Here is a 56787-nt window from a genome sequence, read left to right as displayed (position 1 = left end):
ATCATGAAAAGCTTGCACGCGGTCGCTGTCATCCATCACATCTAGGAACATGCCGTTGTTGCGGATGGCCATAATGCGTCCGGCGATGGCAACCGTGACATCGGTTTTTTCGCCATTCTCTAACGATTCAAATTGTTTTTTGATAGCCTGCGCGCTGTGCGTTTTATCAAAGCGCGTTTCATTAAACGGATTGCCAAAACGAGCCGTTAGCGCGTCAAGGCGTTGGCCGCGACGGGTTTGTTCGTCTTCGGGCGTAGCGGCTGTGCAGGATTCTTCAGACATGGGGTCAATCCATTTAATAAAGGAGAACGAGCCTTCTTTTTACGTTGTTTAAAGACGGGGAGCAAGCCTGCTTTCGCAGAAAAAAGGGGAGGGCTGGTTATTGGCTGGCCCACACGATCCGGTTCATCCACACGATATCGTGGCGCGGTAGCGTTAAAGGCGGCTCTCCCGCTGTGAGAGAGGCCAGCTCTATTTTAAGCACGCCCTCGCGGTTCAATTTTTTGATGAAAAGATCGCCTTGCACGGTGCGTACGCCGACGGGCTCGCCTCGCCTTGGTTTTTCCGCAGGGGATAGAATAAGGCGGCATCCTTTAGAATAGTGAGGTTCTAGCGTTTCATTATCAATTTCTAGCGCAAACGCGGTCCCGTCATGGGCGGCGGGAAGAGTCATGAAGTCGCCAAGCTCTTTTTGCGGAATACCTGCTTCATCGAAAAGGTTGGTGTGGGCGGCTTGCGTCAGGGTAAAGAGCGGTATTTTTGATAGGGCGCGTTGTTTTGCCGTTATCAGGGCCACAAAATCGTCCAACGGACACTGGGTGGCGTTTAAAACAGCGGCAAGGCTTTCTGTCGAAGGCCAGCGGGGGCGTTCGCCATGAAAGCGCTTGCTAGGGTTAAACAGAGTCGCGCTAAGACCCGCTTTGCGGGCCAGACCGGATGGGGTGAGGCCATGGCTTTCGGCCAAACGGTCGATGGCCAGCCAAATATCGACGTGAGTGAACATGATAGGAATAATAACCTATCCCTGATGATCCGACAAGCCGCAAGGCTTTAATGGATCGTTTTTTTGCCCATTTTCTCGACAGCCTTAAGTGCTGTTTCAAAAATTTCGCTCAGATGGCCTTTTTTGAGCTTATTGGGCTGAAGGGGCGTGCCATCAAGGGGTGTTTGCTTGGCTTCTTGAAAGCCCTTCTTGTTTTTATCATCTTTTTTCATTGTTTCTTCCTTAAAATAAATCCGTTGAATGCAAGTATTTGCTATGTATTAATTGTATAAATAAATTCACTGGAGTCCATAAAATTTGAAAAGACAAATACAAAAATGATCGTTAACCATAAGAATTCAGTGCAAGCAAGTTGTTACCGCATTGCACACAATATAAATTTGCATAATAAGGTATGATATCGGCCCCAATTATAAGGGGCCAATATAGGACTTAATTAGTTTCATAGGCGGCGTTAACGGGTTTTTTGACCTTTTTAGACCACGCCTAAAACGTCGTCCATCAGGTAATAGCCCCTCTTTTGCGTAGAGAGCCATAGGGCCGCTTGTACCGCGCCACGGGCAAAGACCCTGCGGTCGGTTACTTGATGCGTGACAGAGACCGTTTCGCCTGTGCCCGCGAAAAGAATGTCATGCTCGCCGATAATCGAGCCCGCGCGGGTGGAGGAATAGGTTGGAGGATGGGTTCCCTCGTTGCCGTCTAAAACGGCCTTGCCAAGGGTCAGGGCCGTGCCTGATGGCGCATCTTTTTTCCACTTGTGGTGTTTGTCATGGATGGCGATATCGTAGTCCTGATCCTTGAGGAGCTTGGCGGCCAGCTTGGCGAGGTGTTTGACGACGATAAGCGAAAGGCTTGTGTTTGTTGTGTGCAAAACGGGAATGGTGGCGCTGACCTCGCGCAAAATATCAAGGGACTCTTGATCCAGTCCCGTTGTTCCTGACAAAAAAGGCTTGCCATAGTCGGCGGCAAGTTTGGCAAAGGGGGCCGTTGCACTGGCGTGGCTGAAATCGACAAGAACATCGCATTGAGGAAACAAATCTTCCGGTTTATCGGTCAGAATAAAGGGCACATCGTCGCCCATGGACGAAAGCGGCAACGTGCGGACAAGGCCTCCACCAAGACAGGCCGTGGGGTGAGAGTCAATGGTGTGGGCAATGGCTTGTCCCATGCGCCCCGCGTAGCCGATAAGGCCGATAGTTGTGATCATAGATGCTCCTTTACCAAAAGTTCGGCAATTTGCACGGCATTCAGCGCCGCGCCTTTTCGCAGATTGTCGCTGACGATCCATAGGGCGAGGCCGTTTTCCACCGAGATATCCTCGCGGATGCGGCTGACAAAGACGCTGTCTTCGCCCGCGCACTCGGCAGGCGTGACAAAGCCATCCTCATGTTGGTGGTCGATAACGGTGACGCCCTTGGCTTTCTTCAGGGCGGCACGCGCCTCGGCGGCGCTGATCTCTTTCTCAAACTCGACGAAAACGGCTTCGCTGTGGCCGATAAAGACGGGCACGCGCACGCATGTGGCCGCGACCTTGATCTTGGGGTCGAGGATCTTTTTGGTCTCCACAACCATCTTCCATTCTTCCTTGGTCAAACCGTCTTCCATAAACACGTCAATCTGGGGTATGACGTTAAAGGCGATCTGTTTATGAAAGACCTCTTTGACCAAAGCATCGTTTACATAAACGGCGCGTGTTTGGGAGAAAAGCTCATCCATTGCCTCGCGCCCTGCGCCTGATACGGCTTGATAGGTTGACACGACGACGCGCTTGATGGTGGCCAGATCGTGCAAGGGCTTGAGTGCAACGACCATCTGGATCGTGGAGCAGTTGGGGTTCGCAATGATGTTTTTCTTTTTATAGCCTGCTAGCGCTTCAGGGTTCACTTCTGGCACGATCAGCGGCACATCGGGATCCATACGAAAATGCGAGGTGTTGTCGATCACAACGCAACCCGCCGCCGCCGCGCGTGGCGCAAACGCTTCGGATATTTTGCCGCCGGCAGAGGACAGGCAGATGTCATAGCCTTTAAAATCGAATTGATCCAAATCTTCGACTTTGAGAACCGTTTTCTCGCCAAAGCTGACTTCGCGTCCTGCCGAGCCTCTAGAGGCCAACGCGGCTATTTTCCCAACGGGAAACTGGCGCTCGTCAAGGGTTTTGAGCATTTCTTGTCCAACGGCCCCCGTTGCGCCGACAACAGCCACATTCACTTTTTTCATAATAACCCCTTGGATCGCTTTAATAGTTTGATGAAAGTCATGCTAGGGGAGTTTATGAAAGAAGGCAACAGCCTGCATAAGGGGATGGGTCATGAGGTTTAACTGTTTTTTTAGCGTTTGTCGGGCATAAGAGGCTCTCGCCTTTTTCAGGAAACCGACCCGTTTCTAGCGAGCGGGTTTGTCTTGTCTGGTTTCCCCCCTTTATCCAAGGAGAACACTCGATGCCTAAAGAAATTCGTAAGGTGGCTGTGATTGGTTCCGGCGTGATGGGGAGCCAGATTGCGGCGCAAGTCGCGAACGCGGGCGTGCCTGTTCTTTTACTGGATATCGTCCCCAAGGACGCAACCGACCGTAACGTGCTCGCCAAGACAGCCGTTGAGAAGATGGAGCGCGGGGGCGCAGCCTTTATGAGCGCCGAGGCCGTCAAGCTGGTGACTGTGGGCAACATTGATGACGATCTGGCTAAGATCAAAGATTGCGACTGGGTTTTGGAAGCGGTCTTGGAAAATCCGAAAATCAAAAGCGACCTTTATAAGAAAGTTGATGCCTTGCGTCAGCCCGGTACGATTGTCGCGTCGAATACCTCCACCATTCCTTTGGCCAATTTGATTGGCGATCAGTCGCCTGCCTTCGGCAAAGATTTTATGATCACGCACTTCTTCAATCCTGTGCGCTACATGCGTTTGCTTGAGTTGATTATCGGGCCAAAGAACGACCCCGCCTCGGTCGAGTTGATGCGCGTTTTTTGTGATAAGAAGCTGGGCAAGGGCGTTGTGCCTTGCCATGACACACCGGGATTCATCGCCAACCGCCTTGGCATGTTTTGGCTGCAATCTGCCGTCAACGCGGCGATGGATCTGGGTCTGACGGTTGAGGAAGCCGATGAGGTTTGCGGCAGCCCGATGGGCGTGCCCCGCACGGGCGTTTTTGGTTTGATCGATCTGGTTGGGCTTGATCTGATGCCGCTGATCGGCAAAAGCCTCTTGTCCACGCTTGGCCCGAACGATACCTATCGCGGTTTGTACCAAGAGCCTGAATTGTTCCAAAAGATGATCGCCGATGGCTACACGGGGCGCAAAGGGAAGGGTGGTTATTACCGCTTTGCCAAGTCGGACGACGGCAAGAAGGTCAAGGAATCCATCAATCTGGAAACGGGCGCGTACGCGCCTTCTGTCACTCCAAAAATCCCAGCACTGGAATCGGCGGGCAAGGACCTACGTGCTTTGTGCGAGGCCACAGACAAAATCGGTCAGTTTGCATGGCGCGTGTTGTCGGAAACGTTGTGCTACGCTTTCAACCTTGTCCCCGCAACCGTGCCTGACATTACGCTGGTTGATGAGGCCATGCGCCTTGGCTACAACTGGAAATTTGGGCCGTTTGAGCTGATGGACAAGCTGGGCGCGGATTGGATGATGGCGCGGCTAAAGGAAGAGGGACGCGTTGTTCCAGCTCTTATGGCGAAAGCAGCGGGTAAAAGCTTTTACCGCGTCGAAGGCGGCAAGCTGGAATTCTTGCAAGAGGACGGAAGTTTTGCCTCTGTGAAAAGAGCCGAAGGCGTTTTGGTTCTGGCCGACATCAAACGCGCCAAAAAACCCGTCGAGAAAAATGACTCGGCGGCGTTGTGGGATCTGGGCGACAATGTTTTGTGCCTAGAGTTCACCAGCAAGGCTAATACGCTGGACAGCGATATCTTTGCGATGATCCACAAAGCGATTGAGCTGATCCAAGGAAGCGGCGGCCAGTGGAAGGGGCTTGTTGTCTATAACGAAGCCACCAACTTCTCGGCGGGCGCGAACCTTAGCATGTTCCGCGACTGGATCAAGGCGGGCAACTTTGATGCGGTCGAGGCCTTTATCAAAGAAGGCCAAGCGGCGTATAACGCCTTGCGCTTTGCTTTGTTCCCAAGTGTGGCCGCGCCAGCGGGCGCAGCGATGGGGGGCGGGTGTGAGATCACCTTGCATTGCTCGGCGGTACAGGCTTATTGCGAAGCGTCCATGGGGCTTGTTGAAGTCGGCGTGGGTCTTATTCCGGGTTGGGGCGGCTGCGCCCAAATGTTGGGTCGCGCCTATAATCTGGACAGTTATGGCGATGTTCCGCCTATCAACCATGTGTTTGAGCTTCTCATGACCACATGGTCGTCAAAGTCGGCGGCGGAGGCCAAAGCTAACGGGTTCTTGTGTCCAACGGATCACATCTCAATGAACCGCGATCGCTTGCTCTTTGATGCCAAGGCGCAGGTGGCGGCGTTGGCTAAGGACTATAACCCGCCAGAGCCTTGGACGATGACGTTGCCGGGCCCAGCGGGCAAGGCTTCGCTAGAGCTGATCCTTGAGACGACCAAGGCCTCGCCGCATGACGTGACGATTGGCAAGATGCTGGCGGACGTTCTGTGCGGCGGCGAAGGCGGCTTGTCGGGCATCGTGAATGAAAAGCAGATTATGGATGTCGAACGCGACGTCTTTATGAAGCTTGCGCGCACGCCCGAAACGTTGGCGCGTATCGAGCATATGCTGGACAAAGGCAAAGTGCTGAAGAACTAATCGATCCTAGAGGACAAAGAAAAAGCGGCCATCCTTACGGGTGGCCGCTTTTTAATGCAATCAAAAAGGCGTTTACGCCTTTTTCGCTTTCGCGGGGGCTTTGGCCTTGGCGGCGGCGGGCGTCGCTTTGGTTGTCAGCTTGATCTTGTCTTCCTTGGCAACAGGCGCGGCGGCGGCAGGCGCAGCGGCGACTTCGCCTTCGCCCTTCTTGGTGCCCAGCCCAGCAAAACGCTTGTTGAACTTGGCCAACTGGCCACCGCGATCAACCATACGGAATTGGCCAGTCCATGCGGGATGCGTCTTGGCATCGATGTCCAGCTGGATGTGATCACCCGCCTTGCCATACGTGCTGCGCGTCGTGAACTCGGTACCATCGGTCATGATGATAGAGATGTCGTGGTATTCGGGATGAATATCTTTTTTCATAGAGTCTACTTCTTTCTCAAGGCGTCAAATGAGCGCATTTCTGCGCAAACAAAACCACTTCCAGCTTCAAGGGCGCGCCCATCGCCAGCCGAAAGTAAGAGGCCTTTTCTAGGGAAAACTGGCCGCGAAAGCAAGGCTTTCGGCAAGAAAAACACAGAAAATACCTAATGTCTTGTTGCTAAACAGATTTTAGCTTGCCGCCGCGATAACGGAGAGGAACTGGAACAGGCGCTCGGTCTGCGGGTTTTTCAGGATGTCAGGTGTGCCGCGCTCGGCAATCGTGCCGCCTTCCATGAACAGGACTTGATCGGCGGCGTGGCGGGCAAAGCCCAACAAGTGGGTGATCAGAAAAATGCCGATATTCTGGCCGCGCAGGGTTTTAAGGTAGCCCAGAATCTTGGCGATTTGCTCCACGTCTAGCGCGGAGGTAATTTCATCCAAAAGCAAGTAGTGAGGTTTAAGCATCAAAGCGCGGGCCAGCGCGACCCGCTGACGCTGGCCTAGCGAGGCCTCATTGGGATAGCGCTCAATAAACGCGCCCATGTCAAAGGCCTCGATCAGCTTGTCCAGTTCCTCATGGCCATCCGTTTGGCCGCTGAGTCGGACGGGGAGCAGGATGTTTTCGCGCAAGGTCAGGTGCGGCCACAGGAACAATTGTTGAAAGACAGCGGTCAGCCGTGGCCACGGCGCGGGCTCATTCCCACCAGCGGGGATGGGAAAAGTAAAGCGTTGCTCATCCACGGCAATCTCGCCGCCGCGTGGCGGGTCAAGAAGAGCAAGGCAGCGCAGCAGTGTTGTCTTACCTGTGCCGCTGGGGCCGATCAAAACGGTGATGCCGCCCAGATCAATGTCCACATCGACGTTCTCAAAGACGGTTTTGCCATCGTCATAGGCAAAGGAAAGATTGCGTGCGGTCAGCATATGGAGGGTCCCTTACCGCTCGGAATAGTCGCGGGTGTAGCGCTTTTTCAGCCACGCCGCGAGAAGGTTGATGGGCAAGCATACCGCAAGGAAGAACAGCGCGAGCGCTGTGTAAATCTCAATGGGGCGATAAATGATGCTGTTGATACGCTGCGCGACACGGAACAATTCCTCAACCGAGATCAAGCTGGCGAAGAGTGAGGCGTGCAGCATCCCGACTTGCAAGACAAGCAGGCTGGGCAGGAGTTGGCGGAACAGAATAGGCAGCTGGATATGGCGCACGATGTCGCGCGTCCTCATCCCGCATACGCGCCCCGCCACGATATATTGGCGCGGAAAGTCGTTGACGGCTTGCCTCACGATCTCGCCAACCCCGAATAGATTGACAAGGGAAAGGGTCAACGACGCGGTATAAAAGGGATCGATCACGACGTCGAACATCGCCTGCGCCGGATAGTGAAGCCAGAATAGAATGACCAGCGTCGGAATAGCGGAAAAGGCGAAGGAGGTCCACTGCACTGTGCGTCCCCAGCTTCGATTGTGCTGCGCCCCCACAATGCCCAGCGCTACGCCCCCGATAAGACCTGTGGCCCAAATCACCGCGCAGAGCTTAAGCGTGACCGACAGTCCTTGCAGAAAGGCCATATGATAGGTGATCAGAATATCAAGAACGGACATATATTTATTTCTCGGTTGGTTTGGCAAAGGGCTGCGCGACACGCAGGAAAGTGCGGCCCGGTTCAGCCTCCCATTTCCTAAGCAATCGATCAATCTCGCCGCTGTTATTCATCTCACGAATGGCTTGGTCAAGAAAGTCTTTTAAAAGCATTTCGTTGCGCTCAACAACAAGCGTAAAGGATTGTAGCTTGACGGGGTGGTCTGTGTCCATAAGGCGTAGGGTCTTGCCGTTCATTTTCTTAAATTGAGCCAAGGCGTTGCTGTCCGTTAAAACAACATCGGCTTTATTGGCGAGAATGGATTGATAAAACTCGCCGCCGCTCATCATGTTCGAAACGGTGTAGAACTTCGCTTTTGGAAAAGTCTCGCGTGCTAAAAGGTCTGTTGTGTTTCCATCCTGCGTTAAAAAGGTAACATCTGGTTGGTTGAGTCGAGAAAGGTCGTCTTTAAAGCGCGTATCCGATGCGCGGACGAGGGGGGAAAGGCTCGCATAAAACATGGGGTCAGTAAAGACCACGGCCTTGGCCATTGTAATTTCCGGCCACATGGGTGTGCAAACGACATCAAAACGTTTGCTTTGAAGAGCAGGAATCCAATTGGCGAACGTGACCTCCTCCGACCATTCAAGTTTAAGACCTGCTCGTTGGGCGATTCGTTCCATCATATCGACGGAGAAACCGGACAGCACGTTAGTGTTGGGGTCGCGGATTGTCACAGGCGAAAAGACGTAATACCCACAGCGCAAAACGCCCGTTCGCATCACGCGCTCAAACGCTGTTTCCTTGGCCGCAGAGGTGGTAGTCGGTGCGGCGACCTTCACCACACTAAACGCCACGGCGGCGGAGAGGAGGACGGTGAGGACGAGATGGCTGATTTTCATAGGATTATTTCTTTATAGTGGAGCAAAGGGATCGCGGGCGCGTTCAAAGCGTCCATATTCTGGCTCATATTTTTTCAGGATGCTATCAATGGTTCCGTTGTTTTGCAGCTCACTGATGGCGGTATTCAGCAGCTCGCGCAATTCAAACTCGCCCATTCCAACGGCAAAGGACTCGCCGTAAAGCCGGAGCGGAGGAAGGCCAAGAACGCGGCGCAAGGGATGTTGCGGATTTTTCTTATTATAGGCAAGAATATTGCTTTCATCAAAGATGGTCGCATCGGCTTTGCCTGTGGCCACGCCCATCATGATCTCGGATATATTTCCCAATTGGGGGACTTTGTACAGGTTGGCTTTAGGGAAAGTGGTGGAGGCAACCGCCAAGCCGCTCGCGCCATCCATGACGGAGAGCGTTACGGAGTCGTTGTTTAGGGCTTCCGGCTTGTTATCAAACCTGTTGTCGCCCTCTTTAACATAAGCGTGGATGGAGGCGAAGAAAAGCGGGGACGTCAGCAGAATCTTGTGTGCCCGTGCCGAACTTGTCCATACGGTTCCGCAAAACATATCTTCTTTGCCGCTTCGCAGGTTTTCGGCAAAAGTGCCATAACCTGTGTCTTCAGCCCATTCAATTTTTAGGTGCAGGACTTTGCCGATCTCTTCCATGATGTCGACCAACGATCCTTGAAGGGCCTTTGTATTGGGATCGGGAATAAAACGTGGTGGGCCACTTAAGGCGTAGGCGCAACGGATGGTTTGTGACCTCATGACACGCTGGAACGCGGTTTCCTTGGCCGTAGCTGTGGTGGTTGTGGGTGAGGCGACTTTTACCACACCAAACGCCACAGCGGCGGAGAGGAGGACGGTGAGGGCGAGCTGCGAAATCTTCATATAGAACCGCCTTTAGGGTTGTGATACAGGGCTTTTAATCCGTACAAAACTATGGGGGATTAGCTCATATTTATCAAGGACTTTGTTGATGGTTCCGTCATCGCTCATTTCGTTTAAAACGACGTCAAACATGGATGTTAAATCATGTTCGCCTTTAGCAAAGCTTAGGGCGTGAGCATAAGCCCGAATAGGGGGTGACTCAACGCGGCGGAGCTTGTCAGGATTAGAAACAAGGTAGGGCATAGCTTCTAATGGATTAAAAAGGGCAACGTCGGCCTTCTTCGTCGCCACAGTCTCTAGCATCAGGCTGTGGTCTATGTTGGCAGGTAGAGAAACGCTGGAACTTAGTGGAAAATCAGCTTCACGGATGAAGGCGCTGGCCTCACCGCCGTCAGAGATTACAATCTTGACACTCGGATTGTTGATAGCCTTGAGGTTGGCATCAAAGCGGTGGTCGTCCGCGCGAACATAGACACTTGTGGTGCTATAAAAAAGGGGCGAGGTGTATTCCATCACGCGCGACCAAGGCGTCCAGCGATAACCAGAGAAACAAAACGAGTCATAACGGTTTGTTTTGAATCCTTCAGGCACGGTCATAAAGTTGACTTCCTCAACCCAATCGACTTTAAGGCTTAGCCGCTTGGCCGCTTCCATCACAATATCATAAGAAACGCCAGAAAAAGCCCCCGTGTTGGGGTCGCGGCTAAATTGCGGCGGCATAACCAAATACGCGCACCGCAGCGTATTGGTGCGGATCACGCGCTCAAACGCTGTTTCCTTGACCGTAGAGGTGGTCGTCGGTGCGGCGACCTTCACCACCCCAAACGCCACGGAGGCGGAAAGGAGGACGGTGAGGAGGAGGGGGGTGAACTTCATGGGGTTAGCCTTTTTGTTTTAAGGCCATGTAAGGCGTTGCGGGTATAAAAAACGTGTCCGGATAATCGACTTGATATTTCCTTAGAATACGGGCGATGGCGCCGCTGGATAAAAGATCGCCGACGGCGGCGTCTATCATGTTGCGCAGTTTTTGTTCTTGAATGGAGGTTCCAATAACATTTTCATAAACCCGCAGGGGGGCGGGCATAAGAACCTTACGGATTGTTTTCGGTCTCTCTTTCAAAAAGTCCAAAACGTAATTGCTGCTGACAAAAAGGATATCTGCTTTTTTATCAAGGAGGGTTAGAAAATAATATTCAAGGCCAGCAATCTGTGGTCTGGCAATTCGTTGTGTTTTGGGAAAGTCTGTTTTGGCAATGATTTCATTGAAATCGCCGTCGTCAACGATAACGCGGATATCAGGAGAATTGATCCGCTCTGGTGCGTTATCAAAGCGTGTATCCCCCGCCCGCGCCCAGATTTCAATGGGGGTATAGAAAAGGGGGCGCGTAAAGGTTGTGGCGCGCGCACGGTTGGCGGAAGCCCACATGGCCGAACATATAACGTCGCCCCTGCCAGAATCGACGGCTGTGCTCAATTCGCCCCATCCGACCTCACCGTTTGACCAATCAATCTTCATCGACAAGGCCTTGCCAATTTCTTCCATGACATCGACCATGATGCCAGAGCGTTGCTTTGTGTTGGGGTCAATGGACAGCCACGGCTTTCCCGTCGCGTAAACGCAACGGATGGTTTGTGTCCGCATCACGTGCTCAAACGCTGTTTCCTTGGCCGCAGAGGTGGTAGTCGGTGCGGCAACCTTCACCACCCCAAACGCCACGGCGGCGGAAAGGAGGACGGTGAGGAGGAGGTGTGAAAGTTTCATAGGAAGGGTTTCTTTCAATCCGGTTTTTGATAAAGCGCGGGAAGCCGCAAAAATTTCATTTCAGGGTTTTCATAGCGATCTAAAAGGGCGTCAAACCATTTGGTGCCACGCAGATAAAGGGTGGTGGCATCAAGAGCCTCCTTTAAATCATATTCTTTTGCTGGCAAGGGAAAGCTTACGGGCATAATGCCAACGGGTTCCCCTGTCACTTGTTTCAGTTTGTTGGGATTATGGGTGTTAAAGGAGGCGAAGGTCATCGGTTCGGTTACGACAAGATCGGCCTTTTTATCCGCAACATTAAGAAACAAATCAGAGCCGCTCGCGTTTTGGGGGAGGGCAATTTGTTTTGCTTGGGGGAAGTGTTCCGTAGCGCCAATGCTGGAAAACTCACCATCAAGGGTTGAAAACGTCACGGAAGGGTCGTTGGCGGCGGCATAGTTATTATCAAAGCGCGTATCATCGGCGCGGGCAAACAGGTAATAGGGATGATAAAGAATGGGGTTCATAAACAACGCCTCGCGTGCGCGTGCCGGCGTTATGAAATAGGTGATGCAACCAATGTCATAGCGGTTCGAGTCTAAATCTGCGAAAGCATGCGCCGTACTCATTTCCATTGTCCATTCGACCTTGACGCCTAGTTGCCTTCCGATTTCCTCAAAGAGGTCAACGTTCATCCCGCTCATTTTGCCGGTATTAGGGTCTCTGTTGATAATGGGGGGCCAGATCATATATCCGCACCTTAAAACGCCTGTGCGCTTGATTTGCTCAAGCCGCGTTTCTTTGATGGGCGCGGTTTGCGCGGCAGGGCCAGCAACTTTCACCACCCCAAACGCCACGGCGGCGGAGAGAAGGACGGTGAGGGCGATTTGGGTGAGTTTCATTTGTTAGACCCCTGCTTTTTTCCAAGGTGTTGAGGGAAAGAAGTATAGCTCTTTATTCTTGGGACCGCTGGTGAACAACCTCTCAATATAGCCTGTGCTATGGAGGGAATCGATGGTGGTATTAAGAAGGCTTTTCAGCGCTTCTTCCCCTGTGCCTACGCTTATTCCGATGGATTGCATGCGAAGCGGGGCCGATTCAATGCGTTTAATCTTGCCCGGATTGTGGGCCATATAAACGTCTCCCGCTTGCGGCTCGGCCATGGTTATGTCGGCCTTGCCCATCGCGACATTCACGAAGCTTTGGGATACATCTGTAAAGTTGGGCAGGGAAAGCATCTGCGCTTTTGGAAAGTCTTCTTCTTTGACGGCTTGTCCAAGCTCTCCTTCAAGAATGACGGCTGTGATGGCGGGGTCGTTAATTTTGCTGAGTGCGCCATCAAAACGCGTGTCATTGGCGCGGGCATAGGCGTAGTAGGGGGCAAAGAGAATGGGGTGGGTGAACTCAGCGGCGCGGGCGCGACCGGGCGTGGCGCTTAAGTTAATGCAAACGGCATCATAGCGGTTGGTTTTTAATCCCTCGAAGGCGACGCCAAAGCCCACTTCTTCCGTCCATTCAATTTTAAGGCTTAAACGCTTCCCAATTTCTTCCATCACGTCATAGTAAAAGCCGGACAGTTTATTGGTCGTGACATCCTTGCTCATAAACTCTGGATAGGGGGCATAGGCGCACCGCAAAACGCCCGTCCGCATCACGCGCTCATACGCTGTTTCCTTATGTGTAGCAGAAGTGGCGGCAGGGACAGCGTATTTCACGACCCCAAACGCCACGGCGGCGGAAAGGAGGACAGTGAGGGCGATTTGGGTGAATTTCATGGGGTTAACCTTCCAAAGAGGGGCTATGGCGCTCATTTTAGGGGGGCTTTTAGGAAAAACAAGCAATCATTTGACTCAAGGGGGGCGTTTCGGCTAGAAAGCCGTTGTTCCTTAAATGAAAAGCTAAGGAAGCGCGATCTGGCGGGGCTTAGGAGTAAGCCTTGAAAAGGAGAGCGTAAGGTCAGTCCTCGCGTTGCGGGCACTGGCCCGATTTCGTTTGTTTCTTTGTCATTCCCGCGAAAGCGGGAATCCAGCCGCGAGCGGCAGTGAGCGTATGAAAAAAGGCTATGTCTATATACTGGCGAGTGATCGAAACGGGACGCTTTACATTGGTGTGACAAGCGATATTGGTCGGCGAGAGTGGGAACATAGGACTAAAAGTCAAAGTGGATTTACGGCACGTTATGGGGTTGATCGCCTTGTTTACGTTGAATCGTTTGACGACATTGCGACGGCCATTGTTCGTGAGAAAGCCATGAAAAAATGGCGGCGCGCGTGGAAGATAGAGTTGATTGAGAAGGCAAACCCAGAGTGGGAAAATCTGTCTTTTAACGGTGGAATGTAAAACATATGTGGCCCGCAGACGCGGGCCGCGGGATCCCCGCTTTCGCGGGGATGACAGTAAAGGAAAGCGGTAGAAAAAAAAGTGTTCGACAGTCTAAGCAGCAAGCTCGGCGGCATTTTTGACCGCTTGAAAGGACGCGGCGCTCTCAGCGAGAGCGACGTGGCTGAGGCTATGCGTGAAGTGCGCGTGGCGCTGCTTGAGGCCGATGTGGCGCTGCCCGTCGTTAAGGATTTCGTCGCTAAGGTGAAAGAACGCGCTATCGGGCAGGACGTAATCCGCTCGATCACACCCGGTCAGCAGGTTGTCAAGACCGTGCATGACAATCTGGTGGAGCTTTTGGGGACGCAGGCCGAAGGCCTCAACATCGCCGTTGTGCCTCCCGCCGTCATTATGATGCTGGGCTTGCAGGGATCGGGCAAAACCACGACCTCGGCCAAGCTGGCAAAGCGTCTGCAAGAGGTGGATCGCAAGAAGGTTCTGCTGGCCTCGCTGGACGTGCGTCGTCCGGCGGCGCAAGAGCAGCTGGCGGTTCTGGCGCAGCAGATCGGCGCGGCCAGCCTGCCTATCGTGGCGGGGCAAGAGCCTCTCGCCATTACGCGCCGCGCGATGGAGACGGCGAGGCTCGAAGGCTATGACGTTCTGATTTTGGATACGGCGGGTCGCCTTGCGATTGATGAGGAGCTGATGGCTGAGGCCGCCGCCGTGCGCGACGTGGCGAAGCCTCATGAAAGTTTGCTTGTTGTCGATGCGATGACGGGGCAGGACGCGGTCAACACGGCCCTGCATTTCGAAGAAAAAGTCGGGATCACCGGCCTTGTTTTGACCCGCATTGACGGCGATGCGCGGGGCGGCGCAGCGCTTTCCATGCGTGCGGTGACGGGCAAGCCGATCAAGTTTTTGGGCACGGGCGAAAAGACCGAGGCTTTGGAAGTTTATCACCCCGACCGTTTGGCGGGGCGCATTTTGGGCATGGGCGATGTCGTCTCGCTGGTCGAAAAAGCTGCCGCGACGATGGATCAAGATGTGGCCGAGGACATGGCCAAAAAGTTCATCAGCGGCAAGGCTTTTGACTTTGACGATTTGGCCAAGCAGATGCAGCAGATGCGCAAAATGGGCGGCATGTCCACCATGATGACGATGCTGCCGGGCCTTGGCAAGTTTAAGGATCAGTTGAAGAATGCCAACATCGATGAAAAACAAATCAAGCGCCAAGAAGCGATCATTCATTCGATGACGAAGGCCGAGCGTAAGAATGTGGATCTTCTGGCTGCCAGCCGTAAGCGTCGTATTGCTAAGGGCGCGGGCGTTGAGGTGGCGGATGTCAACCGCCTGATCAAACAGTTTTTGGAAATGCAAAAGATGATGAAGCAGCTTGGCCGCCTTGGCAAGACAGGGTTCATGCGCAGCATGGCCGGTATGATGGGGGGCAGGAGATAGAAACCTCTACTGCGGCGTTGTCTTTATTGGCCGCAGCGAGTTTCTGAATGGGTTCTAATAAAATAACACAACAACAAACACTAACCGAAGGAGAAAGAATAAAATGATCAGCATGCGTTTAACACGTCACGGAGCCAAGAAGCGTCCCTTTTACCACATCGTTGTGGCGGACTCGCGCTGCCCTCGTGATGGTAAATATCTTGAGAAGGTTGGCACGTACAACCCGATGCTGCCGCGCGAGAGCGCCGAGCGCGTGAAGTTCGTTGAAGAGCGCGTGAAGCATTGGATCAGCGTTGGCGCTCAGCCAACCGACCGCGTTGCTCGTTTGCTCGCCACGGCGAACCTTGGGCCTTCCTATCAAGAACGCACGACTCCTAAGAAGTCTGCACCCCGTGCCAAGGCTCAGGAACGTATGAAGATGGAAGCCGAAGCTGCCGCCAAGGCCGCTGAAGCTGCCGCCGCGCCAGCGCCTGCTCCTGTGGAAGCGCCAGCCGAAGCCTAAGGCTTATTTATTGTCAAAAGACCCCGCCGAGGCCATGCGCAGCGGCGGGGTTTCTTTTTGCTTGGGTGGCAGCGCCGCGTGTGTTATTATTCACAGCGAATTCGCACATGAACCTCAAGGGGCCCTACCATGATCCATTTGGAAGATATTCACTCGCTCACTGACTTTGCGCGTAACACCAAGGCCTATGCCAAGAAGCTGAAAAAAACGGGACGGCCTGCGGTGCTTACGGTCAATGGCCGCGCCGAGTTCGTGGTGCAGGACGCGCAGACCTATCAGCATCTTTTGAATATGGCAGACTATACGGCAGAAAGCATAAAGCTTGATCAAGCTATCAAAGAAATGGACGCAGGCACTTTCCATACGGAAAAAGAGGCCATGAGCGCACTTGGCCTTAAAGCCAAAAAAACAACGAGGCTTAAATGAAGTATGCTCTTCATTTTATGCCGAAGGCGTTGAACGATCTCGCTGAGATACGCGCCTATATTGCGGCAGATAATCCATCTCGTGCCGATATTTTTGCTCAAAAGCTATGGGACGAAATACAAAGTCTTAAAGAGATGCCCAACAGATGTTCGTTGGCTCCAGAAGCGTCAAGAACAGGGCGCGAGCTTCGTCACTTCCTCTTTGGGGATTATCGCATTTTGTTTGTTGTCAAAGGCGGCGCGGTTAAGGTGCTGCGCATTATCCATGGCGCGCGGGCACATTTTGATATGGGGCATGCATGAATCCTTCTCACAAAATCTGCGTAGGCGTTTTTCTGGGGCCGCACGGCGTGCGGGGACAGGTTCGCTTGGGCAGTTTTACGGATGATCCTGAGGCCATCTTTGATTATGAGCCGTTGAGCGACGAAGCGGCCAGTCGCTTTTTTGTGCTCACGGCGCGAGGCGTGGGCAAGGATCATTACATTGTCTCGGTCAAGGGCTGTGCGACGCGTGAAGACGCTGAAGAGCTGAAAGGCACGCGCCTTTATGTGGATCGCGACGCTTTGCCGCCTGAGGACGAGGGTGAGTATTACCACGCTGATCTTATCGGTCTTGAGGCGCGTGACGCGCAAGGGCAGCCCGTGGGCGTTGTCGAAAATGTTTTCGACTATGGCGCGGGCGCGTTCTTGGAAATCAAGCCCGTGAACGCCAAAAGCTTTATGCTGCCGTTTAAAGATGCGTTTGTCCCTACCGTTGATTTAAAGGCGGGATGGATCGACGTGATCCTCCCTGAAGGCTGGTTAGCCGCCGAAAAGCCACCTAAGGAAAAGAAAAAGAAATCGGATATAAAGGGGGCTGAATGAATAATACTTCTTCCCTGAATCCTGAATCCCGAATCCTGAATCCTTCCCCTTGGCACGCCCAAATCCTTACGCTGTTTCCTGAAATGTTTCCCGGCGTTGTGGGGCAAAGCTTGGCGGGTCGCGCACTGGACGATGGCTTGTGGACGCTGGACGTTCTGAATATCCGCGATTTTGCGACCGATAAGCACCGCACCGTGGACGACACGCCTTATGGCGGCGGCGCTGGCATGGTGATGCGGCCTGATGTTATTGCGGCGGCGCTGCGCGGCGCAGAAAAGCAGTTTGGTCGAGCGGCGCGGCGCGCATACCTGTCGCCCCGTGGGCGCGTTTTGGATCAAGCCTTGGTTGAGGATCTGGCGGCGGCCCCCTCTCTTTTGCTGCTCTGCGGGCGGTATGAGGGCGTGGATCAGCGCGTGCTGGATGCCGAAGGACTAGAGGAAATCAGCCTTGGCGACTTCGTCCTTGCGGGCGGCGAGGTTGCGGCGCTGACCGTGATTGAGGCCTGCACGAGACTTTTGACGGGCGTGATGGGTAATGCTCAGACGGTTGAGGAAGAAAGCTTTGTGGATGGGCTGTTGGAATATCCGCATTACACCCGTCCGCCAGAGTGGGAGGGGAGGGCCGTTCCCGACGTCCTTATCTCTGGCCATCATGAAAAGGTTAAGACGTGGCGGCGCGAGCAGGCAGAGCGCCTGACGCGTGAAAGACGCCCCGATTTGTGGGAAATTCGTGAAAAGACGAAAAAAGAAGGGAAAAATGGTTAAAACGGCATGGAAAGCATTGAGTTTGCCGAAAAGACCATGTATAGGGACGAGCCTTAGAGCGTTATTAAGCCGATTCCCAGATAAACCTATTCTGGCTGGCTTTTGTGGAGAGAATGAAAATGAACTTGTTACAAAAATTTGAAGCCGCCCAGATCGAAAAGATCGGCGCTAAGATTCCTGATTTTGGCGCTGGCGATACCGTTCGCGTCAACGTGAAGGTTGTTGAAGGCACGCGTGAGCGTATTCAGGCCTATGAAGGCGTTTGCATCGCGCGTAAGAACGCGGGCATCCATTCTTCGTTCACCGTTCGCAAGATCAGCTATAACGAAGGCGTAGAGCGCGTATTTCCGCTTTACAGCCCTCGTCTTGAATCGATCGTTGTCGTCCGTCGTGGCGATGTGCGTCGCGCCAAGCTTTATTATCTGCGTGGTCGTCGCGGTAAGTCGGCCCGTATCACGGAAAAGACAAGCTACGCGCCCAAGGCTACGGCCAAGGCTGCCGACGCATCGTAAGACGGGTTCGTTTCTTTTTTCAAAAAGCCTCTCTTGGGAAACCGAGGGGGGCTTTTTGTTGTTTCAACGTTGTGGGCAGCGGTTGTTAACCATAATGCTGACGAACTAACCGATGAAAGTAAAAATTAAAAAATAAAAAAGCGCAAAAATGGGTAATGATGTATCCATCGATTGTGCGGGTTTGCACAGTATTAAATAGATTGAGATGAGGTCTATTATGAAAGCGAAGAAAACGATTGCAGTGATTGGTAGTGTTCTTTTGGCGACAAGCTGCTGGCTGTTACAGGGATGTTCTCAACAATCCCCTCAGAAAAAAATAGAGGATCAAAAACAAGAATCTTTCAAACAATGCATGAACGTCGTGATGGACAAGGTTGGAGCGTATGACATCATTTCAACATTCAACGCAAACGAGGAAATCGTTGGAGTTCGGTCAAATGGCGAATCGGAGATCGTCAAATATTTTGACCTTAAAGATGGATCCGTAACGACGACCATTACTCGTAATCCCCACAGTACCGGGGCGACAGAGGTTGTCTTAAAACAGCATGTTGGTGAAGCTATAACCCCTGATGAGAAGTCCCTTATGAACAGCACCAAGTTATGTCGTCAAAAAGCTTATGATATGCCGTAAGGCCTTTGTCGTCATAATCCTTTCCTTAAAAGCCTCCCTTGGGAAACCGAGGGAGGCTTTTTGGTTAATAGAGCTGGTGGCATAAAAACGAGAATCTCTTTGTTTTTAGAGCTGAAAAGGCTATTGTGCTGCTGCGCCTTGAAGGACGCCTTATGTTAAAACGTTTTTCAAAAGGAGAGATTGTGATGAATGAAAATAAAAAATCGTTAGCCAAGGTTTTAGTGGCGTTTCCCGTTTCCTTGCTAGTCGCAACCTTTGCTGTCGCACTTATGGGGAAAACCGTTCACTCTTTTACCGCCCCAGAAGCAAAAAAATTCCGCAATGAAGGGACGATCAACGCCCAGTGGAAAAAACAGAAGGAAGAGTGTCTCAAAAAAGCGCTGCCAGAGCTTAAAGGTAAGACATCGGGTTTGGGCGAATCTCTTTACTGCGTTCACGAGCAGGGAAGTGATGATTTTGGCGCCACAAGCGGGGTTTATAAAGTTTATGACCTTAAGAATGGGTTAGTGACAACGAGCATGAATGTTCCGAATAAGAATGCCAGTGTGCCTGTTTCTACGGTGTATGCGGCCAATATGTCTCCATCTGACCGTCAGGTGATGGTTGCCATTATAAAATGCGAGGCCTTGCCGCGTCCGACTCTTTAAAAAACGGCTTGCTGTTTTTCTTTTTCCAACAAAGCCTCCCTCGTGTTAAACCGAGGGAGGCTTTTTGGTTTTTTGGTGCAAAGTAAACGAGCAGACGAAAGGATGCACGAAGGAAAATATGAAAACGGGATCCCCGCTTCCGTGGGGATGACGATAGAGGGTATAACTTATACATAAATCCTGTCATTCCCGCGAAAGCGGGAATCTCGTTTGTTTTTTACTTGTTGCAAGGGGTTTAACTGTTGGGGCTATAGGGAAAAAGATGTCTTTGTTTTTTGCGATGCTGTCGAAACTGTTTCCGCTGTATGCCACGATGGGGGCAGGGGTTGCTCTTTCCCGCGCCTTTGGCAATTTGAATAACACGCTGGCGACGATCCAGATTTATTTGATTATGCCCGTCGTTATATTTACGAACCTGATGCGGCTGGATTTTTCGGCGGATTTATTGCTGTTGCCCTTTTGGCTTGGGGTTCTTTGCATCACTATCAGCGCGGGAACAAACTTTATCGCGCGGAAGGTGGGTTCTCCTTATGCGCCGTTGATGGCGCAGGCCAGCGGTGCGGCGAACCTTGGTTATCTGGGCATTCCTGTGGCTATGATCGTTTTGCCCGCTGATTTTCTCCCCGTCTATGTCCTCACAATGGTGGGGGGCAGTTTGTATGAAAGCACTTTGGGCTATTACTGGATTGCACGCGGGCGGTTCTCCCCCCGTGACGCGATCAGAAGCCTTTTGCGGATGCCGTTTCTTTACGCTGTGGCGGCGGGACTGGGGTTTAATCTTATGGGGATTAAGATTCCTGCCCAATGGGAAAGCGCGGCGCGCGATTTTCTGGGGGCTTATGTCGTTTTGGGTGTCTTAATTATCGGCCTTGGTTTGGCACAAAAGGGCTGGCCTCGTTTTCATGGCAAACTGTTTAGTGCGCTGCTCGGCATCAAATTTCTTTTATGGCCTGCCTTGACGGTGGCGCTCATGGCTGCGCTGCGTTTCACGCCGTTGGCTGTGCCTGCTTTGTATGAGCCTATTTTGCTGCTGATGAGCGTTCTGCCCTTGGCGGCCAACACGGCGGCATTGGCGGAACTTTTAAATGTCTATCCGGAAGAGGCTGCGGGCGCGGTGGCGCTTTCAACACTTTTGTCGATGGCGATTGTGCCCGCGTATGTCTTATTATTCGGGTTCGCGCATGGCTGATGGGGCAATCCTACCGGATGAGGTTGTCGCGTTGCTTGCGCCCTTTGGCGTGCAGGCGGGCGCGGTGGCCGTCGCGGTATCGGGTGGCCCCGACAGCATGGCTCTGGCGTTTTGTTTGCAGCGTTTTTGGGGCGAGGACGGGCGCGTCCTCGCCTTGATCGTCGAACATGGCCTGCGTTCGGAATCGGCGGCAGAGGCGGGGGAGGTAGCGGATCGTTTGCGCGGCATGGGTATGGAGGCCGAGATCCTGCCGTGGCAGCATGAATCCCTTTCAAGCCGCATCCACGTTAAAGCGCGTGAGGCGCGTTACGCGCTGCTGCTTGCGGCCTGTCAAAAAAACAACATTAAAACGCTGTTTTTAGCGCACCATGCGGATGATCAGGCCGAGACGGTGTTGATGCGCTTTGCCAAAGGTAGCGGGATTGACGGGCTGGCGGGGATGGCACCTGCCCGCGAAATAGGCGGCGTTACGCTCGCGCGGCCTTTTTTGACTTTGCCTAAGGCGCGACTGCTGGCGACGTGCGAGGCAAACGGGATTCCCTTTGTTACCGACCCAAGCAATGAAAAAGACAAGTACGCGCGTGGTCGTCTGCGCCGCGTCATGCCGTTGCTGGCGGAGGAGGGCTTTACGGCAGAGCGCTTGACGGATCTGGGGAACCGCGCCCGCGAGGCCAAAGAGGCGCTGGAGCATTACACCAAGATGTTTTTGTGCGAGTCTGTAGAGGCAACGGATGTTAGCGGCACGTTGCTGCTGAATGGCGAGGCTCTGGCCGCTGTCCCCCGCGCTATCGCTTTGCGGGCGCTGGCGGCGTGTTTAACGACGCTCAACTCCACCGCCTATGCACCAGAGCGCGAGCCGTTGTCGGCGCTGATGGCGTGGCTGCTGACCCCTTCGGCGCAGGATGTTCGCACGCTTCACGGCTGCCTTGTCCAAAAGAAGGCGGGGCAGAAAACAATACGCTTCTTGCGTGAGGTCGCCGCGATTACCGATGCTCCCTCTCTCTCCTTTCAGGAAACGGTGATGTGGGACGGGCGCTGGCGCGTGACGCTGCTTGAGGATCGGGCAGGGTTAGCGGTACGACCTTTGGGCCTGCCAACACATGAGGTGTTGGACGCTCTTGCGCCAGCGCTGCGGCGGCAAATCCCCTCTGCGCGGGCGCGGGCGTCCCTGCCTTCTGTATGGGAGGAAGGTCGCCTTGTCGCCATCCCCTCTTTTGATAAGGTAAATCAAGCTGTTGCCGTGGCCGAGTGGATTCGCCCTTTTTGGCTTGTTTAGAGCCCGTCCGCTTGAAAGGCCGAAAAGTTTTTCTCCGCCAAGTCGCATAAAACAAAGAGAAACAAGCTCATGCGGCCAAAAAGTTTTCGGATTTTCAAGTTGACGTAGTATAGGTTGAAAATGGGTCTGTGAACCCCTATCTATAAGGGGTCGCCATTTTATCCGAAAGGTCGGGACATTGAACAACAGCACGGGCAAAAATATCCTCCTTATCGTCCTTATCGGCGGGCTTTTGTATGGGCTTGTGAGCATGCTGCAAAGTCCTGACGGGCTTTCGTCGCAAGCTATGATGCCGTTTAGCGATTTTCTGGCGCGGGTTGATGAAGGCAAGGTCGCCGATGTGACGATCAAGGGCGGCCTTGTTTCTGGCCATATGATGGAGGGCGGCGCGAGCTTTGCGACCTATCTTCCCAACAACACGAACATTGTTGACCGTCTGGTGGATAAAAAGGTCAAGATCGTCGCGCAGCCCGAAACTCTTGGGGAGCCGACCTTTTGGGGCGTTTTGATTTCCTCATGGCCCATGCTGCTGATGATCGCGGTCTATGTGTTCTTTATGCGCCAGATGAATGGCGCGGGTGGCAAGGCCATGGGCTTTGGCCGCAGCAAGGCGCGGCTTCTGACGGAAAAAGAGGGCAAGGTGACGTTTGAGGACGTCGCGGGCGTTGAGGAAGCCAAGCAAGAGCTTGAGGAAGTCGTGGAGTTCCTGCGCGATCCGCAAAAATTTCAAAAGCTGGGTGGCAAGATTCCCAAGGGCGTCCTTTTGGTGGGGCCTCCCGGTACGGGTAAAACGCTGATCGCCCGCGCTGTGGCGGGTGAGGCGAATGTGCCGTTCTTCACGATTTCAGGTTCGGACTTTGTTGAGATGTTTGTCGGCGTGGGCGCCAGCCGCGTGCGCGATATGTTTGAGCAAGGCAAGAAAAACGCGCCTTGCATTATCTTTATTGACGAGATCGACGCGGTGGGTCGCCATCGCGGCGCGGGTCTTGGCGGTGGCAATGATGAGCGCGAACAAACGCTCAACCAGTTGCTTGTGGAAATGGACGGGTTTGAGGCGAACGAAGGCGTGATCCTGATCGCGGCCACGAACCGTCCCGACGTTCTTGATCCTGCTTTGCTGCGACCGGGACGCTTTGATCGTCAAGTGGTCGTGCCGAACCCCGATATTCTGGGGCGTGAGCGCATCCTTAAGGTTCATATGCGTAAAGTGCCACTCGCCATGGATGTGGATGCAAGGACGATTGCGCGGGGCACGCCCGGCTTTTCCGGTGCGGATTTGGCCAACCTTGTGAACGAGGCGGCCTTGTTGGCGGCGCGGCGCAATAAGACAAGCGTCGATATGGCGGACTTTGAATCGGCCAAGGATAAGGTGATGATGGGCGCGGAGCGGCGCTCGATGGTCATGACGGATAAGGAGCGCGAGCTGACGGCCTATCACGAAGCCGGTCATGCGCTGGTCGGCCTGAACATGCCGCAAAGCGATCCGTTGCATAAGGTCACGATTATCCCTCGTGGGCGGGCTTTGGGTGTTACCATGAACCTGCCGGAGCGGGACAAATACAGTCAGACGAAGATCGAGCTGGAATCGCGCATCGCGATGATGTTCGGTGGCCGCATGGCCGAGGAGCTGACGTTCGGCAAGGACAATGTCACGACGGGCGCAAGCAGCGATATCGCGCAGGCGACCAATCTGGCGCGGCGCATGGTGAGTGAGTTCGGCATGTCGGACAAGCTAGGTCGCGTGCGCTATCACGCGAATGAACAGGAAGTTTTCTTGGGTCATTCGGTGTCGCAAACGCAAAACGTGTCCGATAGCACCGCGCAGCTGATCGATGATGAAGTGCGGCATTTGATCGAAGCGGGCGAAGCCAAGGCGCGCGAGGTTCTAACCACGCACAAGGACGAGTTAAAGCACATTGCTGAAGCGCTTTTGGAATATGAAACGCTATCGGGCGATGATGTTGCGGCGCTGTTGCGCGGTGAGGCGCTGGATCGTAAGGATCAAGCGGCCAAGCCGCCCTCTGCCGATGCACCGCCCTCGACGCGTCAAGGCTCAGTTCCCAAAGTGGCTCCGCCAGCTAGTTCGATTGTCGTCTAAAACAGGAAATTTTCTATGCCCCGCAAACTTTTTGGAACTGATGGTATCCGTGGTCGCGCCAACCAAGAGCCGATGACGGCCACGACGGCGCTATCTGTTGCCATGGCCGCTGCGCGGCTGTTCCGTCGCGGATCCCATCGTCACCGCGTTGTGATCGGTAAGGATACGCGCCTGTCGGGTTATTTGCTGGAGCCCGCTCTTACGGCTGGTTTTATTGCGCAGGGCATGGACGTGATCCTGCTGGGGCCTTTGCCGACGCCCGCCGTCGCGATGCTGACCAAAAGCTTGCGCGCCGATTTGGGCGTGATGATTTCCGCCTCGCACAATCCTTATGCCGATAACGGCATCAAGCTGTTTTCGCCCGATGGGCAAAAGCTGTCGGATGAGCTGGAAGAGCAGATTGAAAAGTTGATGGAGGAGCCGGATCAAGAGCTGGCGGCTTCGGATGCCTTGGGCAAAGCCTCGCGCCTAGAAGACGCGCAAGGCCGCTATGTCGAGTTTGTGAAGGCGACGTTTCCGGCAGGGCAGCGCCTTGATGGCCTCAAGATCGTGATCGATTGCGCTAACGGTGCGGCTTACAAGGTTGCGCCGACGGTTCTGTGGGAGCTGGGGGCGGAGGTGATCCCCGTTGCGGTCAGTCCCAACGGGAAAAATATCAATGATCGCTGCGGTGCGACACATACCGATTTAATGCGCGAGACGGTTTTACTTCATGGCGCGGATGTCGGGATTTCCTTGGACGGCGATGCCGACCGTCTCATCATGGCCGATGAAAAGGGGCAGGTGATCGATGGAGATCAGCTGATGGCGCTGATTGCCAAGGCGTGGGCAGCACAAGGTCGCCTTAAGGGCGGCAAGCTGGCGACGACCGTGATGTCCAATCTGGGGCTAGAGCGTTTTCTAAAGTCGATTGGTGTTGGTATGATCCGCACGAATGTGGGTGACCGCTATGTTGTCGAAGCGATGCGCGAGCAAGGCTGTAATTTGGGCGGAGAGCAATCGGGCCATATGGTGCTTTCCGACTATAGCACCACGGGCGATGGGCTTTTGACGGCCCTGCAAGTGTTGGCCGTGATCGGTGAGGCGGGCAAGCCTGCCAGTCACGTGTGCCGTCTGTTTGAGCCTGTGCCCCAGCTTTTGAAAAGCGTCAAGGTCGCGCGCGATGTGATGAATGATCCGGCGTTTCTGGATGCGATCAAAGCCGCCGAAACCACGTTAAATGGTGCGGGCCGCCTGCTGGTTCGCAAGTCGGGCACCGAGAATTTGGTGCGCGTGATGGCCGAGGGGGATGACCTTGCCTTGGTCGAGAAAATTGTGAACGACCTGACGGCTATGATCGCGGCGTAGGGCTGCTGCCCCCCCGCTCGTCATCCCAAGACCCCGCTACGCCAAGGCTTCGCAGGGCAGGCATTTTCTCTTCGCACCTCTTTGTGCGAAAGAAAATGGACGTGGGATCCAGCCGCCTTTCCCGTCCTCACAAACGTTTCTTTATCGCCCGCTGGTAGCAACACTGGATCCCAGATCAACTTTCTTTCGTGCGCGTGCGCCCGAAGAGAAAGTTTTCTGGGATGACGAAAGGGGATGACGGGCTGTGCTTGCGGATAGGTGCTCTCTTGGCTTCCTTTATTCCTCATGCCCTTGGATTTTGGACGCGAGGGACGCTTGCAGGAAGCGGTCGATGTCGCCGTTTAAAACGTCCTGCGTTTGCGATGTTTCTGCGCCGGTGCGGGCGTCCTTGACCATCTGATAGGGTTGCAGGACGTACGAGCGTATCTGATGGCCCCAGCCAATCTCGCTTTTACCGGCTTCGATCACGGCGGCTGCGTCCTCGCGCTTTTTCAGCTCCATCTCATAGATTTTGGCGCGCAGCATCTCCATCGCCTTGGCGCGGTTCTTGTGCTGAGAGCGTTCTTGCTGGCACGCCACAACAATGCCCGTCGGGATGTGCGTGAAGCGCACCGCGCTGTCGGTCTTGTTGATGTGCTGGCCGCCAGCGCCCGAGGCGCGATAGGTATCGACCCGTAAATCCTTGTCCAAAACCTCAACTTGAATCGTGTCATCGATCACGGGGGTGACCGACACGCTGGAAAAGCTGGTATGGCGGCGGGCGTTAGAGTCATAGGGACTGATGCGCACAAGGCGATGCACGCCACATTCGGTTTTCAGCCAGCCATAGGCGTTGCGGCCCATAATCTCGATGGTGGAGGATTTGATCCCCGCTTCCTCACCACGCGATTCATCCAAAAGGAAAACCTTATACCCATGTTGCTCGGCCCAGCGCATATACATGCGAAGGAGCATTTCGGCCCAGTCTTGAGCCTCGGTTCCGCCTGCGCCCGCGTTGACCTCAAGATAGCAGTCATTGCCATCGGCCTCGCCGGACAGCAGGCTTTCCAGCTCACGCTGCGAAGCGGTTTTTTGGTTGTCCAACAGGCCGCGTTCGGCCTCTGCGATCATCGCGGCATCGCCTTCGGCTTCGGCCATCGCCAGAAGCTCGGTGTTGTCTTTCATGGCCTGTTCGATAGAGCGGTAGTCCGTCACCGCCTGATCCAGCTTGGTGCGCTCCTTCATCAGGCTTTGCGCGTGCGTGGGGTTTTCCCATAGGGCCGGGTCTTCGGAAAGGTTGTTCAGTTCGTCAAGACGGGAGGTGGCCCGATCATAGTCAAAGATGCCTCCTCAGCAAGGCCAGCGACTTTTCTGTCGCCGTGATTGCTGATTGTATTTCTGCGCGCATGGGATGTCCTTGGCTGCTTAAAACGAAAGGTTCTTGTAACGTGCTGGCAGCTTTTTGAAAAGCTAAAACAGCTTCAATTGCTGGGGCTGATGATCCTTGTACACTTTTGCAGCGTCTTTTGTGGTTGGGCGGTGAGCGGGCGGCGTATAATTTGCCTCAATCAATCCGCTCACAGGGGAGGTGGGGCCGGAAGGCGGCGTTTTCGTTCCCGGCTCAGGCTCTAGGCCAAGCAAGGCGTTGGCTGCCGCTTTGCTAAGTGGAAACGTGCTCTCAAGGGCTGTCATAGGCGCAAAGCGTTCGCCATTCACAAACCCCATGACTAAAACGTGCGGTATTTTGATCGGTTGCGCGATGCCGTCTTGATCTGGATAAACGAGGGACTGCGTCCCCTTGCAGGTGAACCCGACCTGATAGGGCTTGCCATTCTGGCCCCATGCCACCGAAGCAGGCTCACGCGCCGCCAGAATATAGGGCACAAGCCACGGATGGCTGGCCAAGACGGGATGATGGAAATAGGGGGCGGCCCCACGCCGCCGATCAAGCGCGGCCAAGAGTTTTTCTTTGGCGGCTTCATAGGAGATCACAACCTGCGGGCGCTTTTGCATCAAAGCCCTAAAAATCTGGGCGTTGAGCATAAGCGTGTTGCCTTCTCTTAAAACACTCAAGACGACATCGTTGCTTATGTCGTCCTGACCTTTTCGAAGGAGTGATGCAAAGGGATAGATTTTTTGTTTGGCGACCATGAGTGGATTGTACCCGAAAAACACGAAAGTAATAAGCTGAAAGCAAGAGGGGCGGGTAAACTTCGCGGAATTTAGCTTCCGCAAAAAGATGATTCAGAAAATCGTTTGTTTTCAATGGGATGCGTGGGGTCATCGATTTTGACAAAATCGTTATATTTCATCAACATAGATGGTTAATTAGGTACAAACAGACTCAAAAGCGTCTCTCAGTAGGGCTCTGCTCGACGTACGGCTTCTAAAAAGGTTCGATTCGTTGATTCTAAAAGCTTTTTTCGGAAGTGAAAAAGGGGGCGTGCGTGGACGATGATGAGGGGCTTTTATGAAGATGGTCGGGGCGCCCGGATTCGAACCGGGGGCCTTCTGGTCCCAAACCAGACGCGCTACCAGACTGTGCTACGCCCCGACGAGGGATGAGATAGCCTATTCTCATCCGTATTTCAAATGATACCTTTTGTTTTCTTGTTTTTTATTGAGCGGCCATAGTTTTGCCGTTTCCTGCCTTTATAAGAGGTGTGTCTTTTAAAAAGCGCTCACTTAGGAAAAGGGATGATGGGATGACCAAACGCTTTGCTTCTTTTTCTTCTGCTACGGCGCTGTGCGTCCTTTTCCTTGGGATTGCCCCCGCCATGGCTGAGGCAGGCCCCCATATCACGCTTAAAGAGGACCAGAGCCTTACGGGGCGGTTCGTTCACGATCATCCGGTGCAGGGTTTTGACGTGCCTCTCCGCAGCGAGGGACGCTTTAGCGTGTCGGGCAAGGATCGTATCGTGTGGGCGATTGAAAAGCCGATGGCGACGACGACGACCTTGACGCCAGAGGGGCTGACGCAAAGCGTTGGCCAGTTCGCTTTGCTGCGGCTCAATCGCCAGCAGATGCCTTTCCTGTCCGAGGTTCAAAAGAACCTTCTGTGGGCGCTGGCCGGCAATTGGGAAAGGCTGAAAGGTGATTTTACGATCACCAGTGTTGAGGAACCCGCCCATCGCTGGACAGTGACCTTTGTGCCAAAGGAAAAGGTGGGAACAAGGAAGCCGTTTCAAAAGATCGTCGCGCATGGCGCGCGCTTTGTCGAGGATGCGGATATCCTGCTGCAAAATGGCGTGACGGATCATGTTTCCTTTTCAGAAACCGTTCTAACACCAACGGCCTTTTGAAACGATCCATTACAAAATAAGAAAGCGGGCATCCCGTTTGTTTTCTTTCTTAATAAGTCACTTCATCGAACCGTTGGTATAACACAGTAAGAATTAGCGAAGGGATGTGGGTGGGAGCCGCCTTAGCGGACGTAGACGTGGACTTCGGCCGTCTTGGCGTCTTGGGTCTGCGTGCCGCTCACGGTGATGCGCGAGGGGGCAAGACCCAGTTGAACCAGCGAGCGCTTGACACCTTCGGCGTTGCGGGCGGCGGCTTCTTGCATGGTGGCCAGTTCAGAAGGCTCACCCTTGGCTGGCGTTACGCCAATAACGGAAAACTCGGCATCGGGCTTACGCGCCACGACCGCGCTAACCGCGCCCGCCAATTGTTGTTCGTATTCGACGTTCGGCTGGTTGTAGCGGATCAAAACTAAAAGACGCCCTGTTGAGGGCGCCATGGCGGAGGTGGATGAAGCAAAGTCTGGCCCGCCTTTTTCTTCCATGTAGGCCCGCGGCGACATGGGGGAGGGCCCAATTTTTCCGCTATCGACGGGCATCATCGGCGCTGCCGCTGGCGTTGGCGCATAAGAAGATGCCTGACCACCCCCAAACGGGTTGCTTGCGGCCTGCGGCAACATCATAACGGGCGATGGGTTGACGATCACAGGGCGGTTGCCAAGGCTGTTGCCCAACAGCTCGCCACGCGTGATGGCAAAGGCCAGTGCTTGAAGGTTCGTGCGTTCAGTCGTCAGGTACGTCGTTTGGCGTTGAATGTCATCGGCGACCTGATTGCGCAGGTAATCCAATTGAACGACCAAGCGGCTGACTTCATCGCGTAAAAGTTTCAACTGGTCATGATCCTCGTCCACCGCGCCGGAAAGCAAGAAACCCGCTTGAACGGATTCGAGCATATAGGAGGAGAGAGAGGCATCTGCCGCCACCGCCGTTTGAAGGGCATTGAGGCGGTTGAGCGAGTTGGTGACTTCGTTCAGGCTGCCTTCAGCTTCTTCCCATTGGCGGAGCAAGATCGGGTTGCCGCGTGTCGTGCCGTTTTGAAGGCGGGCTGTGATGGCGGCCACGGTGCTGTGATACTGAACAGCGCCGGCTGCGCCATTGGCGCGTAGAACCATAAACTCGCTGGCGTTGAGATTGACGGAAGAACGGAGGCGAAGAACTTCGTCTCGCAATTCAAGGGCGCGATTGCCGACCATGGTTCCGCTGGAAGGGCCGAACCCTGCCAGTGAATCATTGGCGCCGCTTCCTGACGATGACAGCGTGGAGGATTCCCCTTGCGAGGCCAACTGCATCGGCGTGCTTTCGGACGCTTCCTGCGCCATAGAAGGCTCTTCAGCAGAAGGCGCTGTGGTCTCAGCCTTATCGGCATCGACTTTACGGGGCTCGGTCTTATTGAGATTATTGACCGAGTTGAAATTTCCAGTCGTTGCCCAAGCTGGCGTACTAACTGAAAACAGCGTGGCCAAAAGGGCGGCCAGAACAATTTTGCGGAGCATCGCAAATCCCTTCGTTTGCATCACGTTACACCTACTGCCGATTGCGGTGGCTATAGAAAAACCGGAGAACCCTAAACGTATTCTATTTAGAGGCAACGGGTAGAAATTCCAAGCACTCTGATAATGATTCTTTTACACTTTAATTTGTTAACCACTTGATAACAAGCTTTATCAACAGAAAAACCTTGTGGCTATTGCGCCACAGTGTCAAAAGAAGAGAGAAAAGGAGCCCATGATGGAGCCAAAATTCAAAGAACAGCCTGCAAAAGTCGAGATTCAAACCGTCCATTCCGATGAGACGGGGATTCGCCTTGATCGTTGGTTTAAGCGTCATTTTCCGGCGCTAACCCATAGCCAGCTTCAAAAAATGCTCAGAACGAAGCAAATTCGGGTTGATGGCAAACGGGCTGATTCGTCGGACAGGTTGGAGGCGGGGCAAGTGTTGCGCCTTCCCCCTCAACTGACGGGCGATTTCTTTGTTTCTCCTGCTGTCGCGCCCGATGTCCCCGTTAAGCGGCCTTTGCGCAATCCGAATAAGTTGAAGAGCCTCATCCTGTATGAGGATGAGGATGTCGTTGCGCTGAATAAGCCTGCTGGCCTTGCGGTTCAGGGCGGCACGGGGCTTAAGGAAAACCTTGATGACAGCTTGATGGCGCTGAGTCTGGATGGGGTGACGCGCCCCAAGCTTGTGCATCGCTTAGATCGTGACACCAGCGGCGTCCTTCTTATTGCGCGTAATGATTTTGCGGCGATGCAGCTGGCGGCTTCGTTTCGCGCGCGCTCGACGCAAAAGATTTATTGGGCGGCGACGGTGGGCGTGCCCGTGCCAGAGCAGGGACGGATCGAAGCGCCGCTCATCAAAAAGGGTCAGGTGATGACCATCGCGCAGGATGAGGATTTATCAAGCCGCGAGGCCAAAAGCGCCGTGACGCTTTACCGCGTTATGGAAAGCATTCCGCGGGCGATGGCGTTTGTGGCGCTGTGGCCGTTGACAGGGCGCACGCATCAGTTGCGCGTGCATTTGGCCCATCTTGGAACGCCGATTTGGAAAGATCCGCTTTATGGGTTTATAAAGGAGGAAGAGGAATTAAAGGGCCTTACGGCGATGAACCTTGGTGCGGGTCTTCACCTTCATGCACGGCAGTTGATTATCCCGCATCCGCGTCAAGGGATTCTCAATGTGACAGCTCCTTTAAGCGTGGCCATGCAAAAGACATGGCGATGCTTTGGTTTTTCGGAAAAGGCGCGCGTTGATTTCGACGACATCTAAAAGGCGAGGACGACCATGACAAAAGCCAAAAAAGCGATGTTCAGAAAAATATCCCAAAAGGAGAGCCTTTTGCGTTCGTTTTTGATCGTTTTCGTCATTCTTTTGGTGCTTCCCGTTATGGGCATGGGGATCGTGATTGCCACCTTTGACGTGAATGATTATCGAGGGACGATTGCGCAAACGCTTTCCGAAAAAAGCGGTCGGGAGATTAAACTCTCCGGCCCCATTCATTGGGGATTTTCTCTCACGCAAGGGTTCAGCGTTGTTGTGGAAGGGATCACGCTTGGCAATCCGCCTTGGGCCAGTCGCCCTCTTATGGCTCAAATCGGGCAAGCCAAACTGCATGTTGCCCTTGCCCCTCTTTTGCAAAAAAAGCTGAAAGTGGTGGCATTTGAAATAAACCGCGCGGACATTCAATTAGAGACAGGTTCCAGCGGCGCTGCCAATTGGTCTTTTGAGTCCAAGAAAGAGACCTTGCCGGAGAGCGGTAACAAGAAGGAGCAACAACAGCAAAAAGCTAGCGCGTCCCTCCTTGCGCTGGATCTTCAGCGCGTGACCATCACCGACTCCCGCGTCGGGATTAAAGGAAAAGACGGCAAGCTTAGCCTTTATGATATTCCGACCCTGACTATGGTCACGAATCCTAAAGGCGTTCGTTTCCATTACAGCGGTTTTCTGGCGGGGGTTGCGGCAGAAATTGAAATAGCGGGCGGGCGTTTGGAAGACATCACGGGCGCGCGTTGGCCGTTTAATCTTCAGGCGGTTTACGGCGACCTCAAGCTCGATGCGAGCGGGGCTTTGGCCGATAATATCAAAAAAATTGTGATTGATGAGTACCTGCTGACAGCGGGGGAATCCAAGGCCAAAGGCGCGTTAACGGTGGCGCTGAACGGGCCGCGGCCTTTTGTCACGGGCACACTGGAAAGCCCGCATCTTGATCCGGCTAATTTTAAAGGGAAGGCCGAGGAAAAGGAATCCTTGACGGCAGAAAAGGGCGCGGCTGGAGCGAAGAGCAAGGGCAGCGTTCTCTTTAGTCGCGAACCCTTGGCGCTAGAGGGTCTGCGGGCGGTTGACCTTGATCTAAAGGTTAGCCTTGATACGCTGGTTGCGGGCCTGACGACGTTGCAACAAGTCGTGACGCATGTCGATTTGCGCCAAGGCCGACTGGTGCTTGAGCCCTTTACGACGCTGATTGCGGGGAGCAAAGCCGAGGGTCATTTAACGCTGGATGCTTCTCAGACTCCGGCGCAGGTGCAGCTTAGCGCCAAGGCTCCCGACATCGACCTTTCTCAACTTTTCAAAATCGGCGGGATTGAATCGTTTATCTCTGGCAAAAGCGATTTTGCCATGAGCCTTACGACATCGGGGAGCAGCCTTCATGATTTTGCCTCCTATGCGAACGGCACTATCGATTTATCGATGAAGGCCGGAAACATTTCCTCTAGCGAGTTGAAGCAAATTGCGGGCGCGCTGCTTAATGTTTTTGCGCCCGGCATTGGCTCGCTTACCTCAACGGGCGTCAAGTGCATCGCCGCGCGGTATAAGATGACGAATGGGTTGATGGAAACCAAAGGGCTTCTTATCGACACGGATATGACGACGATTGCGGGGGGCGGTTATATCAATCTGGCGGATGAGCGTATCAGTATGATTCTACGCACCAAGCCCAAGGGTATCGGGCTGGGCAGTGCCCTGCCGCCTATGAAAATCTATGGCGCACTCGCCGCGCCTTCCTTTACGTTGGATACGGCGGGCGCGGTGCAAAAGATGGCGGGTCTTTTGCTTGGTGGTAGCGCGGTGGATGACGGTGTGCCGACGGTAATGACGGTTCCCGAAGGCCAGAACGCCTGCGTGGCGACGCTTGATAATCCGGCGGCGGCCAAGGCGGCAGCCTCTGTCACGACGCCTTTGGTGAGAGACAAGCTGGACGATGTCAAGGATGCTGTTAAAGGGATCGGTGGCAATCTTCTAAAAGACCTTGGCAATACGTTTTTAGGGCAGTGAGGATCAGTTCGTGACGAAACATAAAACAAAAATTGTTCCCGTTTATGAGGTGGCGGAGCATGAGGGCGCGTTCGCGCTTCATCGCGATGGCCGCTTTTTGATGACGCCTGCGGGCAAGCCTTATATTGTTCCGACGCAAAAGTTGGCACGCGCGTTGGTGCAGGAATGGCGGGCGCAGGGCGAGAAAGTTATCCCGACCTCCATGCCGCTAACCCAGCTGGCGGCCACAGCGTTTGATGTGGTGGGCAAAGACCGCTCCAAAATTATACGCGGGTTGGTGGCCTATGTGGGCAGCGATCTGCTTTGTCATTTCGCCGAGGAGCCTGAGGCGTTGACCGAAAAACAAAGGCAACTATGGCAGCCTGTTTTGGATTGGTGCGCGGCGCGTTATGGTGTTCGGTTCGTGACGGGGTGTGGCGTGATGCCTCTTTCCCAACAGCCTGAAACAGCGCCTACGCTTGCGGCGGTTCTTGAAGTGATGGACGACCTTCACCTGTCGGGTCTTAGCAGCGCCACGGATTCCTCCGGTTCTTTGCTGTTGGGGCTGGCTTTGGCTGAAGGCTTTAAAAACGCTGATGAGGTTTTTACGGCCTCGGTTTTAGATACGCTGCATCAGGCTATCCGTTGGGGCAGTGACCCTGTGACGGAGGCGCGTCATGCTTCCATTCTAAAAGACCTGTCGGCTTGCGAAAAATGGTTTGCGTTGCTGGCGGACTGATTTTTGGGCATAGGCGGGATATATGGTTAAAATCCGACGCTAAAAGGGTGTTTGAGGGGTGTTTCAGGTAATTGGGGTGAAACGTCCCTTTATATGGCCTCTCACGGGGCTTAGGGTGAGCGTGGGTGCGTTATTGCGACTCCTCGGCCACCTACCCAGCCAACGAAATTATTAACGCATTCTGTGACCGTTTAAATCGATTTTGTCTGGTGGCTTCTTATGAGGCCAATAATGCCCACGGCAATAATGAATGACACATGGACGGACACCCCCCCTTTCGTCATCCCGCTGAAAAGCGGGATCCAGCGCCGCGCGTCTGCGCGGCATAAGACTCTTATGCGCCGTGGACACGGCGCGACTGGATACCGGCCTTCGCCGGTATGACGCTAAAGGAATAAGCTTTCCACAAGAGTCAGTCTTTATGGCCGTTGGTATTATTTTATACCGCGCAGGCAATATCGCCCAGCGCTTGATCGGCAGCGAACGTGGCCGCAAAGGCGGCCATCGCGCCTTGTTCTATCGCGCCGCGCAAATCTTTCATCAACGATTGATAATAATGAAGGTTATGCTGCGTCAGCAACATCGGCCCCAAAATCTCCTCGCAACGAAACAAATGATGCAAATAAGCGCGTGAATAGTTTTGACAGGTGGGGCAGGTGCAGCGCTCATCAAGGGGTCTTGGATCCGCCGCATGGCGGGCATTCTTGATATTGATTTGACCGCGATGGGTATACCCGCGCCCTGTGCGCCCCGCGCGGGTCGGCATGACGCAATCGAACATATCAATGCCGCGCATGACGCTGCCCACAATGTCGGATGGCGTGCCGACGCCCATCAGATAGCGCGGCTTGTCCGCTGGAACCAACGGCATCGTGAAGTCCAGAACGCGGAACATTTCCTCTTGCCCCTCGCCCACGGCAAGGCCGCCGATGCCAAAGCCATCAAAGCCGATATCAGCCAGCGCCTTGACGGACTCGGCGCGAAGGTCTTCGTAGGTGCTGCCTTGCACGATGCCGAATAAGCCATAGCCCTCGCGCTTTTGAAACGCCTCACGGCAACGCTGCGCCCAGCGCATGGAACGGCGCATGGACTCGGCGGCGACTTCATGTGTTGCGGGATGCGGCGTGCATTCATCCAGCGCCATCGTAATGTCGCTGTCCAAAAGATTTTGAATCTCCATGGATCGTTCAGGCGTCAGCTCATGCTTGCTGCCATCCACATGCGAGCGAAAGGTCACGCCCTCCTCGGTCAGCTTGCGAAGCCCCGCCAGCGACATGACCTGAAACCCGCCGCTGTCGGTGACGATGGGGCCCGTCCAATTCATAAATTTGTGAAGGCCACCCAGCGCCGCCACGCGCTCTGCCGAGGGGCGCAGCATTAGGTGATAGGTGTTGCATATTGCCAGCTCTGCGCCCGTTGCCCGCACTTGGTTGGTGGTCATGGCCTTGACGGTCGCAGCGGTGGCCGTGGCCATAAAGGTTGGCGTTTCAAAGGAGCCATGCGCGGTGGTGACGCGTCCACGCCGCGCCGCGCCATCGGTTTTTTGAAGATCGAAAGAGAAGGTTGTCATAGGCTTTTTTCCAATAAGCACGCATCGCCGTACGAGTAAAAGCGATAGTTGTTTTCAATCGCGTGGGCATAGGCCGCGCGCATGTTATCCAATCCCGCCAGCGCGCTGACAAGCATAAAAAGCGTCGATTTTGGCAAATGAAAGTTGGTGAGCATCGCATCCACGGCGCGAAAGCGATAGCCGGGCGTGATAAAGATAGAGGTTTCACCGCAAAAGGGCTGGATCATCCCGCCTGCATCCGCCGCGCTTTCCAAAAGCCTAAGCGAGGTTGTTCCCACGCAGACAATCCGCCGCCCCTCATGCTTGGCCGCGTTGATCGCGGCGGCGACGGCTGGCGTGATCTCTCCCCACTCGGCGTGCATGACGTGATCGGCTACGCGCTCGGTCTTGACGGGCAGGAACGTTCCCGCGCCGACATGGAGCGTCACGTGTTGGCGCTTGATGCCTTTGGCATCGAGCTTGGAAAAAAGCTCTGGCGTGAAGTGAAGGCCAGCGGTGGGGGCGGCCACCGCGCCCTCGCGCTGCGCATACACGGTTTGGTAGCGCTCACGGTCTTCGGGGGCGTCACCTTGCGGGCGCTTGATATAGGGGGGCAGGGGGATATGACCATGTTGGTGGAGCAGGGCGAACAAAGCCTCGCGCGGCACATTAAAGCGGATAAGAATCTCGCCGCCTTCGCGTTTTTCAACGATCTCTCCCGTAAAATCAGGCGCAAAAACGACCGTATCGCCAATTTTCAGCCGTTTGCCCGGACGGGCGAGGGCTGACCAAACAGAGCTCAGAGTATAGAGTTCAGAGTTCAGGGAAGGAGGGGTTTGTTGCTCTCTGAGCTCTGAACTCTGGTCTCTGATCTCTTTATTCAACAGCACCTCAACCTTCACATCGCCGCGCAGACCGAACAGACGGGCGGGGATCACGCGCGTATCGTTGATGACCAAAAGGTCGCCGCTTTGCAAAAGGTCGGGCAGATCATAAATGTGATGGTCGCCGCGTGTTGCCCCCCTGACGTGCAACAGCCTTGCGCAATCGCGTGGGCTGGCGGGCTGCGCGGCGATGCGATCCTCTGGCAGGTCAAAGTCAAAATCGGCCAAAAGCCAGTCAGGGGAAGGGGCTGTTTGGATCATCAGGCACGCAATCTTTTACTGTACGACTTGCCACGAGCCATCAGGCCGCAGGCAAGCGGTTCCATAGCTTTCGTGAACGCGGCCTTCAATGCGTGTGGTTTGCGTGAACTCGCGGCAGTGGCGATGGCGGTGCTGTTGCTGAAGCGGGGGCGCAACGCCGACATAGCCGCCTTCAACCAAAACGGTTTGACGCGGCGAGTAATACTCGACCGAGCCGGGGCGTACATAAACATAATCACGCACATCGGCGCGGGTGGTAAGGGGATAGTCATAAGGCGCAACATAGTTGGGCGCATAAGAAGAATAGGGTTCGTCATTGACATTATACGAGGTGTTATAGGATGGATAGCTGCGCGCATAACTGCCGCCAGCGCGATCCATTGAGTGGCCAATGCTGTTGCCCATCATACCGCCCAGAAAAACGCCCGCGCCTGTGGCGGCCAACTGGCCATCGCCTTTGCCAATCTGGCTGCCCACAAAGCCGCCCAAGGCCGCGCCAACGCCCGTGCTTAAAAGGGTGTCGTCGCTGGCGCAGGCGGGGAAGGAAAATCCCACCAGCCAAGCGGTTACAGCGAAGATGAGGAAAGGCGTTTTCATGGGCAGCATTATGCCAGAAAGCTATGGCGAAACTAGGGCAAATTCGTTGGTTAAAGGTGTTGTTAAGGGTGCTGTTAAGCCTATCATGCGGCGAAGTGGATAAAAGGCCGTGAAAAAAGGGTTTCCTTTGCCAGCCAAACCCGTTAAACAAGGCGCCTGCGCAGCGGAATAGTAAGGTTAAAGTGCGGAGGGGTGGTCGAGTGCCCCGCGAGCGTAGGCGAGCAAAAAGATAAGGTCGCGTAGGCGAACAAAAAAACAGCTTCAACCACGAGGCTGTGATCGAAAAGAAGACGTTAAAGTGCGGAGGGGTGGTCGAGTGGTTGAAGGCGCTCGCCTGGAAAGCGGGTATGCGGGTCAAACTGCATCGTGAGTTCGAATCTCATCCCCTCCGCCATTAAAACAGCCCCCATAGGGAAAGCGGAAGTAGAAGACGTTGTGCCGCGATAGCGTTAAATAGTGCGGATTATACATGCGGATGTCCCACTTTGATGGCACACCAGCAAAAGAGCATCTAACATATTGATTTAAAAGAGTTGGCGTCCCCTACGGGAGTGATCAAAAACGCTCGTTCCTCGTGTTTTTGCCCGTCAAGCGGCGCCTCGTCGCTGCGCGCCTGCGGCGTCCAAAACCGCCTTCGCGGTTTTGTCGAACCCTGCGGCCTCGAACGCGCTACGCGCATGCCATAAAAAAACCGCCTAAAGGCGGTTGTTTTTAATGGCGTCCCCTACGGGAGTCGAACCCGTGTTATTGCCGTGAGAGGGCAGCGTCCTAGGCCTCTAGACGAAGGGGACAGTCGGTAGGGGCGTGTTCTAGCGCAGTTGCAGCCTTGGCTGCAAGGATTATCTTGGCTTTGCATGGTCTAGGCTTGCTTTTTGATCCTGTTGGCGTTTTTCCGTTTTTATCCCAAGAGGCCTTCACGTAGGGACATGACAGTCTGCCATAGCAGCTCTAGGTCTTGCTCCCTCGACAGGCGGTGATCGCCGTCCTTGATCAGGGTCACGCGCACGTCCGGCTGCTCGATATGCTCGGCAAGCCTAAGGGCCGTTTGCCACGGCACATCGGCATCCCTTTGGCCTTGCAGCAGGCGCACAGGCGCATCGATCCTTAATTCATTGCGTAAGACAAGTTGGTTAATCCCATCTTCCATAAGGTGTTTTGTGATGGGCTGTCGTTCGTCCGGTTGACCTTCTGGCGGCGCGGATTGTTCATAAAACAGCCCGTCCCGCTCCATAGCTTCCGTTTGCTCTGGCGACATCGTGGGGCGGATAAGGTCTTCGGTAAAGTCGGGGGCAGCCGCCACGCCGACGAAGGCCGCTACGCGCTCTGGCCTTGCCTTGGCTAGCAAAAGGCCGATCCAGCCCCCCATAGAGGATCCAATAAGCACCTGTTTGCCGCTGGTCAGAGCATCGAAGACCTTAAGCGTGTCGTCCAGCCAGTCCCCTATGCAGCCTTCGTCAAACCGGCCTGATGAGGCTCCATGCCCGCGATAGTCAAAGCGGGTGTAGGCAAGGCCCGCCGCGCTGCAGCGCTCGTCCAGAAAGGCGGCTTTTGTGCCCGTCATATCGGACGCGAACCCTCCCATAAAGAAAAGGCCAGCCCTGTGGCGGTTTTCGGAGGTCGCAATGCGTTGTTGATAGGCAAGCTGTCGATCCGGTAAGGTGAGCCTCTGGGGGGCGTGATTCATATGATTCCCTAATCGTCTTTCTTTGACCTGTAGAAGTCTGTTATCACTATAGCCATGTATAAACAAAGCCTCAAGCCTGCCGCGATTCCGCGCACATCCGTTCTCCACCTGACCCGTGATTTAGAGGTCGGCGCGCAGGCGCGTGAAGTCGTCGATCTGGCCATTCAAACGCATCGCGCGGGGTGGCGGCCCTTGGTTGCTTCGTCGGGTGGTTCCTTGGTGCTGGAGGCCGAGCGTGCCGCCGTGCGTCATACCGCGCTGCCTCTTGAAACGTGCAGTGTGTGTCGTGGTTTTTTGAACCGCAGACGGCTTGAAAAACTGATTGACCGCGAGCGTCCCGTCTTGATCCATGCTCACGGCTTTGAGGTTGCCGCGCTGGCCAGCAAGCTGGCTGTGAAAAAGCATTTGCCCTTTTTGATTGATCTGACGGAAACCGCGCCTGTCACGAAGGGTCTTAAAAAGGCGCTTCAACTGGCGGCTAATCGGGGTGCGCGTTTTCGTGTGCCCTCCGCCTTTATGGCGCAGCATTTGCGTGATGATTTTAAGCTTGATACGGCTTTTATGTATCATATCGCTCCGGGGGTTGACCTGCAGTGGTTTGATGCGGTGCGCGTGACGCCAGAGCGCATTAACAACCTCTACAAGCTTTGGCGGTTGCCAGAGCAGGCGACAGTGATCGTCATGGCCACGCCTTTCGCCGCAGGCTATGGACATAAGACTCTTTTGGAAGCGCTCACCGCGCTTAAAGGTTCTGATCTTTACGTCGTGCTGATTGGCGAGGATAAGACAGCGGGCACGCGGGCGGCCTTGGAAAAGGAAGTGATCGCCAGTGGCCTTGAGGGCAAAGTCATTATGCCCGAAGCGTGTACGGATTGGCCTGCCGCCTGTTGGCTGGCCAGCTTGATTGTCGCGCCTAACGCCGTAGCGCGAGGGCAGGGGCCAGAGCTTTTGGCCGCGCAGGCGATTGGCCGCCCTGTCATTGTGACCGATTGCGGTGCGAATACCGAGTTTGTGAAAAAGGGCGAAACGGCATGGGTTATTCCGCCCGATGATAAGGAGGCTCTTGTGGCCGCCTTGCATGAGGCGCTGGCGATGAGCGCGGCGCGGCGCATTGATCTGGCGCTTCGCACGCGTGATTTTGTGGAAACCTTTTTCCCGATGGAAACGTGGCGCGATTCCCTTTTTGAACTTTATGACGCCATGCTCGCGCAGCCCATGATTGTTGCGTCCGCCTCTTCGCATCCTTCCGAGGCCGCATGACGCGCCGCCCTTTGGCCAATCCCGAAGCGACATGGTTTGGGTATAAGCCTACATCGCCTGATGAGAAAACGGCTAAGGTTGAGGCTGTGTTTTCCTCGGTGGCTGAAAATTACGATTTGATGAATGATTTGATGTCAGGCGGCCTTCATCGCTTGTGGAAGGATCATTTGGTAACCCTGATGCGACCCATGGCGGATGAAGTCATCGTGGACGTGGCGGGCGGCACTGGCGATATTGCGATCCGGTGCGCCAAAGCGACGGCAGGGAAGGCGCACATTACGGTTTGCGATATTAACCCCGCTATGCTGCGCGTAGGCCGCAATAAAGCCATCGATCACGGTTGGCTTGATGAGATTCAGTGGATAGAGGGCAATGCCGAGGCGCTGCCTTTTCAAACCAACAGCGCCGATCTGGTGAGCATCGCCTTTGGCCTTCGCAACGTCACGCGCATCGATGATGCGCTGGCCGAATTTTTCCGTATTTTAAAACCAGGTGGGCGTTTTTTCTGCATGGAGTTTTCTCCCACGCCAATCAAACCCCTGAAAAAACTTTATGAGCTTTACAGTTTCTCTGTTTTGCCATGGCTGGGGGAAAAGGTCGCGGATGACCGCGCTTCCTATCAGTATTTGGCGGAAAGCATTCGCCAGTTTCCCGCGCCAGAGGCTTTGGCAGCGCGGATGCAGCAAGCGGGTTTTGAACAAGTGCGTTGGCACGCCCTGTTGGGCGGCATCGCCGTGATCCATTCAGGCTGGAAGCTGTAAGGCCAACGAGCTTATGAACTGACGCGTAAAGAAACAAGAAAACTGGATCCCCGCTTTCGCGGGGATGACGATGAAGGGGTTAACTTAAACACAAAACCTGTCATTCCCGCGAAAGCGGGAATCCCGTTTGTTTTCTTGCACGACGAGCCGTTTCTTGCGCCGTTTGGTATAAGGCCTCTTAGGTATCCAAGAAGCTGCGGAGCTTGCGCGAGCGGGAAGGGTGCTTCAGCTTGCGCAAGGCCTTGGCCTCAATCTGGCGGATACGTTCGCGCGTGACGCTGAACTGCTGCCCCACTTCTTCCAGTGTGTGATCGGTGTTCATGCCGATACCAAAGCGCATGCGAAGGACGCGTTCCTCGCGGGCGGTAAGCGTGGCCAGAACGCGCGTGGTTGTCTCGCGCAAATTGCCAAGGATCGCGGCATCCAAAGGCTGAATGGCGTTCTTGTCCTCGATGAAATCGCCAAGATGCGAATCTTCCTCATCTCCGATGGGGGTTTCAAGGCTGATTGGCTCTTTGGCAATCTTCAGAACCTTGCGCACTTTTTCAAGCGGCATATGCAGTTTCTCGGACAGCTCTTCGGGTGTTGGCTCACGGCCAATTTCGTGAAGCATCTGGCGGCTGGTGCGAACCAGCTTGTTGATTGTCTCGATCATATGAACAGGAATGCGGATCGTGCGCGCCTGATCGGCGATCGAGCGCGTGATAGCCTGACGAATCCACCATGTCGCATAGGTCGAGAATTTATAGCCGCGACGGTATTCAAACTTTTCGACAGCCTTCATCAGGCCGATATTGCCTTCTTGAATCAGGTCAAGGAACTGAAGGCCGCGGTTGGTGTATTTCTTGGCAATTGAAATCACGAGGCGAAGGTTCGCTTCGACCATTTCTTTTTTCGCGCGGTTGGATTCGCGCTCGCCTTTTTGCACCGTCATTACGATGCGTTTGAAGTCTTCCAAAGGCAGGCCTGCCTCATCACAGATTGAAGAGATTTCGGCGCGCAGGCGCTCGACTTCATTTTCATGAAGCTCGACAAACTTGGTCCATGCTTTGACATTGGCGGGAACGGGCTTGGGGGCGGGTTCCGTGGCCTTGATTTCTTTGACGTCTTTTTTGCCTTTGGTCGCCACCTTGGCTTCGGCCTTTTTGGGCGCGGCCTTGGGCGGGTTGAAAACGGCATCCAACCAATGACGGTCTAGCTCGTGATGGGCGTAGCGCGCCAGAAAATCTTCGCGTTTGACGCCGCTGTCGGCGGCAAGGCGCAGAATGCGCCCCTCAATGCCCAAAAGGCGGCGGTTGAGCGTATAGAGCTGTTGCACCAGCTGCTCAAGGCGGTGGTTGTTCAAACGAACGGTGCGAACCAGATCAACGATTTCTTCCTTGGCGGCGTCCAGCTTTTTCGTTTGCGCGGGGGAAAGAGTTTCGCCTTTTTGCACGGCGGCATGACGCTGCGTTTGCAGACGGAAAAGCTTGCTGTAGGTGCTGGAAATCTTGTCAAAGGTTTCCATGACCTGTGGCTTAAGCTTTTCTTCAAGCATGGAAAGCGAAAGGTTTTCTTCATCGCCTTCGTTCTCAAAGTCGCCTTCGCCTTCCGGCTTCTCTTCTTCGTCGCTTTCTGCTTCCGCTTCAGCGCTGGCGCCTTCTTCTAAAAGGTCGGCCTCGTTATTGGGGCCACCGCCATAGGTCGCTTCCAGATCGATAATGTCGCGCAGCAGCATCTTGCTTTCGTTCAGCGCGTCCAGCCATCCTAAGATAGCCTGAATGGTCAGTGGCGATTCACAAACGCCGCCGATCATCATCTCGCGGCCCGCCTCGATGCGCTTGGCAATCGCGATTTCGCCTTCGCGGCTTAAAAGCTCGACCGTGCCCATTTCGCGCAAGTACAGGCGAACGGGATCGTCGGTGCGGCCCGCTTCCGAAGAAACATTGCCCTTGGTCTCGCCTTCGCCATCTTCGCCTTCGCTTTTTGTAGCGGGCTCATCATCTTCGTTTTCGACGACGTTGATGCCCATTTCTGAAAGCATCGCCATCGTGTCTTCGATAAAGTCCGAATTGATTTTATCTTGCGGCAACACGGCGTTGATTTCGTCCACGGTGACATAACCGCGTTCCTTGCCGCGCTTGATCATCCGCTTGACGGCATCGGGGCCCGTTTCGATAAGGGGGGCTTCGCTGTGATCGTCGTCAGGGGGCGAATCTTCTGTCGGTATGGACAGCAAAGCGGCCTTGTTCGTGTTGGCTTTGGTGGGCGGCATAGTCGCTTCCATGGAAACGGCTGCGGCGGGCACAGGCTGCGCTTTTTCCTTGATGACTGTTGTTTTGGGTTTAGGGGCTTCCTTGATTTTTGTCTTGGGCGCGGCCTTGGGGGCAGCAGTATTTACGGTTTTTTTTGCAGCGGCTTTTGGCGCTGCTTTAACCGCGCTCTTGCTTACCGTCTTGGGGGCTGTTTTAGCCACGACCTTGGCCTTGGTTTTAGGGGCCGGTTTCGCCGCAGGCTTAGCGGCGGGCTTGGTCACCTTTTTCGGCGCAGCCGTTTTCTTGACCTGCTTGGGCGCTGCCGTCTTGGTCGTTTTGGTTTTGGGGCTTGACTTGCTTGCGGGTTTCAAAGGTTTTTTGACGGCCATGTTTTTCTCTCTCATTACGCTTGTCTTACGACTCTAAATTATAGAAGGGAGTCTTGGTTGCTGTCATAGGTCATTTGTTCATCTGATTCGCGAGCCAAGGTTTCCATCTGTTCGCGAAGAGACATAAGACGCGCAAGATTGGCGTCCGAAGGCTCCTCGTGCCAAAGGCGACCCGCTGCTTGAAGATCGGTTTGAAGTTGTTCTTGCAAATATTTATTCCAGATAGATTTCCACCCCTGTCGCGCTTGTTCTATCGGGCGATCCGGTCTGGCAAAACCGGCATGCATAAAGGTGGCCTCTGAAAGAACCTCAGCCAGACCTTTAGGCGCGCCTTCTGCGGCATCCCCCAAGGACAAATGGCGATAAAGTGCCGCCGCGTCAAGAGGTTCCTGCGAATCCTGTGAGAAAAGGGTAACGATTTGTTGCCGAAGAGCCTCCATCGGCGGACTGGTAAAGCCGATATGGGCTAATTCATCGCCAAATTCATGAAAAAGGGCAGGATGATTAACCATGATGGCCAAAAGCACTTTTTCCCGTAGTTTTAGCGATCCTGTAGGCTGCATGCGGTGCGGCAGGGGCGCAGAGGGCGCAAAACGTGTCGGAAAGGCGCCTGTTTTGCGCGTTTTTTCGCCCCTTTTTTGCATGTTTTGAGAGCCTTTTGGCTCCCATTGGAACAACGTTGCGAGCCTTTTTCCAATATCGTCCTGATAAAGTTGCCTAAGACCCTCGTCGCGAATCACTGCAATCTTTTGACGCAGCGCCCGCGCGGCGACGGCGCGATCTTCAGGCGTTTGCAAACGACGACCCGTGAGCGCCATATCCCAAAGCACATCGACCATCGGCTTGGCTTGATCCAACACGGCCTGCATCGCGCTGCGGCCTGCGCTTCGCAAAAGGCTGTCTGGATCTTCACCGGCGGGGAGATAGGCGACGCGGGCCGTCTGCGCGGCGGTGAGAAGGGGCAGGGCGCGGTCAGCGCCGCGTGTGGCGGCGCGAAGGCCCGCGTTATCGCCATCGAAACAGAGGATGGGGCTGTAATCGCGTGTTGGCTCCCGCGCCTCAAGGGAAGGCAGCATCTTCCATAACAAAGCCAGTTGGTCTTCGGTGAGCGCTGTGCCAAGGGGGGCGACCGCGCCGATATAGCCCGCCTCCACCAACGCGATCACATCCATATAGCCTTCGACGACGATTAGCGGTTGGCCTTGCGCGATGGCGGCGCGGGCGCGGGACAGACCGTAGAGAAGCTGGCCTTTGTGAAAGAGGGTATGATCGGGAGAGTTCAGGTATTTGGGTTCGCCTTCGCCCATGATGCGCGCCCCGAACGCGACGGTTCGCCCGCGCCTGTCGGCGACGGGGAACATCACACGATTACGGAAGAAGCTGTAATGATCGGGGCGATCCTCGGCTTTTTTGATGAGGCCCACGGCCAGCATGTCGGGCAGGCCAAAGCCTTCGCCTTGAAGTTGGCGGATAAGCGCCCCCGCATCCGAAGGCGCATAGCCAAGGCGGAAGCGGCGCTGCGCTTCGTCTTGCAGGCCGCGTCCCAAAAGATAGGCGCGGGCTTCGCGACCTGTAGGCTGCCGCAGCTGTTCTTCAAAGAAAACGGTGGCGCGCTCCAGAAGATGATGAAGGCTTTTTTCCTTGTCAAAGCGTTCGCGTTCCATGGGGGTGTCTTGGGGAACGGACAGGCCCGCTTGCGCCGCGAGAGTCTCGACGGCTTCGGGAAAGCTTTGCCCGTCATGGCGCATGGTAAAGCCGATGACATCGCCATGCGCGCCGCAACCAAAGCAGTGGAAAAACTTTTTGTCGTCGTTGACGTAAAAGCTGGGCGTCTTTTCTTTGTGAAAGGGACAGCAGCCCTTGAACTCTCGCCCCGAGCGGATCAGGCGCATCCGTTTGCCGATAATGTCCGACAGCGTCAGGCGCTCACGCAGCTCGTCCAAAAAAGTGGGAAGAAAAGTCGCCATTAACCATGAGTCTTTCTTGCTTTGAATTGAAGAAAGGTTCTACCCTGTTTATAGGCGGCAGCCAATTGTTTCATGTAAAATTCTTAACGGGAGCTTGAAAATGGGGAATGCAGACGAAAGAAGACTGGAAGAGAGGGAACTTGATGATCAAATCAAAGCCCTTTTTGGTGAGTGTGTCGGTGCGCATCTTGCTCTTCCCCCACGTTTTTTTCCTAAGGATAAAAGCGCTCGTGATTTTGTGACAAGCGTGCTTTATGAGGATATCAACTTTTTAGGTTTTACTGTAAATAGCTATAGGAAAGATCCGCTTGGTGAGGAGGATCACAATACCCTTTGTGTTGCCTTCAGCGAATTGTGGGAGTCCCTTTTGCGTACGGGTTTTTTCATGCTAACAGCCTTTTTGAAGAGTGGGCAATCCTCTGTGACCATGGAGTTGCTTCAAGGTGGCAACTTTGTGAACAAGGAAGGGCATTATCCATGCATTAATCTTCGTGTCGATGTCTCCTCTGATTCTATCAAGCGTCTTGCCGAAGCCACGCGCCTTGGTGAAATCAAAAGGCTTGCTCATAGTCTTCTGATGACAAAAGATGACACACAAAGAAGTTATGAAGAGCTAAAGACTAATTGCAGCGCATTGAAGAACTTGCCCGAGTCTAAGGAACATTCTGTTTTGATTGAAGCGTTGCGGATGTGTAGCCGGCCTTTGCGAGTGAAGATGAGAAATCCCTCCCTTTCGTAAGCCTAGAAATACCCCCTTGGGCGGGTCGCTTGGCTTTGTTCGGCTTTAGGCCTAGACTGCCCCTGCGCTCAGGGTCTTTTTTCAAAGACCTTGGGTTACCCGCAGGAAAGGAAGACAGCCATGGGCACACGCGGACGCGAGATCGTTGGGCAAAACGTCGATCATATCCTCACCCTTCTTAATAAGGCTTATGCCAGCGAGTGGCTGGCCTATTACCAGTATTGGCTGGGCGCGAAGCTTATCAAAGGACCCATGAAGGGCGAAGTCGCGGCTGAGCTGACCCTTCATGCCACCGAAGAGCTCACCCACGCGACGCTTTTGGCGGGTCGTATCATTCAGCTTGGCGGCACGCCTGTGCTGACTCCCGAAGGCTGGGCGAAGGAAAGTCCCTGCGCCTATGACGCGCCCGCCGATCCCTATGTCGCCGTGTTGCTGGATCAAAACATCGCGGGCGAGCAGTGCGCCATTTCCGCCTATAAGGGGCTGATGGAGGCGACAAAAGACGTCGATATGGTCACGTACAATCTGGCCCTCACGATCCTTGAGCAAGAGATTGAGCATGAGGAAGACCTGCAAAGCCTTCGCGAGGATCTGGATTTGATGGTTCAGCGCGGCGCGAAGTAGGGCGTTGGAGCCATTTCTGGCTAGAGTGACCTCTTTTACCGTTATCCTGCATGTCTCCCTCCCGTCATCCCAGAAAACTTTCTCTTCGTGCCCCTTGCACGAAAGAAAGTTGATCTGGGATCCAGTGTAACTATCAGAAAGCGATGAACAAACGGTAGTGAGGGCGGACAGAGCGACTGGATCCCACGCCCATTTTCTTTCGCGCAAAGAAGCGCGAAGAGAAAATGTCTTGGGATGACGTTGTGGTTGTGTGGGGTTGTCGGAGAAAATGCCGACCTTTGTGAAAGTGGCGTTAGCCCCCCAGTAAACCCTTCACAACGACGCCCGCTGCGGCGAAGTCCATCTGGCCGGTATAGGTTTTCTTCAGCTCGCCCATCACTTTGCCCATATCCTTGATGGACGTTGCGCCGACGGCGGCGATGGCCTTAGCCACAGCGTCCTTAGTGGCTGCTTCGTCCATTTGCTGCGGCAAGAATTTCTCGATGACGGTGATTTCAGCCGATTCTTGATCAACAAGGTCTTGGCGACCCCCTTTTTGGTAAAGGGTGATCGATTCGCGGCGTTGCTTGATCATGCCTTGCATCATGGACAGGATCTGGTCATCGGTGATTCCCGTGGTATTGCCCGAAGGCCGCGCCGCAATATCGAGGTCTTTCAGTTTGGCCAGCACCATGCGAATGGTCCCCAGCGCCTTGTCATCCTTGGCCCGCATGGCGGTTTTCATGGCTTCTGTCAGTTCTTCGCGCAGCATGGTCTTTCCTTTCGAAATTCTTTCACTTCACCCTTGCAAAAGGGCGGGGGGTGGCTTACGGTCTGATCGTTTGACCTAAACCCCATAAAAAGTTGGAGTCTTATGACCACGCCGTTGCCCTTGCAGCACCAAAATAGCACGCCCCCGCGTGATTCAAAAGAAGTTTTCCCGTCCGCCGTCCTCGTTCTTTCCGATGGGACGGTTTTTTTTGGCTCTGGCTTTGGCGCGAGTGGCAAAGCGGTGGGCGAGGTGTGCTTTAACACCTCCATGACAGGGTATCAGGAAATCCTGACCGATCCCAGCTATGCGGGGCAGATTATCACCTTTACCTTTCCCCATATCGGCAACGTTGGCACGAATAATGAGGACGTTGAGGCGGGCCGCGTGGCGGCGCGGGGTCTTATCGTGCGCACGGATGTGACCGAGCCTTCGAATTGGCGCTCGCATGAGCCTTTTGACGCATGGCTGAAGAAAAACAATCTCATTGGCATTTCTGGCATCGATACCCGCGCTCTGACCGTCCGCATCCGTGATGGCGGCGCGCCCAATGGCGTTATTTGCCATGCGCCGGACGGCGTGTTTGATCTGGATGCGTTGAAGAAAGAAGCTGCCTCGTGGGCGGGGTTAGACGGGATGGATCTGGCGTTAGAGGTGACGTGTTCGCAGAGCCATGAATGGGAAAGTGGAATATGGGGTCAGGAAGAAACGGCCCCCTCTCTTCACGTTGTCGCCATCGACTATGGTGCGAAGCAGAACATTTTGCGCTGCCTTGTCAGTGCGGGCTGCCGCGTGACGGTGGTTCCAGCGCAAACCTCTTTTGAGGCCATTGCGGCGCTGAATCCCGATGGCGTGTTTCTCTCTAACGGGCCGGGCGATCCAGCGGCGACAGGCGTTTATGCGGTTCCCGTGATCCGCGACGTTTTGGCGGCGGGCATACCGCTTTTTGGCATTTGCCTTGGCCACCAAATGCTGGGGCTGGCTCTTGGCGGACGCACGACCAAGATGCCACGCGGTCATCGCGGCGCGAACCATCCGGTCAAGGATTTGCAGACAGGTAAGGTTGAGATCACCAGCCAAAACCACGGCTTCATGGTGATTCCCGAAACGCTCCCCGCCAATGCCGAAGTCACGCATGTGAGTTTATTTGACGGCAGCAATGAAGGATTGCGTTTGAAAGACAAGCCAGCGTTTTCCGTTCAATACCATCCCGAAGCGTCTCCGGGTCCGCATGATAGTCATTACTTGTTTGAGAGATTTGTGGAGATGATGAAGAATGCCTAAACGTACCGACCTTAAATCCATTTGCATCATTGGCGCTGGCCCGATTGTTATTGGCCAAGCGTGCGAGTTTGATTATTCCGGCGTGCAAGCGTGCAAGGCGCTGCGCAGCGAAGGCTACCGCATCATCCTGATCAACTCGAACCCCGCGACGATCATGACCGATCCCGACGTGGCGGATGCAACGTATATTGAGCCGATTACGCCAGAGATGGTCACCAAGGTTTTGGAAAAAGAGCGTCCCGATGCGATCCTGCCCACCATGGGCGGGCAGACCGCGCTTAACACCGCGATGGCGCTCGCCAAGGATGGCACGTTAGAGCGATTGGGCATTGAGCTGATTGGCGCGAAACGCGAGGCGATTGAGAAGGCCGAAGATCGTTTGCTCTTTCGCAACGCGATGGACAAGATTGGCCTGACCAGTCCCAAAAGCCAGATTGTGCATACGATGGATGAAGGGCTTGCGGCTTTGGCGGAAATCGGGCTGCCCGCGATCATTCGCCCCAGCTTTACGCTCGCCGGAACGGGCGGTGGCATTGCCTATAATCGCACCGAGTTCAACGAGATTGTGGCCAGCGGCCTTGACGCCAGCCCTGTTGGTGAAGTGCTGGTGGAGGAATCCGTCCTTGGTTGGAAAGAATACGAGATGGAGGTTGTCCGCGATACCAAGGACAACTGCATCATCATTTGTTCCATTGAGAACGTCGATCCGATGGGCATTCACACGGGCGACAGCATCACCGTTGCGCCTGCGCTGACGCTCACGGATAAAGAATATCAGGTTATGCGTAACGCTTCGATTGCCGTGCTGCGCGAGATTGGCGTGGATACGGGTGGATCGAACGTGCAGTTCGCGCTTAATCCCGTCGATGGTCGCCTTGTGGTGATTGAGATGAATCCGCGCGTGAGCCGCTCATCGGCGTTGGCCAGTAAGGCGACGGGTTTCCCGATTGCTAAGGTCGCGGCGCGGCTGGCCGTGGGCTATACGCTGGACGAGTTGATGAACGACATCACGGGCGTGACTCCGGCGGCGTTTGAGCCGACGATTGATTATGTTGTCACCAAGATCCCACGCTTCACGTTTGAAAAGTTTCCCGGAACCGAGCCTCTTTTGACCACGGCGATGAAGTCGGTGGGCGAGGTGATGGCGATTGGCCGCACCTTCCAAGAGTCGCTGCAAAAAGCCTTGCGCGGGCTAGAGACGGGCCTGACGGGCCTGAACGAAATCGCGATTGAGGGCGAGAATGACGGCGCGGCGGCGATCCATGCCGCGCTGGCCAAGCCTTCGCCTGACCGCCTCCTTGTGATTGCGCAGGCGCTGCGTCACGGGATGGATGTGGAGGATATTTGCGCGATTTGCAAATACGATCCGTGGTTTGTGCGACAGATTCAAGGGATTATCGAGGCCGAGGCGCAGGTGCGGGGCGGCGGCTTGCCGACCGATCAGCGCGGCTTGATGAAGCTGAAGGCCATGGGCTTTAGCGATACGCGTCTTGCGCAGCTGACGGGCAAAACGGAAGGCGACATGGCCACCGCGCGTCGCGCCCTTGGCGTTACACCGGTGTACAAGCGCATTGATACCTGCGCGGCCGAGTTTGCCTCGGACACGTCATACCTTTATTCGACGTACGAACCTTCCAGCGCGTATAATGAGTCAAGTTGCGAGGCGCGGCCTTCGGACAAAACGAAGGTGATGATCCTTGGCGGGGGGCCTAACCGCATCGGGCAGGGGATCGAGTTTGACTATTGCTGCGTTCACGCTGTGATGGCGCTTCGCGCGGCGGGGCTTGAGGCCATCATGGTCAACTGCAACCCTGAAACCGTTTCGACCGATTATGACACGTCGGATCGTTTGTACTTTGAATCGCTCACGGCGGAAGATGTGATCGAGATTGTGCGCGTAGAGCAATCGCGTGGCACGCTTTTGGGCGTGATGGTGCAATTCGGCGGGCAGACGCCGCTGCGCCTTGCCCATGCGCTGCAAGCGGAGGGGATTCCCATCCTTGGCACGACGCCTGACGCTATTGACCTTGCCGAGGACCGTGAGCGTTTCCAAGTTTTGCTGAAAGACTTGAAGCTCAAGCAGCCCGCCAACGGCCTTTCGCGCAGCGCGGAAGAGGCAGAGATTGTGGCGGAAAAAGTTGGCTATCCTGTGGTGATCCGCCCGTCCTATGTGCTGGGTGGTCGCGCGATGGAAATCGTCTATGGCGTCGAGGGTTTGCGCCGCTATATCGGGCAGGCCGTGCGTGTGTCGGGTAATAATCCTGTTTTGATTGATCACTATCTGCAAAACGCGATTGAGGTGGACGTCGACGTCGTGGCCGATAAGGACACGGTCTTTGTTGCGGGCATTATGGAGCATATTGAGGAAGCGGGCATCCATTCGGGCGATAGCTCCTGCGCGTTGCCGCCTTATTCCCTTTCGCTTGCAACGGTGTCCGAGATCACGCGCCAAGCGGAAGCGCTGGCGCGGGGCATTGGCGTTGTGGGCTTGATGAACGTGCAATTTGCGGTCAGGGACGACGAGGTGTTTATCCTAGAGGTCAATCCTCGTGCTAGCCGCACGGTTCCTTTTGTGGCCAAGGCCATCGGCGTGCCGATTGCCAAGATCGCTGCGCGCGTGATGGCGGGTGAGAGCCTTGCAGCTATTGTCTCTAACGAAAAGATTAAGTTCCGCGCCCCGCACCGTATGGCGGTCAAGACGCCTGTGTTTCCTTTTGCGCGGTTCGCGGGCGTGGACATCGTCTTGGGGCCAGAGATGAAATCGACGGGTGAGGTGATGGGGCTTGATCGTGATTTTGCCCATGCCTATGCCAAGGCGCAGCTGGGCGCGGGTCTTAAGCTTCCGAAAAGCGGCGTGTGCTTTATCTCGGTCAAGGATCAGGACAAGGCGACGACGATAGGCCTTGCGCGGCGGCTTTCCTCGATGGGCTTTTCGCTGATCGCAACAGGTGGCACGGCCAAGACGCTGGCGGCGGCGGATGTTGCCGTGACGCGGATCAATAAGGTCTATGAAGGCCAGCCCCATGTCGTGGACGCCATGATTAACGGCGAGGTTCAGCTGATGATCAATACGACAGCGGAAGGGGCCCAGACGCTGGAGGACAGCTTTAGCCTTAGGCGCACCGCTTTGATGCAGGGAATCCCGCATTATACGACGATGGCGGGGGCGAAAGCGGCGGTGGAGGCCATTGCGGCGCTTCGCGCCGACTCCCTTGAAGTTGAATCGCTTCAGTCGTATCTTCAGGAAGCAAATCGTTAACGATTCGGAAAAACGCGTCTTCTCTGTCGTCGAATAGGCGACAAGAGGGGGTGGCGCGTTTTGCTTTTTTAACCCCCTTGTGAAAGGTGAGGGTCAGCGATGACAGATAAAGTTCCCATGACGGCGCAGGGCTATCAGCGTATTGAAGAAGAATTAAAGCACCTGAAGAATGTTGAGCGTCACGCCATTATCAAAGCGATTGCCGAAGCCCGAGAGCATGGCGATCTTAAGGAAAACGCCGAGTATCACGCCGCGCGTGAGCGCCAAAGCTTTGTTGAGGGGCGCATCCTTGATCTTGATGACAAGATTGGCCGCGCAGAAATCATCGACGTTTCAAAATTATCTGGGACTGCCGTCATGTTCGGGGCGACCATCGTTGTGATCGATGAGGACACGGAAGAGGAAATGACCTACCAGATTGTCGGGGATGAAGAGTCCGATATTAAAAAGGGCTTTCTGTCCATCTCCTCGCCGCTTGCGCGTGCGTTGATCGGCAAGGAAATGGGGGAAAGCGTTGAGGTCAATACCCCCAAGGGTCTTAAAACCTATGAAATCACAAAGGTTTTGTTTAGGTAGGCTGTCCCCCCCCCGAACGAGTCTCTTCCTATCTTCGTGACGGCGGAGTCTTCTTCTGCTAGAGGTAGCACGCGTTTGTCTTTTTCCTTGGGATTCCTTGAATGAACCATATCCTTGATCTTGTGCGCGAACATGGTGATCTGTTTTATCTGATTACCTTTGTTTGGACGGCGCTTGAAGGTGAAACTTTTGTCATTTTTGCTGGCCTTGCGGCCAGTCATGATCTTTTGGATGTACGCGCTTTGTTTGTCGCGGCGGCGCTTGGCAGTTTGTTCGGCGATCAGGTGATGTTCTTTTTGGGGCGCTACTATGGGCGACGCATCGTGCGGCGTTTTCCAAAAATTCAGCCTAAAATGGAAAAGATATTTTCTATTTTAGAGAAATATTCGATTTCTTTTATCCTTTCCTACCGCTTTATGTATGGCGTGCGTAACATCAGCGCCTTGGCCATCGGGATGAGCAATTTGTCGTGGCGGCGTTTCTTTGTGCTGAACGCTTTGGCTTCGACCCTTTGGTCCTTGGTGTTTTGTGGCGGGGGGTATCTGTTCGGCGATATGATGCAGCGCATGGGTCTTGGTGATGAGGCTTCAGTCAATTTTGAGGTGCGCGGTTTTATGATCGCCTTCCTGATTATTTTCGCGCTTGTTATTGGGATGCGCGTTTTTCACGTCCGGCGTCAAATGCAAAAAGAAAAAGAGGCTGGGCGCGACCTCCTTCCCTAATAAAAGGGAGTTTTTATCTATCCGTTTGTTCTTTAACGGGTTTTGTCGAAAAAGGAACCTTGTTTTCGGTCAATTGGGGGAAAACAAAGGTTAATATCCTTGGCGGGGTTAATAAAAAATTTACGCGATTTCGCGTTAATTTTCTGGACAGCCGGATGATCACGGCATAGAGAAAGAGCCTCCTGCGTGAGGGCGAATCCTTTTCGGCATGTCGGGCTAGGCCGTGATGTGTTTTGGGTTCTTGGGCCTTGCCATCGTTTTATCAACAAAAGAAGGTTGAACAGATCATGAGTGATATTGCAGAACGTGTGAAGAAGATTGTCATCGAGCATTTGGGCGTTGATGCGGCCAAAGTTACGGACAATGCCAGCTTCATCGATGATCTGGGTGCTGACAGCTTGGACACGGTTGAGCTTGTTATGGCCTTTGAAGAAGAATTCGGCGTTGAAATCCCCGATGATGCCGCCGAGAAGATCGTGACCGTCAAGGATGCGGTCGAATTCATCAATCAGAAAAAAGCCGATTAAGTCGGCTTTCTGCCCTGCCATTAGGACAGCAAAAACATGAGACGAGTCGTTGTAACAGGTCTTGGGATGCTTTCGCCGCTTGGCGTGGGCGTGGATACCAATTGGTCTCGCTTAATTGCGGGGGAATCGGGTATCGGCAAAATCACAAGTTTTGATGTATCGGATTTGCCTAGCCAAGTGGCGGGACAAATTCCGCGTGGCGATGCGTCTGGCCAGTTTAATCCCGATCGCTTTATCGAGCCGAAAGACCAGAAGAAGATGGATATCTTTATCCATTTTGCGATGGCGGCGGCCGATGAGGCGATGGCGGATTCTGGCTATGTTCCCGAAAACGACGAAGCGCGGGAACGCGCGGGCGTTCTTATCGGGTCTGGTATTGGCGGGCTGAACGAGATTTATGAAACATCGATTGTCTTAAAGGAAAAGGGGGCGCGGCGTGTGTCACCCTTTTTCATTCCCCGCAGCCTGATCAATCTGGCGTCGGGACAAGTTTCCATCAAGCATGGCCTTCGTGGCCCCAACCATTCCGTCGTCACGGCGTGCGCCACAGGCTCACACTCGATTGGAGATGCGGCGCGTTTCATTATGATGGGCGATGCCGATGTGATGGTGGCGGGCGGAACCGAGGCGGCCGTGTGTCGCATTGGTATGGCTGGCTTCTGCGCCATGCGTGCTCTTTCGACATCGTACAATGAAACGCCGGAAAAGGCCTCGCGTCCGTATGACAAGGGTCGCGATGGTTTTGTGATGGGCGAAGGCGCTGGCGTTGTCGTCTTAGAAGAATATGAACACGCCAAAAAGCGCGGCGCAAAAATTTATGGCGAAGTGATCGGCTATGGCCTTTCGGGCGATGCCTATCATATGTCGGCGCCCGCCGAAGACGGTAATGGCGGGTATCGCGCGATGAAGGCCGCCGTGGCCCGCGCAGGCATTACGCCCGATCAAATTGATTATATTAACGCGCATGGAACCTCAACGCCGCTGGGTGATGAGATTGAAGTTCGTGCGGTTAAGCGTCTTCTTGGCGATGCGGTGGGTAAAGCCACCATGTCGTCCACCAAATCCGCGATTGGCCATTTGCTGGGCGCAGCGGGCGCGGTTGAGGCGATCTATTGCCTGAAGGCGATGCAAAGCGGCATCGTTCCCCCTACGCTGAATCTGGAAAATCGTTCCGAGGAGTGCGAGGGCATTGATCTTGTGCCGCTTAAGGCCAAGGAAAAAACGCTGAACATCGTTCTTTCCAATTCCTTTGGTTTCGGTGGAACCAATGCGAGCTTGGTGTTCCGGCGGGTGTAGGCCTTTCGTTCCCTGCCTTTTTTCATGATTGCCGCCTTTCCCTAATCATGCCACAATTCCGGCGTTAAATCCGATTCACGGAATTGTCCGGCTTGTCTTAAAAGGAAGGAAACCTCTATGTCGAAAATGCTTCGTATGGCTGCGTTAGCTTTGGCGCTTGGCGCGGTAGCGCTGCCTGTTGCTGCTGCGGATAAAGCGCCTGTCTCTGGCGGTGATCCTGTTGTTGCGCGCGTGAATGGCGACCCCATCATGCGTTCGGAAATCGTGCGCGAATTGCAGGGCATGGGTTCTCAGGCTTCACAGATGCCTCCTCAAGTTCTTTATCCCCAGCTTCTTGAAAAAGCGATTGTGACCAAGATGATCGCCAAGAAGGGCTATGAGGAAAAGGTGCAGAACGATAAGGAAGTCAAGGATCGCGTGAAGGATGCCGAAGCGCAGATCGTGGCCGACGTTTATGTCCGCAAGGCGGTTCAGCCCAAGATTACCGAAGAAAAGATCAAGGCGCGTTATGACGAGCTTTCGGCCAAGTTCAAGCCGGAAGACGAAGTGCGTGCGCGTCACATCCTTGTGCCGACCGAAGCCGAAGCCAATGATCTTTTGAAGCAGATTAAGGACGGCGCAGACTTCGCCAAGCTGGCCACCGAAAAGTCGAAAGACTCCGGCTCGGCCAAGCAGGGCGGCGATCTTGGCTATTTCCCGCGCAGCGCGATGGTCAAGCCTTTTGCCGAAGCGGCTTTTGCCATGAAGGTTGGTGATTTGAGCGAGAAGCCCGTCAAGACGGATTTCGGTTATCACATCATCAAGCTGGAAGATCGTCGCAAGTCTTCGCCTCCGCCTTTGGCTGAAGTGAAAGATCAAATTACGAACCAGGTCGGTCAGGAAATGGTCAGCCAGCTTGTCAAGGACATGCAGGCCAAGGCAAAGGTTGAACGCTTTAACTTCGACGGCTCGCCGCTTAAGGAAAAAGCGCCTGCCAAAGCAGATGAAAAGAAAACAGAAGAAAAGAAATAAGATTTCCTTTTCTACCCTTCAAGAAAAAGCCCGATGGAAACATCGGGCTTTTTTGTTGTTGTGAGAGAAATAGGGCGAACAAAAAAGGGCTTGGATTTCTCCAAGCCCTTTTGTCTCTAACGAGAACGATAAGCTGTTAAACGCTTATTCGCCCTTCGCTGTGTTCTTCAACTTCGAAAGAGCACGAACCTTGACACGAACGCTCGCGGGCTTGGCATCGGCCTTCATCATCTCGCCTGTGGCGGGGTTGCGGATCAGTGTGCCAGCCTTGCGGGCAGGAACCTTACGCAACGAGATTTTCAAAACGCCAGGAAGCGTGAACTC

The 56787-nt window shown here is 54.4% G+C and carries 54 protein-coding genes, 3 tRNA genes and 1 pseudogene (2 of these 58 running past the window's edge); 31 read left to right on the top strand and 27 right to left on the bottom strand.

Annotation, left to right across the window (positions count from 1 at the left end; translation table 11 throughout):
- From lysS to WC612_00515, 5 genes are all read right to left on the bottom strand, one after another.
- Positions 1 to 282, bottom strand: partial view of a lysine--tRNA ligase gene (lysS, locus tag WC612_00535; protein ID MFA6279264.1) — the beginning only. The gene continues 1215 nt to the left of window position 1, outside the view; 282 of the gene's 1497 nt are visible here — the first part of the coding sequence; its start codon is at positions 280 to 282; its stop codon lies beyond the left edge, outside the window.
- Positions 283 to 379: 97 nt separating this feature from the next.
- Positions 380 to 1003 carry a S24 family peptidase gene (locus WC612_00530; GenBank protein ID MFA6279263.1) on the bottom strand — a complete coding sequence of 208 codons (624 nt, stop codon included), beginning with the start codon at positions 1001 to 1003 and terminating at the stop codon, positions 380 to 382.
- Positions 1004 to 1050: 47 nt separating this feature from the next.
- Entirely contained in the window at positions 1051 to 1215 is a 165-nt protein-coding gene (locus tag WC612_00525; GenBank protein MFA6279262.1) for a hypothetical protein, read from the bottom strand.
- Positions 1216 to 1478: 263 nt separating this feature from the next.
- Complete coding sequence (locus WC612_00520) at positions 1479 to 2210, bottom strand: dihydrodipicolinate reductase C-terminal domain-containing protein (protein MFA6279261.1); 732 nt, start codon at positions 2208 to 2210, stop codon at positions 1479 to 1481.
- Positions 2207 to 3223 carry an aspartate-semialdehyde dehydrogenase gene (locus WC612_00515; GenBank protein ID MFA6279260.1) on the bottom strand — a complete coding sequence of 339 codons (1017 nt, stop codon included), beginning with the start codon at positions 3221 to 3223 and terminating at the stop codon, positions 2207 to 2209. Before WC612_00515 ends, WC612_00520 begins: the two co-directional genes overlap by 4 nt.
- A gap of 221 nt (positions 3224 to 3444) precedes the next feature.
- Here WC612_00515 and WC612_00510 point away from each other — a divergent pair, with 221 nt between their 5' ends.
- On the top strand, positions 3445 to 5763 hold the full coding sequence (locus tag WC612_00510) for a 3-hydroxyacyl-CoA dehydrogenase NAD-binding domain-containing protein (protein MFA6279259.1): 2319 nt from the start codon (positions 3445 to 3447) through the stop codon (positions 5761 to 5763).
- A 72-nt stretch (positions 5764 to 5835) separates the two neighbouring features.
- Here WC612_00510 and rpmE read toward each other — a convergent pair whose 3' ends face one another.
- The 9 genes from rpmE to WC612_00465 all read right to left on the bottom strand — a co-directional run bounded on the left by rpmE (position 5836) and on the right by WC612_00465 (position 13069).
- Entirely contained in the window at positions 5836 to 6189 is a 354-nt protein-coding gene (rpmE, locus tag WC612_00505; protein MFA6279258.1) for a 50S ribosomal protein L31, read from the bottom strand.
- 189 nt (positions 6190 to 6378) lie between these two features.
- Entirely contained in the window at positions 6379 to 7110 is a 732-nt protein-coding gene (locus tag WC612_00500) for an ATP-binding cassette domain-containing protein (GenBank protein ID MFA6279257.1), read from the bottom strand.
- Positions 7111 to 7122: 12 nt separating this feature from the next.
- Positions 7123 to 7788, bottom strand: coding sequence for an ABC transporter permease subunit (locus WC612_00495; protein MFA6279256.1), 666 nt, complete (start codon positions 7786 to 7788; stop codon positions 7123 to 7125).
- Positions 7789 to 7792: 4 nt separating this feature from the next.
- Positions 7793 to 8668 carry an ABC transporter substrate-binding protein gene (locus WC612_00490; GenBank protein ID MFA6279255.1) on the bottom strand — a complete coding sequence of 292 codons (876 nt, stop codon included), beginning with the start codon at positions 8666 to 8668 and terminating at the stop codon, positions 7793 to 7795.
- Between the two features lie 12 nt (positions 8669 to 8680).
- Positions 8681 to 9553, bottom strand: a complete 873-nt coding sequence (locus WC612_00485; GenBank protein ID MFA6279254.1) for a transporter substrate-binding domain-containing protein — start codon at positions 9551 to 9553, stop codon at positions 8681 to 8683.
- A gap of 12 nt (positions 9554 to 9565) precedes the next feature.
- The gene (locus tag WC612_00480; GenBank protein MFA6279253.1) at positions 9566 to 10429 is read right to left on the bottom strand and encodes a transporter substrate-binding domain-containing protein; all 864 of its coding nucleotides are present in this window, start codon (positions 10427 to 10429) and stop codon (positions 9566 to 9568) included.
- A gap of 4 nt (positions 10430 to 10433) precedes the next feature.
- Complete coding sequence (locus tag WC612_00475) at positions 10434 to 11315, bottom strand: transporter substrate-binding domain-containing protein (GenBank protein ID MFA6279252.1); 882 nt, start codon at positions 11313 to 11315, stop codon at positions 10434 to 10436.
- Between the two features lie 14 nt (positions 11316 to 11329).
- Complete coding sequence (locus WC612_00470) at positions 11330 to 12196, bottom strand: transporter substrate-binding domain-containing protein (GenBank protein MFA6279251.1); 867 nt, start codon at positions 12194 to 12196, stop codon at positions 11330 to 11332.
- A gap of 3 nt (positions 12197 to 12199) precedes the next feature.
- Positions 12200 to 13069 carry a transporter substrate-binding domain-containing protein gene (locus WC612_00465; GenBank protein MFA6279250.1) on the bottom strand — a complete coding sequence of 290 codons (870 nt, stop codon included), beginning with the start codon at positions 13067 to 13069 and terminating at the stop codon, positions 12200 to 12202.
- Positions 13070 to 13343: 274 nt separating this feature from the next.
- Between WC612_00465 and WC612_00460 the strand changes: the two genes are divergently transcribed.
- From WC612_00460 to glmM, 14 genes and pseudogenes are all read left to right on the top strand, one after another.
- Positions 13344 to 13634 (top strand): GIY-YIG nuclease family protein, encoded by a 291-nt coding sequence (locus WC612_00460; protein ID MFA6279249.1) that lies wholly within the window; start codon positions 13344 to 13346, stop codon positions 13632 to 13634.
- 81 nt (positions 13635 to 13715) lie between these two features.
- Positions 13716 to 15071, top strand: a complete 1356-nt coding sequence (gene ffh, locus WC612_00455; protein MFA6279248.1) for a signal recognition particle protein — start codon at positions 13716 to 13718, stop codon at positions 15069 to 15071.
- 103 nt (positions 15072 to 15174) lie between these two features.
- Positions 15175 to 15402, top strand: a pseudogene (gene rpsP, locus WC612_00450) (30S ribosomal protein S16).
- Positions 15403 to 15702: 300 nt separating this feature from the next.
- Positions 15703 to 15999 (top strand): type II toxin-antitoxin system Phd/YefM family antitoxin, encoded by a 297-nt coding sequence (locus WC612_00445; GenBank protein MFA6279247.1) that lies wholly within the window; start codon positions 15703 to 15705, stop codon positions 15997 to 15999.
- Entirely contained in the window at positions 15996 to 16301 is a 306-nt protein-coding gene (locus tag WC612_00440; GenBank protein ID MFA6279246.1) for a type II toxin-antitoxin system RelE/ParE family toxin, read from the top strand. Before WC612_00445 ends, WC612_00440 begins: the two co-directional genes overlap by 4 nt.
- Positions 16298 to 16861: a ribosome maturation factor RimM gene (rimM, locus tag WC612_00435; protein ID MFA6279245.1), complete on the top strand. Its 564-nt coding sequence runs from the start codon at positions 16298 to 16300 to the stop codon at positions 16859 to 16861. The genes WC612_00440 and rimM overlap by 4 nt, the downstream gene beginning before the upstream one ends.
- The gene (trmD, locus tag WC612_00430; GenBank protein ID MFA6279244.1) at positions 16858 to 17625 is read left to right on the top strand and encodes a tRNA (guanosine(37)-N1)-methyltransferase TrmD; all 768 of its coding nucleotides are present in this window, start codon (positions 16858 to 16860) and stop codon (positions 17623 to 17625) included. The genes rimM and trmD overlap by 4 nt, the downstream gene beginning before the upstream one ends.
- 119 nt (positions 17626 to 17744) lie before the next feature.
- Positions 17745 to 18137, top strand: a complete 393-nt coding sequence (rplS, locus tag WC612_00425) for a 50S ribosomal protein L19 (protein MFA6279243.1) — start codon at positions 17745 to 17747, stop codon at positions 18135 to 18137.
- Positions 18138 to 18354: 217 nt separating this feature from the next.
- Entirely contained in the window at positions 18355 to 18771 is a 417-nt protein-coding gene (locus WC612_00420; GenBank protein MFA6279242.1) for a hypothetical protein, read from the top strand.
- A gap of 152 nt (positions 18772 to 18923) precedes the next feature.
- On the top strand, positions 18924 to 19418 hold the full coding sequence (locus WC612_00415) for a hypothetical protein (GenBank protein MFA6279241.1): 495 nt from the start codon (positions 18924 to 18926) through the stop codon (positions 19416 to 19418).
- A 262-nt stretch (positions 19419 to 19680) separates the two neighbouring features.
- Positions 19681 to 20607, top strand: a complete 927-nt coding sequence (locus WC612_00410) for a hypothetical protein (GenBank protein MFA6279240.1) — start codon at positions 19681 to 19683, stop codon at positions 20605 to 20607.
- Complete coding sequence (gene tilS / locus WC612_00405; GenBank protein ID MFA6279239.1) at positions 20576 to 21883, top strand: tRNA lysidine(34) synthetase TilS; 1308 nt, start codon at positions 20576 to 20578, stop codon at positions 21881 to 21883. Before WC612_00410 ends, tilS begins: the two co-directional genes overlap by 32 nt.
- A gap of 178 nt (positions 21884 to 22061) precedes the next feature.
- Positions 22062 to 23981, top strand: a complete 1920-nt coding sequence (gene ftsH, locus WC612_00400; protein MFA6279238.1) for an ATP-dependent zinc metalloprotease FtsH — start codon at positions 22062 to 22064, stop codon at positions 23979 to 23981.
- Positions 23982 to 23996: 15 nt separating this feature from the next.
- Positions 23997 to 25328 carry a phosphoglucosamine mutase gene (glmM, locus tag WC612_00395; protein MFA6279237.1) on the top strand — a complete coding sequence of 444 codons (1332 nt, stop codon included), beginning with the start codon at positions 23997 to 23999 and terminating at the stop codon, positions 25326 to 25328.
- Positions 25329 to 25604: 276 nt separating this feature from the next.
- Here the strand turns inward: glmM and prfB are convergent.
- From prfB to WC612_00380, 3 genes are all read right to left on the bottom strand, one after another.
- Positions 25605 to 26715, bottom strand: a protein-coding gene (prfB, locus tag WC612_00390; GenBank protein MFA6279236.1) for a peptide chain release factor 2 whose coding sequence is annotated in 2 segments (ribosomal slippage) — positions 25605 to 26648 and positions 26650 to 26715 — 1110 coding nt in all. Because the reading frame shifts where the segments join, the coding sequence is not laid out codon by codon here.
- A 62-nt stretch (positions 26716 to 26777) separates the two neighbouring features.
- Positions 26778 to 27380 carry a hypothetical protein gene (locus WC612_00385; GenBank protein ID MFA6279235.1) on the bottom strand — a complete coding sequence of 201 codons (603 nt, stop codon included), beginning with the start codon at positions 27378 to 27380 and terminating at the stop codon, positions 26778 to 26780.
- 404 nt (positions 27381 to 27784) lie between these two features.
- Positions 27785 to 27861, bottom strand: a tRNA-Pro gene (locus WC612_00380).
- 151 nt (positions 27862 to 28012) lie between these two features.
- On the opposite strand from WC612_00380, the gene WC612_00375 reads away from it, so the two are divergent.
- Positions 28013 to 28609: a hypothetical protein gene (locus tag WC612_00375; protein ID MFA6279234.1), complete on the top strand. Its 597-nt coding sequence runs from the start codon at positions 28013 to 28015 to the stop codon at positions 28607 to 28609.
- Positions 28610 to 28731: 122 nt separating this feature from the next.
- Here the strand turns inward: WC612_00375 and WC612_00370 are convergent, their stop codons facing one another.
- Positions 28732 to 30120 (bottom strand): hypothetical protein, encoded by a 1389-nt coding sequence (locus WC612_00370; protein MFA6279233.1) that lies wholly within the window; start codon positions 30118 to 30120, stop codon positions 28732 to 28734.
- A 211-nt stretch (positions 30121 to 30331) separates the two neighbouring features.
- On the opposite strand from WC612_00370, the gene WC612_00365 reads away from it, so the two are divergent.
- From WC612_00365 to WC612_00355, 3 genes are read left to right on the top strand one after another with little or no spacing between them, the layout of a single operon-like run.
- Entirely contained in the window at positions 30332 to 31369 is a 1038-nt protein-coding gene (locus WC612_00365; GenBank protein MFA6279232.1) for an RluA family pseudouridine synthase, read from the top strand.
- Positions 31370 to 31384: 15 nt separating this feature from the next.
- Positions 31385 to 33373, top strand: coding sequence for an AsmA family protein (locus WC612_00360; GenBank protein ID MFA6279231.1), 1989 nt, complete (start codon positions 31385 to 31387; stop codon positions 33371 to 33373).
- A 10-nt stretch (positions 33374 to 33383) separates the two neighbouring features.
- Positions 33384 to 34091, top strand: coding sequence for an ATP12 family protein (locus tag WC612_00355; protein ID MFA6279230.1), 708 nt, complete (start codon positions 33384 to 33386; stop codon positions 34089 to 34091).
- A gap of 439 nt (positions 34092 to 34530) precedes the next feature.
- On the opposite strand, the gene tgt is transcribed toward WC612_00355, so the two are convergent.
- The 3 genes from tgt to WC612_00340 are packed head-to-tail and all read right to left on the bottom strand — an operon-like array spanning position 34531 to position 37382.
- Positions 34531 to 35661: a tRNA guanosine(34) transglycosylase Tgt gene (gene tgt / locus WC612_00350; protein ID MFA6279229.1), complete on the bottom strand. Its 1131-nt coding sequence runs from the start codon at positions 35659 to 35661 to the stop codon at positions 34531 to 34533.
- Complete coding sequence (queA, locus tag WC612_00345; GenBank protein ID MFA6279228.1) at positions 35658 to 36785, bottom strand: tRNA preQ1(34) S-adenosylmethionine ribosyltransferase-isomerase QueA; 1128 nt, start codon at positions 36783 to 36785, stop codon at positions 35658 to 35660. The genes tgt and queA overlap by 4 nt, the downstream gene beginning before the upstream one ends.
- A gap of 15 nt (positions 36786 to 36800) precedes the next feature.
- Positions 36801 to 37382: a glycine zipper 2TM domain-containing protein gene (locus WC612_00340; GenBank protein MFA6279227.1), complete on the bottom strand. Its 582-nt coding sequence runs from the start codon at positions 37380 to 37382 to the stop codon at positions 36801 to 36803.
- Between the two features lie 302 nt (positions 37383 to 37684).
- Here WC612_00340 and WC612_00335 point away from each other — a divergent pair.
- A tRNA-Ser gene (locus WC612_00335) sits at positions 37685 to 37776 on the top strand.
- A gap of 321 nt (positions 37777 to 38097) precedes the next feature.
- Here the strand turns inward: WC612_00335 and WC612_00330 are convergent.
- Positions 38098 to 38173: transfer RNA gene (locus tag WC612_00330), tRNA-Glu, on the bottom strand.
- Positions 38174 to 38280: 107 nt separating this feature from the next.
- Positions 38281 to 39066 carry an alpha/beta hydrolase gene (locus WC612_00325; protein MFA6279226.1) on the bottom strand — a complete coding sequence of 262 codons (786 nt, stop codon included), beginning with the start codon at positions 39064 to 39066 and terminating at the stop codon, positions 38281 to 38283.
- Positions 39067 to 39120: 54 nt separating this feature from the next.
- On the opposite strand from WC612_00325, the gene WC612_00320 reads away from it, so the two are divergent.
- Complete coding sequence (locus WC612_00320) at positions 39121 to 40326, top strand: glycosyltransferase (protein MFA6279225.1); 1206 nt, start codon at positions 39121 to 39123, stop codon at positions 40324 to 40326.
- Complete coding sequence (gene ubiE / locus WC612_00315; protein ID MFA6279224.1) at positions 40323 to 41087, top strand: bifunctional demethylmenaquinone methyltransferase/2-methoxy-6-polyprenyl-1,4-benzoquinol methylase UbiE; 765 nt, start codon at positions 40323 to 40325, stop codon at positions 41085 to 41087. Before WC612_00320 ends, ubiE begins: the two co-directional genes overlap by 4 nt.
- 178 nt (positions 41088 to 41265) lie before the next feature.
- Here ubiE and rpoD read toward each other — a convergent pair whose 3' ends face one another.
- Both rpoD and dnaG read right to left on the bottom strand, forming a co-directional pair.
- Positions 41266 to 43710 (bottom strand): RNA polymerase sigma factor RpoD, encoded by a 2445-nt coding sequence (gene rpoD, locus WC612_00310; protein ID MFA6279223.1) that lies wholly within the window; start codon positions 43708 to 43710, stop codon positions 41266 to 41268.
- 38 nt (positions 43711 to 43748) lie between these two features.
- Positions 43749 to 45677: a DNA primase gene (gene dnaG, locus WC612_00305; GenBank protein MFA6279222.1), complete on the bottom strand. Its 1929-nt coding sequence runs from the start codon at positions 45675 to 45677 to the stop codon at positions 43749 to 43751.
- Positions 45678 to 45777: 100 nt separating this feature from the next.
- On the opposite strand from dnaG, the gene WC612_00300 reads away from it, so the two are divergent.
- Positions 45778 to 46416 (top strand): hypothetical protein, encoded by a 639-nt coding sequence (locus tag WC612_00300; GenBank protein ID MFA6279221.1) that lies wholly within the window; start codon positions 45778 to 45780, stop codon positions 46414 to 46416.
- A 120-nt stretch (positions 46417 to 46536) separates the two neighbouring features.
- The gene (locus WC612_00295) at positions 46537 to 47040 is read left to right on the top strand and encodes a ferritin-like domain-containing protein (GenBank protein ID MFA6279220.1); all 504 of its coding nucleotides are present in this window, start codon (positions 46537 to 46539) and stop codon (positions 47038 to 47040) included.
- A 292-nt stretch (positions 47041 to 47332) separates the two neighbouring features.
- Here WC612_00295 and WC612_00290 read toward each other — a convergent pair whose 3' ends face one another.
- The gene (locus WC612_00290) at positions 47333 to 47791 is read right to left on the bottom strand and encodes a GatB/YqeY domain-containing protein (protein MFA6279219.1); all 459 of its coding nucleotides are present in this window, start codon (positions 47789 to 47791) and stop codon (positions 47333 to 47335) included.
- 102 nt (positions 47792 to 47893) lie between these two features.
- Between WC612_00290 and carA the strand changes: the two genes are divergently transcribed.
- The 7 genes from carA to WC612_00255 all read left to right on the top strand — a co-directional run bounded on the left by carA (position 47894) and on the right by WC612_00255 (position 56463).
- Entirely contained in the window at positions 47894 to 49072 is a 1179-nt protein-coding gene (gene carA, locus WC612_00285) for a glutamine-hydrolyzing carbamoyl-phosphate synthase small subunit (GenBank protein MFA6279218.1), read from the top strand.
- Positions 49065 to 52331, top strand: coding sequence for a carbamoyl-phosphate synthase large subunit (gene carB, locus WC612_00280; protein ID MFA6279217.1), 3267 nt, complete (start codon positions 49065 to 49067; stop codon positions 52329 to 52331). The genes carA and carB overlap by 8 nt, the downstream gene beginning before the upstream one ends.
- Before the next feature lie 99 nt (positions 52332 to 52430).
- Positions 52431 to 52907: a transcription elongation factor GreA gene (gene greA, locus WC612_00275; GenBank protein MFA6279216.1), complete on the top strand. Its 477-nt coding sequence runs from the start codon at positions 52431 to 52433 to the stop codon at positions 52905 to 52907.
- Positions 52908 to 53008: 101 nt separating this feature from the next.
- Complete coding sequence (locus WC612_00270; GenBank protein MFA6279215.1) at positions 53009 to 53629, top strand: DedA family protein; 621 nt, start codon at positions 53009 to 53011, stop codon at positions 53627 to 53629.
- Positions 53630 to 53916: 287 nt separating this feature from the next.
- A complete protein-coding gene (locus WC612_00265) occupies positions 53917 to 54156 on the top strand; it encodes an acyl carrier protein (protein MFA6279214.1) in 240 nt (79 codons plus the stop codon).
- Positions 54157 to 54192: 36 nt separating this feature from the next.
- Entirely contained in the window at positions 54193 to 55452 is a 1260-nt protein-coding gene (gene fabF, locus WC612_00260) for a beta-ketoacyl-ACP synthase II (GenBank protein MFA6279213.1), read from the top strand.
- Positions 55453 to 55569: 117 nt separating this feature from the next.
- Positions 55570 to 56463 carry a peptidylprolyl isomerase gene (locus WC612_00255; protein ID MFA6279212.1) on the top strand — a complete coding sequence of 298 codons (894 nt, stop codon included), beginning with the start codon at positions 55570 to 55572 and terminating at the stop codon, positions 56461 to 56463.
- A gap of 144 nt (positions 56464 to 56607) precedes the next feature.
- Here WC612_00255 and WC612_00250 read toward each other — a convergent pair whose 3' ends face one another.
- On the bottom strand, positions 56608 to 56787 hold the 3' portion of the coding sequence (locus tag WC612_00250) for an HU family DNA-binding protein (GenBank protein MFA6279211.1). Its footprint extends 183 nt past the window's final position; the window shows 180 of its 363 coding nt (coding positions 184-363); its start codon lies off the right edge, out of view — the gene reads right to left on this strand; its stop codon occupies positions 56608 to 56610.

It is taken from the genome of Bdellovibrionales bacterium, assembly GCA_041662785.1.
GTDB lineage: Bacteria > Pseudomonadota > Alphaproteobacteria > UBA9219 > UBA9219 > UBA8914.
The sequence above is the reverse complement of the archived record's forward strand: the minus strand, read 5'-3'. Positions and strand labels throughout refer to the sequence as shown.

Bases quoted from the DNA above. Each gene is read 5' to 3' on its own strand.
- WC612_00530 (MFA6279263.1), bottom strand. From the start codon at position 1,003: ATGTTCACTCACGTCGATATTTGGCTGGCCATCGACCGTTTGGCCGAA.
- WC612_00525 (MFA6279262.1), bottom strand. From the start codon at position 1,215: ATGAAAAAAGATGATAAAAACAAGAAGGGCTTTCAAGAAGCCAAGCAA.
- WC612_00520 (MFA6279261.1), bottom strand. From the start codon at position 2,210: ATGATCACAACTATCGGCCTTATCGGCTACGCGGGGCGCATGGGACAA.
- WC612_00515 (MFA6279260.1), bottom strand. From the start codon at position 3,223: ATGAAAAAAGTGAATGTGGCTGTTGTCGGCGCAACGGGGGCCGTTGGA.
- WC612_00510 (MFA6279259.1), top strand. From the start codon at position 3,445: ATGCCTAAAGAAATTCGTAAGGTGGCTGTGATTGGTTCCGGCGTGATG.
- rpmE (MFA6279258.1), bottom strand. From the start codon at position 6,189: ATGAAAAAAGATATTCATCCCGAATACCACGACATCTCTATCATCATG.
- WC612_00500 (MFA6279257.1), bottom strand. From the start codon at position 7,110: ATGCTGACCGCACGCAATCTTTCCTTTGCCTATGACGATGGCAAAACC.
- WC612_00495 (MFA6279256.1), bottom strand. From the start codon at position 7,788: ATGTCCGTTCTTGATATTCTGATCACCTATCATATGGCCTTTCTGCAA.
- WC612_00490 (MFA6279255.1), bottom strand. From the start codon at position 8,668: ATGAAAATCAGCCATCTCGTCCTCACCGTCCTCCTCTCCGCCGCCGTG.
- WC612_00485 (MFA6279254.1), bottom strand. From the start codon at position 9,553: ATGAAGATTTCGCAGCTCGCCCTCACCGTCCTCCTCTCCGCCGCTGTG.
- WC612_00480 (MFA6279253.1), bottom strand. From the start codon at position 10,429: ATGAAGTTCACCCCCCTCCTCCTCACCGTCCTCCTTTCCGCCTCCGTG.
- WC612_00475 (MFA6279252.1), bottom strand. From the start codon at position 11,315: ATGAAACTTTCACACCTCCTCCTCACCGTCCTCCTTTCCGCCGCCGTG.
- WC612_00470 (MFA6279251.1), bottom strand. From the start codon at position 12,196: ATGAAACTCACCCAAATCGCCCTCACCGTCCTTCTCTCCGCCGCCGTG.
- WC612_00465 (MFA6279250.1), bottom strand. From the start codon at position 13,069: ATGAAATTCACCCAAATCGCCCTCACTGTCCTCCTTTCCGCCGCCGTG.
- WC612_00460 (MFA6279249.1), top strand. From the start codon at position 13,344: ATGAAAAAAGGCTATGTCTATATACTGGCGAGTGATCGAAACGGGACG.
- WC612_00445 (MFA6279247.1), top strand. From the start codon at position 15,703: ATGATCCATTTGGAAGATATTCACTCGCTCACTGACTTTGCGCGTAAC.
- WC612_00440 (MFA6279246.1), top strand. From the start codon at position 15,996: ATGAAGTATGCTCTTCATTTTATGCCGAAGGCGTTGAACGATCTCGCT.
- rimM (MFA6279245.1), top strand. From the start codon at position 16,298: ATGAATCCTTCTCACAAAATCTGCGTAGGCGTTTTTCTGGGGCCGCAC.
- trmD (MFA6279244.1), top strand. From the start codon at position 16,858: ATGAATAATACTTCTTCCCTGAATCCTGAATCCCGAATCCTGAATCCT.
- rplS (MFA6279243.1), top strand. From the start codon at position 17,745: ATGAACTTGTTACAAAAATTTGAAGCCGCCCAGATCGAAAAGATCGGC.
- WC612_00420 (MFA6279242.1), top strand. From the start codon at position 18,355: ATGAAAGCGAAGAAAACGATTGCAGTGATTGGTAGTGTTCTTTTGGCG.
- WC612_00415 (MFA6279241.1), top strand. From the start codon at position 18,924: ATGTTAAAACGTTTTTCAAAAGGAGAGATTGTGATGAATGAAAATAAA.
- WC612_00410 (MFA6279240.1), top strand. From the start codon at position 19,681: ATGTCTTTGTTTTTTGCGATGCTGTCGAAACTGTTTCCGCTGTATGCC.
- tilS (MFA6279239.1), top strand. From the start codon at position 20,576: ATGTCTTATTATTCGGGTTCGCGCATGGCTGATGGGGCAATCCTACCG.
- glmM (MFA6279237.1), top strand. From the start codon at position 23,997: ATGCCCCGCAAACTTTTTGGAACTGATGGTATCCGTGGTCGCGCCAAC.
- WC612_00375 (MFA6279234.1), top strand. From the start codon at position 28,013: ATGACCAAACGCTTTGCTTCTTTTTCTTCTGCTACGGCGCTGTGCGTC.
- WC612_00370 (MFA6279233.1), bottom strand. From the start codon at position 30,120: ATGCAAACGAAGGGATTTGCGATGCTCCGCAAAATTGTTCTGGCCGCC.
- WC612_00365 (MFA6279232.1), top strand. From the start codon at position 30,332: ATGATGGAGCCAAAATTCAAAGAACAGCCTGCAAAAGTCGAGATTCAA.
- WC612_00360 (MFA6279231.1), top strand. From the start codon at position 31,385: ATGACAAAAGCCAAAAAAGCGATGTTCAGAAAAATATCCCAAAAGGAG.
- tgt (MFA6279229.1), bottom strand. From the start codon at position 35,661: ATGACAACCTTCTCTTTCGATCTTCAAAAAACCGATGGCGCGGCGCGG.
- queA (MFA6279228.1), bottom strand. From the start codon at position 36,785: ATGATCCAAACAGCCCCTTCCCCTGACTGGCTTTTGGCCGATTTTGAC.
- WC612_00340 (MFA6279227.1), bottom strand. From the start codon at position 37,382: ATGAAAACGCCTTTCCTCATCTTCGCTGTAACCGCTTGGCTGGTGGGA.
- WC612_00325 (MFA6279226.1), bottom strand. From the start codon at position 39,066: ATGAATCACGCCCCCCAGAGGCTCACCTTACCGGATCGACAGCTTGCC.
- WC612_00320 (MFA6279225.1), top strand. From the start codon at position 39,121: ATGTATAAACAAAGCCTCAAGCCTGCCGCGATTCCGCGCACATCCGTT.
- ubiE (MFA6279224.1), top strand. From the start codon at position 40,323: ATGACGCGCCGCCCTTTGGCCAATCCCGAAGCGACATGGTTTGGGTAT.
- rpoD (MFA6279223.1), bottom strand. From the start codon at position 43,710: ATGGCCGTCAAAAAACCTTTGAAACCCGCAAGCAAGTCAAGCCCCAAA.
- dnaG (MFA6279222.1), bottom strand. From the start codon at position 45,677: ATGGCGACTTTTCTTCCCACTTTTTTGGACGAGCTGCGTGAGCGCCTG.
- WC612_00300 (MFA6279221.1), top strand. From the start codon at position 45,778: ATGGGGAATGCAGACGAAAGAAGACTGGAAGAGAGGGAACTTGATGAT.
- WC612_00295 (MFA6279220.1), top strand. From the start codon at position 46,537: ATGGGCACACGCGGACGCGAGATCGTTGGGCAAAACGTCGATCATATC.
- WC612_00290 (MFA6279219.1), bottom strand. From the start codon at position 47,791: ATGCTGCGCGAAGAACTGACAGAAGCCATGAAAACCGCCATGCGGGCC.
- carA (MFA6279218.1), top strand. From the start codon at position 47,894: ATGACCACGCCGTTGCCCTTGCAGCACCAAAATAGCACGCCCCCGCGT.
- carB (MFA6279217.1), top strand. From the start codon at position 49,065: ATGCCTAAACGTACCGACCTTAAATCCATTTGCATCATTGGCGCTGGC.
- greA (MFA6279216.1), top strand. From the start codon at position 52,431: ATGACAGATAAAGTTCCCATGACGGCGCAGGGCTATCAGCGTATTGAA.
- WC612_00270 (MFA6279215.1), top strand. From the start codon at position 53,009: ATGAACCATATCCTTGATCTTGTGCGCGAACATGGTGATCTGTTTTAT.
- WC612_00265 (MFA6279214.1), top strand. From the start codon at position 53,917: ATGAGTGATATTGCAGAACGTGTGAAGAAGATTGTCATCGAGCATTTG.
- fabF (MFA6279213.1), top strand. From the start codon at position 54,193: ATGAGACGAGTCGTTGTAACAGGTCTTGGGATGCTTTCGCCGCTTGGC.
- WC612_00255 (MFA6279212.1), top strand. From the start codon at position 55,570: ATGTCGAAAATGCTTCGTATGGCTGCGTTAGCTTTGGCGCTTGGCGCG.